Below are 57,671 nucleotides of genomic sequence, written 5' to 3'. Positions count from 1 at the left end.
AGCGTGCGCGCCCCGTACTCGTCGGTGAGCCGCAGCAGCAGCGTCTCGATGCCGCTCGCGTCGATCTCCCAGTCCATACCGGTGCGCGGCACGCCGTCGCGGCGGACGGCGACGGCGTAGGGGGCGGGGCCGTCCGGGTCGTCGGCGACGGTCTGCGGGAAGTAGTAGTTCAGGCCCAGCCAGTCCAGCGGCGCCCCGATGGCCGCCAAGTCGCCCGGCTGCTCCGGGAGTTCGACGCCGTAGAGCTCCCGCATGTCCGCCGGGAAGCCGCGGCCGTGGACCGGGTCCAGCCACCAGCGGTTGACATGGCCGTCCATGCGGCGGGCGGCCGCCACGTCCTCGGGGCGGTCGGTGGCGGGGTGGATGGTGGACAGGTTGTTCACGATGCCCACCCGGGCCCCGGGGGCGGCGGCGCGGACGGCCCGCGCCGCCAGGCCGTGTCCGAGCAGCAGGTGGTAGGAGGCGCGGACGGCGGCGGTCAGGTCGGTGAGACCGGGGGCCATCGTGCCGTCGAGATGGCCGATCCAGGCCGAGCAGAGCGGCTCGTTCAGGGTCGTCCAGTGGCTGACGCGGTCGCCGAGACGTCCGGCGACGACCGAGGCGTACGCCGCGAAGTGCTCGGCGGTCTCCCGCTCGGGCCAGCCGCCCCGGTCCTGGAGCGCCTGCGGCAGGTCCCAGTGGTAGAGGGTGACGGACGGGGTGATGCCCGCCTCCAGCAGGGCGTCGATCAGCCGGTCGTAGAAGTCGAGGCCCTGGGTGTTGACCGGTCCGTCGCCGCCGGGCAGCACCCGCGGCCAGGCGATCGACAGCCGGTAGGCGTTGGTGCCGAGCCGGCGCATGAGCGCGATGTCCTCGCGCCAGCGGTGGTAGTGGTCGCAGGCCACGTCGCCGGTGTCGCCGTTGTCGGTCTTGCCGGGGGTGTGCGAGAAGGTGTCCCAGATCGACGGCGAACGGCCGTCCTCCGCCACGGCTCCCTCGATCTGGTACGCCGCCGTGGCCGTGCCCCACAGGAAGTCGTGCGGGAAGGCGTCGAGGTCGATGGTCACGTAGGTCCTTTCGGGGTGGGTCACTTGACGGCACCCGCCGTCAGTCCGGCGACGAGATAGCGCTGGAGAAGGAGGAAGCCCGCGACGACCGGGACGCTCACGACCAGCGAGGCGGCCATGATCTGGTTCCAGTACACGTCGTTGAGCGTGGAGTAGCCCTGCAGGCCGACGGCGAGGGTGCGCGTGGTGTCGTTGGTCATCACCGACGCGAAGAGCACCTCGCCCCAGGCGGTCATGAAGGCGTAGACCGCGACGGCGACGATCCCGGGGACGGCGGCCGGTACGACGACGCGGAACAGGGCGCCGAGGGGCCCGCAGCCGTCCACCAGGGCCGCCTCGTCCAGATCGCGCGGCACCGAGTCGAAGTACCCGATGAGCATCCAGATCGCGAACGGCAGGGAGAAGGTCAGATACGTCAGGATCAGCCCGCCACGGGAGCCGAACAGGGCGATCCCGGTGGCGTTGCCGATGTTGACGTAGATCAGGAACAGCGGGAGGAGGAAGAGGATGCCCGGGAACATCTGCGTGGACAGGACGGTCACGGTGAAGACGCGCTTGCCACGGAACTCGTAGCGGCTGACGGCGTACGCCGAGAAGACCGCGATCACCACCGAGGCGAGCGTCGCCGCGCCCGCCACGATCAGCGAGTTCACGAAGTACCGGGCGAGCGGGACCGTCGACCAGATGTCGATGTACGGCCGGACGGTCAGCCCGCTCGGCACCCAGCGGAACGCGCCGGTGACATCGGCGAGGGGCTTGAGCGAGCTGGAGACCATGACGTACACGGGGAGCAGGACGAAGCCGCTGAGCAGGGTCAGGAAGATCCGCCGGGTCCACAGGAACGAACGCGGCGGCGCCATCGGGGAGTCAGGCACGCGTGGCACGGGTGGCCGCCTTCCTTCCGCGCGTTCCGCGCGACGTGAGGAACAGGTACCCGCCGGTCACCAGCAGCAGGAACAGCAGCAGGAGTACGGACATGGCGGAGCCGGTGCCGAAGTTCCAGGTGACGAACGACGCCTGGTAGATGTGCACGGAGATGAGGTCCCCGGACTGGGGGGCGGTCCTGCCGAACAGGACGTACGGCGTGTTGAAGTCGTTGAACGTCCACAGGAACAGCACCAGGACCAGGACCTGGTTCACCGGGCGCAGCGACGGCAGGGTGATGCGGCGGATCTGCTGCCACAGGCCGGCGCCGTCGATCGAGGCCGCCTCGTACAGCTCCCGGGGGATGTTCTGGAGTCCGGCCATGACGATGAGGAAGGCGAACGGCCAGCCCTTCCACACGGACACGGTCAGCAGCGCCCAGAAGGCGTTGTCGCCGATCAGCCAGAAGGACGGCTTGTCGGTGAGGTGCAGCTGGTCGTGCAGGACGTGGTTCACCAGGCCGTTGTCGTGCTGGAACATGAACACCCAGGTGATGACGGCCGCGTAGACCGGCAGCGCGTACGGCACCAGGAACAGCGCCCTGAGCAGGCCTCGGCCGCGGAAGGCGTCCTGCATGCAGATCGCGGCGGCCGTGCCGATCAGCCAGCACAGGCCGACCGAGAGCAGGGTGAAGCCGACGGTGACGAGGAAGGAGTGCAGCAGGGCCTCGCCGACGGGGGCGTCGAAGTCCACCGACATCCGGTAGTTGTCGAGGCCGCTCCAGGGCGCGGTGCCCCAGTCGCGGATGTAGAACTGCGTGAGCTGCTTGAAGCTCATCACCACGCCGATGACCATCGGCACCAGGTGGACGAGGAGTTCGAGGGCGAGGGCGGGCAGAAGGAGCAGATAGGGCAGGCCGACGCGGCGGATCCGGCCCGGGCGGCGGCCGCGGCGCGCGTCGGGCGCCGCCGCCCCGGGACGTCCCTCGCGCACCGGGAGTTCGACTGTGCTGGTCATCTCGCTCACTTCGCCGGCATCTGCTGCTGGGCCTTCTCCAGCGCGGCCCTCACCGAGGCGGTGGTGACCGGGCGCCCGGCGGCCGCGTCGGCGAACAGCTCCTTGATGGCGGTGCCGACGGCCGTCTCGAACTGCGACTCGTCGGCGACCTGCGGGAGCGCGGCGGCGCTGGTGGCGAGGGTGTTCTTGAGGACGGCGTTGGCGGGCGCGTTGAAGGAGGGGTCCGCCTGGGCCGCCTTGACCGGCGGGATGGAGCTGTAGGCCGTGTTGAGGATCTTCTGCTCGGCGTCGCTGGTCATGAACCTCACGAACTGCCGGGCGCCGTCGAGGTTGTCGGTGTTCTTGAAGACGGCCAGATTGATGCCGGCGACCATGGAGTTGACGTTCGCGCCGGTGCCGGGGGTGCCGGACTGCACGGGCACCGGGGCGATGCCGTAGTCGGCCTCGTTCATGCCCTGGGACCTGAGGTTGGCGGACGCGGACTGCCACAGCAGCATCGCGTTCTTGCCCTTGGCGAAGTCGCTGACGGACTGGTTCTGGGCGTACTCGGCGTTGCCCGGGGCGATGATCTTGTCCTTGGCCATCAGGCCGACGTACTGCTCGACCGCGGCGACCACGCCGTCGTCGGTGAAGTCCGGCTTGCCGTCGGCGGTGAAGAAGTCGGCGCCGTGCTGCTTGGCGAAGACGAAGGCGTGGTGGATGTTCTCCGCCGGGTTCGACCCCTCGGCGCCGAGGCCCCACTTGCCGTCCTTGGAGAGCTTCTTGCCGTCCTCGATCAGCTCCGCCCAGGTGGCCGGCGGCTTCGTGATGCCCGCGTCGGCGAACATCTTCTTGTTGTAGTAGAGCGCGTACGCCATCGAGTACAGGGGGACCGCGGCCGGGTCCTGGCCCTGTGCGCCGGTCGAGCCGAGCGCCGAGTCGACGAAGCGGTCCCGGCCGCCGATCGCGGCGAAGTTCTTCTCGTCCCACGGCAGCAGCGCCCCGGTGGCCTGGAGGGAGGCGCTCCAGGTGTTGCCTATGTTGAGGACGTCGGGGCCCTGGCCGGAGGTGGTCGCGGTGAGGATCCGGTTGAGCAGATCCGACCAGGGGACGACCTCCAGCTTCACCTTGATGCCGGTCTGCTGCTCGAACTTGTCGAGCTCCGGCCGGAGGACCTTCTTGTCGACCTCGATGCTCGCGCCCTGGTTCGAGGCCCAGTAGGTCAGGCTCTTCGGCGAGTCGTTGGACCCGCCGCCGTTCGACGAACCGCCTCCGCAGGCCGACGCGGCCAGGGCGAGAGACAGGGTGACGGCGCCTACGGCCGCGGTTCGGATGCTGCGCATGGCTCCACGTGTCCCTTCACGGAGTGCACTCGCCCTTCATGGGTGCACTCATGACTTAATTTAGGACGTGAGTTAAACCTCGGGAGCGAGGCCCGTCAAGGGTTTGGACACGACTGGTCGAAGGGTCGAACACCGCCGCGCCGTCCCCGGCCGGGAAAGCGGGCCCCGCCCCCTGGCTCGGGGGGCGGGGCCGTACGTGCTTTTCCGGCTACGGCGCCGGCACCGCCGTGCGCTCCGGCGCCGGGGCGTAGCCCGTGGGGCGGGCCGTGAAGGTGCCGCGGCCTTGCGTGCGGCCGCGCAGCCGGGTGGCGTAGCCGAACAGCTCCGCCAGCGGAACGGTGGCCGTGACCACGGCCGACCCGGCCCGCACCACCGACGACGTCACCCGGCCACGGCGGGCCGCGAGATCGCCGAGGACGGCGCCGACGGCCTCCTCGGGCACGGTCACCGTGACCTCGGCGACGGGTTCCAGCAGGACCATCGCGCAGGCGCGCAGGGCCTGTTGGAGCCCGAGCCGGCCGGCCGTGCGGAAGGCCATCTCGGAGGAGTCCTTCACATGGGTCGCCCCGTCGGTGAGGGTGACCCGCAGCCCGGTGACGCGGTGCCCGCCGAGCGGTCCCTCGGCGAGGGCGTCCCGGCAGCCGGCCTCCACGGCACGGACGTACTCCTGCGGCACCCGTCCGCCGACGACGGCGGACCGGAAGACGAACTCGCCCACCAGCGGCTCCACATCGAGCACGATGTGCGCGAACTGCCCCGCGCCGCCGTCCTGTTTGACGTGCCGCAGGACGACACCGCTCACGCCCCGGCCGACCGTCTCGCGGTAGGTCACCCGGGGGCGGCCGACGGCGATCTCCAGGCCGAGGGTGCGGCGGATCTTCTCCACCGCGACCTCCAGATGGAGTTCGCCCCGGCCGGACAGGACCGTCTGTCCGGTCTCCGGGTCGGTCCGCACGACCAGCGAGGGGTCCTCCTCGGCGAGCCGGGCGAGCGCGGGGCCCAGCCGCCCGGTGTCGGCGCCGCGGCGCGCCTCGACGGCCACCGAGACGACCGGGTCGGCCGTGCCGGGCGGTTCGAGCAGCTGCGGGGCGTCCGGGTCGCACAGGGTGGTGCCCGCGCGGGCCGACTTCAGCCCGATCACCGCCACGATGTCCCCGGCGACGGCCCGTTCGAGCGGCGCGTGCCGATCGGCCTGGACCCGCAGGATCCGCCCGACGCGCTCGCTCCGCCCGGCTCCGGCGTCCCACACGGTGTCTCCCTTCTCGATGGCTCCCGCGTACACCCGCAGGTAGGTCAGGCGCCCGGTGGGGGTGGCGTTGACCTTGAAGGGGAGGGCGGCGAAGGGCGCGGCGGGGTCGGCCGGCGCCGGCGTGTCGAGCGGTGACGGCAGATACGCCACCACGGCGTCCAGCAGCGGTTCGATCCCCCGGTTGCGATACGCCGACCCGCACAGCACGACCACTCCCTCCCCGCTGCGGGTCAGGTCCCGCAGGGCGGCGGCGAGGGTGCCGGCGGACAGCGTGTCCCGCTCGCAGAACTCCTCCAGCGCGGCCGGGTGGCGTTCCGCGACGGCCTCCTCCAGCAGCCGGCGCCGACGCAGCGCCTCCCGCACCAGCTCCTCCGGCACGGGACCCTCGTCGGCGCCGTCACGGCCGTCGGTCCACACCAGCGCGCGCAGCCGCACCAGGTCGACGACGCCGGTGAAACCGGCCTCCGCGCCGATCGGCAGCTGCACCACCAGCGGGGCCGGGTGCAGCCGGTCGCGCAGGGAGGCGACGGCGGTGTCGAGGTCGGCGCCCGCGCGGTCCATCTTGTTGACGAACGCGATCCTGGGCACGCCGTGCCGGTCGGCCTGCCGCCACACGGACTCGCTCTGCGGTTCCACGCCGGCGACGGCGTCGAACACGGCGACCGCCCCGTCGAGCACCCGCAGCGAACGCTCCACCTCGTCGGCGAAGTCGACGTGGCCGGGGGTGTCGATCAGGTTGACGCGGTGTCCGTCCCAGTCGCAGCTGACGGCCGCGGCGAAGATGGTGATGCCCCGGTCGCGCTCCTGGGGGTCGAAGTCGGTGACGGTGGTGCCGTCGTGGACCTCGCCCCGCTTGTGCGTGGTGCCGGTGGTGTAGAGGATCCGCTCGGTGACGGTGGTCTTGCCCGCGTCGACATGGGCGAGGATGCCCAGGTTGCGTACGGCGGCGAGGTGACGGTCGATGGTGGTGCGCACGGCCCTTGGCCTTTCGGGGTGTTCGGGAAACGGGCAGCGCGATGTCCCCGGCGAAACGTCCTGACACACCGGCAGAAGCCCTCGATGCGGGGCGAGTCGGTGATGCGCAGGGGTTCGTCAGGTGATCCGGTGCCGGCCGCGCAGCGAGCACCGGACGGACGAGGACACGAGGATCACCTCGGTGCACAGGCGGGGAGCGACACGGACGATGTGCGGACACATGGCCGGGCTCCCTTCGTCGTCACGGTGCGGCGCGGCCCCCGTCGTGGGCGGCGCTCGATGGGGCGAGTCTAGGAAGGCCGGGCCCGGTGCGTCGCGTGAATTTCCCTCCGGGGATCCGCTCGACCGGGCCCTCCGCCGACGAGGGCCGCCGCCAGGGCGACCCGCCGCCCTCCCTACCGGCCGACGGGTGTCGCGTCGGCCGCTGTGGCCGCGTCGGCCGCGTAGAAGTGGCGGCGGACCCGGCGCAGCCAGGCGTCGGCGGGGCGCTCGTCCGGGCGGTCCGGCAGCGCGCTGCGCGTCTCGGCGAACGCCGCCTCGTAGTGGCGCAGCAGCGGCAGCGCGGCGTCGGGGTCGGCGGCGGCCTGTTCGCCGAAGCGGTGGTAGCTCTCCGGGTCCTCGACCCGGATGGTCAGCCGCCCGCTCGCGTACAGCTCGAACCCCTGGTGGCACAGCCGCTTGAGGTGGCGGGCGTGCTTGGCGGTCCGCTTCCGGGTGTCGGCGGAGAACGAGCCGTCGCCCCGGTTGGACAGCTTCCTGAACTGCTGGGTGGCGTAGCCGAGATAGGCGTCCCGCACCCGCTGGGCACTGAGCAACGACCCACGGATGTCGATGAGTTCGTCGCCGAGGGGGGTGCGCACCTCGTACAGCTCCTCGGGCAGCCAGACGAGTTCCATCACGGTCGGGTTGCCGCCGAGGGCGAGGCGGCACCACTTGGCCGCTTCGTGCAGGGTGCGGTCCGGGGCCGTGGTGACGTGCGACTCCTTCGGCCGGTGCAGGCCGTGCAGCTCCTCGGTGGGCGCCGCGAAGAGGCCGAGCCGGTCCACGTCGGAGCCCGCGTGGGCCAGCCCGTACGCCGTCGAGCCGACCACGCCGGACAGCAGGATGTTCTCCACGGTCACGCGTCTCCCCCTGTCGCCGGCACGCGATTCCCCCGTGTGCCGCTGTCACCGATGTGCTGCCCGCCGCCGCATCGCGCGGGGCGGGATCCGCCATCATGCCGCGCCGCCGAGGCGGGCACCCGCGAATTTCACGGGTGTTCCGGCTGGGGGCGCCATGTGACATATTACTGGCGTGACCAAGCGATCGTCCTGTGATGTCGTGGTCGTCGGCGCCGGCATGGTCGGTGCCGCGTGTGCGCTGTACGCGGCCCGGGCCGGGCTGGATGTCGTCGTGGTGGATCGCGGGCCGGTGGCCGGCGGGACGACGGGTGCGGGCGAGGGCAATCTGCTCGTCTCCGACAAGGAGCCCGGGCCCGAACTCGAACTCGCCCTGCTCTCCACGCGGTTGTGGCGCGAACTCGCCGAGGAGCTGGGCCGTTCCGTCGAGTACGAGGCGAAGGGCGGCCTCGTCGTCGCGTCCACCCCGGAGAGTCTCGCCGCGCTGACGGAACTGGCGGACGGTCAGCGGGCCCACGGCGTCGAGGCGCGGACCGTCGCTCCCGGCGAACTGCGCGACCTGGAACCGGACGTGACCCCTGACCTGGTCGGCGGCGTCCACTACCCGCAGGACGCCCAGGTCATGCCCGCCCTGGCCGCCGCGCATCTGCTGCGCGCCTCGGGCGCCCGGGTGGAGACCGGCCGCACGGTGACCGGGATCCTGCGCGGCCCCGGCGGTGTCGTGCGCGGCGTCCGCACCGACCGCGGCACCCTGCACGCGCCGGCCGTGGTGAACGCGGCCGGGACCTGGGGCGGCGAGGTGGCCGGGCTCGCCGGCGTCCGGCTGCCCGTCCTCCCCCGCCGGGGCTTCGTGCTGGTCACCGAGCCCCTGCCGCGCCGGGTCCGGCACAAGGTGTACGCCGCCGACTACGTGGCCGACGTCGCCAGCGACTCGGCGGCGCTGCAGACCTCGCCGGTCGTCGAGGGGACCGCCGCCGGGCCGGTGCTGATCGGCGCGAGCCGCGAACGGGTCGGCTTCGACCGCTCCCTCTCCCTGCCCGCCGTACGGGCGCTCGCGGCCGGCGCGGTGCGGCTGTTCCCGTTCCTGGAGCACATCCGGGTCATGCGCACCTACCTCGGCTTCCGGCCCTACCTGCCGGACCATCTCCCCGCCGTCGGCGCCGATCCGCGCGCGCCCGGCCTGTTCCACGCCTGCGGGCACGAGGGCGCCGGCATCGGCCTGGCCACCGGCACCGGCCGTCTCGTCACACAGGCGCTGCTCGGCGAACGCCCCGACCTCGACCCGGCTCCGTTCCGCCCGGACCGGTTCACCGAGTCCCCCGAGTCCACCGAGGAGGCCACCCCCTGATGAGGTCGCCGGAAGGCAGCACCGCATGACGGAAGGCAGGACCGCATGACATCCCCGCAGCCCGGCCGGACCCGCTCCACCGACGGCTCGTCCCCGCCCGGTCAGGACCCCTTGCGTCTGGTCCGGGCCCGGCCCGGCGCGCCCTTCGCCCTCACCTTCGACGGCCGGGAGATCCGCGCGCTGCCCGGGCAGACGGTCGCCGCCGCGCTCTGGGCGGCCGGTGTCACGGCCTGGCGCACCACGCGCGGGGACGGCCGGCCGCGCGGGGTGTTCTGCGGCATCGGCGTCTGCTTCGACTGCCTGGTGACGGTCGACGGCCGCCCCAACCAGCGGGCCTGCCTGGTGCCGGCCGCACCCGGCGCGGACATCCGCACCCAGGAGGGAACGGGCCACGATGACCGAGTCTGAAGCACCGGGGACGGCGAAGCCGACCCCCGCACGGCTCGCCGTGGTCGGGGCCGGCCCCGCAGGCGTGGCCGCCGCGCTCGCGGCGGCCGCGCGGGGCGTCGACGTCGTCCTGCTGGACTCCGCCGCCGCGCCGGGCGGTCAGTACTACCGGCAGCCCGCCCCCGCCCTCGGCGCCCGCCGCCCCCAGGCGCTGCACCACCAGTGGCGCACCTGGGAGCGCCTGCGCACCGCCCTCGACGCCCACCTCGCCGCCGGACGCATCACTCATCTGATGGAGCATCACATCTGGTGTGTGGAGCGGGAGTCGGCGGGCTTCACGGTGCACGGGCTGCTCGGCCCCGAGCAGCGCGAGCCCGTCGCCGTCCGCGCCGCGGCGGTCGTCCTGGCGACCGGCGGCTACGAGAAGGTGCTGCCCTTCCCGGGCTGGACCCTGCCCGGCGTGATCACCGCCGGCGGCGCCCAGGCCATGCTCAAGGGGGGTCTGGTCCTGCCGGGCCGGCGGGTCGTCGTGGCCGGTACCGGGCCGCTGCTCCTCCCCGTCGCGACCGGCCTCGCGGCGGCGGGCGCCGAGGTCGTCGCCCTCGTCGACTCCGCCGACCCGAAGGGCTTCCTGCGCCGCTCCCGCACCCTGGCCGCACAGCCCGCCAAGCTGGTCGAGGGAGCGGGCTTCGCCGTCGGACTCCTGCGCCACCGCGTCCGGGTGACGCCACGTCATACAGTGCTCGCCGCGCACGGGGACGACCGGCTGGAGTCGGTGACGATCGCCGCGCTCGGCACCGAGGGCAGGCCCGTTCCCGGCAGCGAGCGGCGGCTCGCCTGCGACACGCTCGCCGTCGGGCACGGCATGCTGCCGCACACCGATCTCGCGGAGGGACTCGGCTGCCCGCTCGACGGACCGGCCGTACGGGTCGACGACGAGCAGCGCACCGGCGTGCCCGGCGTGTGGGCGGCCGGGGAGGCCACCGGGATCGGCGGCGCGGCGCTCGCGCTCGCCGAGGGCCATATCGCCGGCCGGTCGGCGGCCGCCCGGCTGCACGGCACCGTGCCCGACGCGCGCGCGTGGGCCCCGGCCGCGCGGGCCCGCCGCAGGGCGCGGGAGTTCTTCGCCGCCCTCGACGACGTCTACCGGCCGCCCGCGCACTGGGCGGACCGGGTCACCGACGAAACGGTCGTCTGCCGCTGCGAGGAGGTCACCGCGGGCGCCGTCCGGGAGGCCGTCGGCACGCTCGGGGCGGGCGATCCGCGCACGGTGAAACTGCTGACCCGGGCCGGGATGGGCTGGTGCCAGGGCCGGATCTGCGAGCCCGGGGTGGCGGGCGTCGCCGGCTGTGCGGCCACTCCCGGGCGCCGTCTCCTGGCCCAGCCGGTACCGCTGGGCGCGCTGGCCGCCGTACCACCGCCGGAGCCGACCGCGGCGCCCGACCCACGGGCGACGCCGCCCCCACCCGAGCCGCGGTGACATGTCACATCGCACAGCACAGCACACCCCTCTGGTCAGACCTCCGGAAAGGGCCCTGCCTGCCATGACGATCCCCCAGCACCGCCCCTGGCGCGGCGTCCTCGTCGCCACCGCCCTCCCCCTGAACGACGATCTCTCGGTGAACCACGACCGCTACGCCGAGCACTGCGCCTGGCTGGTGGAGAACGGCTGCGACGGCGTGGTCCCCAACGGCTCGCTCGGCGAGTACCAGGTCCTCACGCCCGAGGAGCGGGCCAGGGTCGTCGAGACCGCCGTGGCCGCGGTCGGCGGAGCGCGCGTGATGCCCGGTGTCGCCGCGTACGGCTCGGCGGAGTCTCTGCGCTGGGCCGAGCAGGCGCGCGAGGCGGGGTGCGCCGCCGTGATGCTGCTGCCGCCCAACGCGTACCGCGCCGACGGCCGTTCGGTGCGCGCCCACTACGCGGAGGTCGCGAAGGCGGGCCTGCCGGTCGTGGCGTACAACAACCCGATCGACACCAAGGTCGACCTGGTGCCCGAGCTCCTCGCCGAGCTGCACGCAGAGGGTCTGATCCATGCGGTCAAGGAGTTCTCCGGGGACGTCCGCCGCGCCTACCGCATCGCCGAACTGGCCCCGGAACTCGATCTGTTGATCGGCGCGGACGATGTGCTGCTGGAGTTGGCGGTGGCCGGGGCGAAGGGCTGGGTCGCGGGATATCCCAACGCCCTCCCGCGCGCCTCGGTGGAGCTGTACCGGGCCGCCGTCGCGGGCGACCTCACCACCGCGCTGCCGTTCTACCGCCGGTTGCACCCGCTGCTGCGCTGGGACTCCCGGGTCGAGTTCGTGCAGGCGATCAAGGCGTCCATGGACATCGTCGGCCGCCACGGCGGTCCGTGCCGCCCGCCGCGCGTGCCGCTGACGCCCGATCAGGAGGCGGCCGTGCGTGCCGCGACCGAGCGGGCCGTCGCCGACGGCCTGGCCTGACCCGCCACCGGCAAGGAGACCTGAGATGCGCAGCAAGCTCGTCCTGCACGCCGTCGACTCGCACACCGAGGGCATGCCGACCCGGGTGATCACCGGCGGGATCGGCACCATCCCCGGCGCGACCATGAACGAGCGGCGGCTGTACTTCCGTGAACACCGCGACGACATCAAGCAGTTGCTGATGAACGAGCCGCGCGGGCACTCCGCGATGAGCGGCGCGATCCTCCAGCCGCCCACCCGGCCGGACTGCGACTGGGGCGTCGTCTACATCGAGGTCTCCGGCTATCTGCCGATGTGCGGCCACGGCACCATCGGGGTGGCGACGGTGCTGGTGGAGACGGGCATGGTGGAGGTCGTCGAGCCGGTCACCACCATCCGCCTGGACACCCCGGCCGGGCCGGTGGAGGCCGAGGTGGCGGTGGAGGACGGTGCCGCCCGGAGCGTCACCTTGCGCAACGTGCCGTCGTTCTCCGTCGGCCTCGGCCGCAAGGCGACCCTGGCCGACGGGCGGACGGTGACGTACGACCTCGCCTATGGCGGCAACTTCTACGCGATCCTGCCGCTGGAGGAGTTCGGACTGCCCTTCGACCGGGCCCGCAAGGACGACATCCTCGCCGCCGCGCTGTCGCTCATGGAGGCGATCAACACCGAGGACGAGCCGGTCCACCCCGAGGATCCGTCCATCCGGGGCTGCCATCACGTCCACCTGTACGCGCCCGGCGCCACAGCCCGGCACTCGCGGCACGCGATGGCCATCCACCCCGGCTGGTTCGACCGCTCGCCCTGCGGGACGGGGACGAGCGCGCGCATGGCGCAACTGCACGCGCGCGGCGAACTCCCGCTGCACACCGAGTTCGTGAACGAGTCCTTCATCGGCACCCGCTTCACCGGACGGCTCCTCGGCACCACGGAGGTCGCGGGCCTGCCGGCCGTGCTGCCCAGCTTCACCGGCCGCGCCTGGATCACGGGCACGGCCCAGTACCTGCTCGACCCGACGGATCCCTTCCCGGCGGGGTTCGTATGGTGAACGGACACCGATGACGCGGCGTGGACACGGATGACGCCGATGACGAGCCGATGGCGTGTGACAGAGCACCGCCGACCACCCCCGAGGAGATCCCCATGGCCGCCCAGCGCAGCAGCCCCCCGTCTGCCGCACCCGCGCTCCCCCGGCTGGGCGGCCGCCGCAGCAGCTATCGCGAGGAGGTCGCCGACGCCCTGCGCGCCGCGCTGATCGCGGGCGAACTGCGGCCCGGCGAGGTGTACTCGGCGCCCACCCTGGCCGCACGCTTCGGCGTCTCGGCGACCCCCGTGCGCGAGGCGATGCTGGACCTGGCGAAGGAGGGGCTGGTCGACGCGGTCCCCAACAAGGGCTTCCGGGTCACCGAGGTGTCCGACCGGCAGCTCGACGAGTACACCCATGTCCGGGCGCTCATCGAGATCCCGACCGTGGTCGACCTGGCCCGTACCGCCGACCCGGTCTCGCTCCAGGCGCTGCGCCCGGCCGCCCGGGAGATCGTGACGGCGGCCGTCGCGGGCGACCTCATCGCGTATGTGGAGGCCGACACCCGTTTCCATCTCGGCCTGCTCGCCCTCGCCGGCAACGCCCATCTCGTGGAGGTGGTGCGCGATCTGCGCGGCCGCGCCCGGCTCTACGGCCTGACCGCGCTCTCCGCCTCGGGCCGTCTGCTGGCCTCCGCCGAGGAGCATCTGGAACTGCTCGACGCCCTGCTGGCCCGGGACGAGGACGCCGTACGGGAGGTGATGACCCGTCATCTCGGGCATGTGCGCGGGCTGTGGGCCGAGCGCGGGCACTGATGGACCGTCAGGTCGTTTCCGGCGCGGCGAAACCGCCGGTCAGGTCCTCCTCCCCCGCACCCCCGACGCGGCGCAAGACCGCCGTCCTGTGATCCTTGTCGCTGGTGTCGGACGAGTGACTCATGGGCAGTCAATGCCCGTGCGCGAAAGGATGGTGTCTTTCCTGTGGGGGAATCGGTGCGTGTGTGCCTCATCGGTGCGGGCCTGTCGGGACTGGCGACGGCCCACGCCCTGAAGCGGCGGGGCGTCGACTTCGTCTGCCTGGAGAAGGCGTCCGGGGTCGGCGGGATCTGGCGGCAGCCGGAGGCCGGCGAGCGAGGTCCCGGCTATCTGTCCCTCCACCTCAACTCGACCAAGCAGCTCACCGGTTACGCCGACTTCCCGATGCCGGCGTCGTACCCGGTCTACCCCTCGCACAGCGAGATGGCCGCCTATCTGCGGTCGTTCGCGGAGTGGGCCGGCGTGCTCGACCACATCGAGCTGGAGACGACGGTCGAGTCCGTGCGGCGGACCGCCGACGGCACCTGGAGGGTCGTCAGCCGCGACGCCGCGGGAACGCGCCGGGAACGCGCCTTCGGCCAGGTCGTCGTGGCCTCGGGACACAACACCGAGCCGTTCCTGCCGGCCCTTCCGCCGGGCGCCGACACCTTCGACGGAACGATCCTGCACGCCTACGACTACCGCGCCGGCGCCGACTTCGCCGGGCGGCGCGTGGTGGTCGTGGGGCTCGGCGCCTCGGCGGTGGACATCGCCGCGGATCTGTCCCGGCACGCCGACCGGACCCTGCTCTCCGTGCGCCGGGGGCTGCACATCCTGCCCAAGCAGCTCTTCGGCATACCCCTCGACGAGGTCGCCGAGGCCGACTGGTGGACGGCGATGTCGCTGGAGGAGCAGCGCAGCTTTCTGGAGCAGGCCCTGCTCGTCGCCCGGGGCAAGCTGTCCGACTACGGGCTGCCCGAACCCGACCACCCGGTCTTCGCCTCGGCCGTGACCCTCTCGGACGAGATCCTGACCCGCATCCGCCACGGCGGGGTCGTGCCGAGACCGGCGATCGACCGTCTGGTCGGCGGCCGGGTCGTGTTCACGGACGGCACGTCCGAACCGGCCGACGCGATCGTCTACTGCACCGGGTACCGCATGGCGTACCCCTTCCTGTCCGACGGCTGTCCCGTCGGCCCGCACGGCTCGGTCGAGCTGTACAAGCGAGTGATCGCGCCGGACCGTCCGGGCCTGTCCTTCGTGGGGCTGGTGCGCCCGCACGGTTCGATCACCCGGCTCGTGGAGGCCCAGGCCCGCTGGGTCTCCCGGCTCGCCACGGGCGAGGCGGTGCTGCCGGACCCGGACGTCATGCGCAAGGAGATCAGCGCCCACCTGAGCGGCATCGCCGGCCAGTACGGCGACCGGGAGGGCGCGTCGATCCAGGTCAACGTGGCGCCGTACCTCCAGGAACTGCTGGCGGAGTGACGGCGGAGCCCGGACGGCCCGGGGCCCGGTGGGACGGGTCGCGCCCGTGTCACCGGGCCCCGGTGCGCCGTTCGGCACCGCGGGCTACCGCGTGCTGACGGGCTCCCCCGCCCGCAGCGGTACGGGCGGGCGGACCTGGTACGCCTCCGAGGAGATGTACGCCGTCACCCGCGGCGGACGTCCCCGCTGGTGGGCGACCGAGAGGTAGGCCAGAAGGCCCACCCCGTCCTCCGGACGACGGTCGGTGACCGCGGTCAGGGCCTCACGCAGGGGCGTGGGGTCGATGCCGTACCGGCCGAGCAGGGCCGTGGCGCGGTCCAGGGCCTCGCCGTCGTGGGCGGCGTAGTCGCGGACGGGGACGTAGAGGGTGAATCCGCTCGGCAGACCGGTCGCCGTTTCGGTGAAGGCATGACAAGTCTGGACGGGACGGCGGGTCAGCCGTTCATCGGCGACGGGGTCCGCGTCGAGCCCCGCCGCGAGCCGGAAGAACGACGTGGTGTCGGCGGGGACGGGCCCGCCCGGCATGCGGGACAGCCCGCCCGCCTCCGCCGCCGACAGGTCGTGGTGGGCGAGATAGACCTTGGCCCGCGGCTCGTCCCAGTCGCCGAGGTCCAGGGCGAAGAAGAGATGCCGGTCGGACTCGGGGAGCGCGGCGAACGCCTCCTTGTGGCCGAGCCGTTCCAGCGCCTCGCGCACGGTGGCCTCGGCGCCGTGCGGTCCGGCCGCCGCCGGGTTGAGGTAGGCCTTGACCCGGGGCGGCGAGCCGGACGGCAGTTCCAGCGCCAGCCAGAGGGCGAAGGGGCCCTGTGGCGCGGCGGGGAAGAACAGGTCCTCCAGCTCGTCGAACCGGTGCGTGGCGAAGTTCCACTCGCGGCCCAGCTCCCGCAGGAACCGCAGGCCCGCGCGGCCGCCGGCCTCCAGGGTGCCTGCGCCGCACCCCGGCTCCAGCAGCACCCGCAGGGTCGGGGCGGCGTTCGGGACGAAGGAGAGCGAGAACTCCACCGGCGTGTGGTCGTCGGAGAGGAAGCTCTCGGTGGCGGGCCCCAGGTCCAGCGGCCGTTCGGCGAGCGGGCCGTGGGCGCGCAGGAGTGTACGCGCGTAGACCGCCGCTTCGGCGCTGTCCAGACCGACGACCTCGCCGAGCCCCAGCAACTGGCGTGCCGTGCGCCCGCCGAGCGTGTCCGCCCCGGGGACGGCCGGGTGGTGGAGAGGGGTCACCGCACCTCCCACCGGCGGCCGGAGCGGACAGAAAGATACCCGCCGAAACCGGCGGGTATCCGACGCGCGACGATGGGGGGTCTCAGGGGCACGGCGTCCGTGGCCAGGGGATCCACGGCACCTCCTTGGTCTCGTGAACGACTCGAATGGACGCGTTGCTCACTACCCTGACAGTTTAATCGTCATGCATTTGTGGGAAGTTCACAGGTGTTGTGTGAATCACCTCGTCAGCCAGTTGAGGAACGAGCTCCACATGCCCCCGCGTTGGGCCCGAGCGCCCGGCTGTGCGGTGGCCGGTTCCTGACGCACCGGCGCCTCGGGGCGTGCCGGCCTGCGGATCGTCTCGACCGCCGTGAACCGGGCCGGCAGACTCGCCAGGGCGCGGTTGAACGGACCCGGTCGCCAGACCAGACTGTCGGCGGGGACGGCGAGTTCGACATCGGGAAGCTTGTTGAGCAGGTTCTCGATGGCGGTCACCGTGATCTGCCGGGCGGGCTCCTTGGAGGGGCACGCGTGCGGGCCCGCGCTCCACGCGAGATGCGCCCGGTTGCTGCCGGCCTGCCGGGCGGCGGTCAGCGCCGGGCCGGTGTTGGCGGCGGCGAAGCTGACCAGGATCAGGTCGCCGGTGCTGAGCTTCTGCCCGGCGAACTCCATGTCGGCCACCGGGTAGTGCGCCGCCAGGTTCGACATGGGCGGGTTCTCCCACAGCGTGTCGTCGATCGCCTCGTCGATCAGACCGCCCTGGTTGGCGTAGGCGTCGTGGGTGAGAAGCCGGTACAGGGTGTTGCCGATGAGGTTGCGCAGCGGCTCGTTGCCGCCGACCAGCAGCAGGGCCAGCTGGTGCAGCATCTCCTCGTCGGTGAGGCCGGCCGGGTGCTGCATCAGCCAGGAGGTGACGTCCTCGCCGGGCCGGGCGCGCTTGAGCGCGACCAGCTCGCCGACGGCCTCGAACAGGACGCCCATCGACTTCTCGGCGTTGACGCCGTCGAACATGCCGGTGATGCCGAACACGACGCGGTCGCCGATGTCGGCGGGCATGCCGAACAGCTCGTTGAAGACGAACAGCGGCAGCTGCTTGGCGTAGTCGTTCAGCAGGTCGGCCGAACTGCGGGCGCTGAACTGGGAGATGAGGAAGTCGGAGACCCGCTCGGTGGTCTGGCTCAGCCGACGGGTGTCGATCCTGGCCATGCTGTCCGAGATGGCCTGACGCAGCCTCAGATGCTCGACGCCGTCACTGAACATGGCGTTGGGCCGGTACGCCAGCACCGGTGCGACCGGGCTGTCGGGGGCGATCTTGCCGTCGTTCAGGTCACGCCAGCGGCGCGCGTCCTTGCGGAACGACGCGGAGTCCTGCAGCAGGTGCAGCGCCGTCGCGTAGTCGGTGACGAGGGTGGCCTCGACGCCGGGGGCGAGTTCGACCGGCGCGGTGGGGCCGTAGTGGCGCAGATAGGTGTAGTACGCCTGCGGGTCGGCGGCGAACTCGGGCCCGTACAGCGGTACTCGGGCACCGGAGGTGTGTGCGGGACACCCGGGCGGGGGCACGGGGGTGGATTGGGCGTCCATGGTTGCTCCTAGTGGGCACGTTCCTGCAGATGGCGGACGAGAGTGATGAGGGCTTCGGCCGACGACTTCTCGTCTCGCGCGTCGCAGGTGACGATGGGGGTGTCGTCGAGGAGGTCCAGTGCCTCACGCAGTGCGAACTCGTCGCGCGGCGGGGCGCCGTCGAAGTGGTTGACGGCGATCGCGTAGTCGAGTCCGTACTGCTCGATCAGGTCGATCACGGCGAAGGAGTCGGCGAGACGCTCGGGGTCGACCAGCACCAGCGCGCCGAGCGCGCCACGGGCCATGTCCTCCCACATCTGCACGAAGCGCTGCTGCCCGGGCGTGCCGAAGAGATACAGCACGACCCGGTCGCTGATGGTGAGCCGGCCGAAGTCCATGGCGACCGTCGTGGTGGTCTTGCCCTGGACTCCCTTGAGGTCGTCGACCGCCTCCGCGGCCCGCGTCATCGTCTCCTCGGTGGACAGCGGCTCGATCTCCGAGATCGCCCCGATGAAGGTGGTCTTGCCGACCGCGAAGTGACCCACCACGAGGATCTTCACGGCGGTCTGGGTGGCACCCTCGCGGACGTACGCCGCCTCATCCAAACTTGGCCCTGAGACCATTCAGCACCTCCTCCAGGATCTCCCGGTCGGCGAGCGGCGCGCGCTGCACCGGCGGGCGCGTGATGAGGTAGCCGCCCTCGGTCAGGGCGGCCAGGAGGATCTTCACCACGCCGAGCGGCAGCTGGGTGTGGCCCGCGATCTCGGCCACCGAGAGATAGCCGGCCGAGCACAGCTCCAGCAGGTTCTGTTCCTCCGGTGACAGGCGGGTGGGCCGTTGCTGGTGGTCCGCCGCCGCCGTGACCAGGGTGATCAGGGACAGCTGCTGCTCATCGGGCAGCCCGCGTCCCTTGGTGATGACGTACGGACGCACTAACTCCGGGGTCTGCGGCTCCAGTTCGTCGAATCCGGTCATGACCGCGCGCCGAGGTTCTCGCGCGGCGGCGTCATCAGCGCCTTGCCGAGCTGGCCGACGAGCTGCTGCATGCGGAAGGTGATGTCCTGCATGTCGACGTCCGGGGTGGCCGACACGCCGAGGTACGCGCCCTCGCCGGCGGAGATCAGGAACACCCAGCCGCCCTCGAACTCGACGAGCGTCTGGCGCCACTGGTGGCCGGGGTCCTCGCAGAAGAAGCCGAGCGAGCGGCTGAGCGACTGCACTCCGCTCATCGCGGCGGCCACGCGGTCGGCGTTGTCCTTGTCGAAGTCCTTCGTCCGGGCCATCAGCAGGCCGTCCGCGGAGATCAGGACCGCGTGCAGGGCCCCGGGGATCTCCAGGGCGCTGTCAAGCATCCATGACAGGTCGTCGTTCACGAGAACTCATGCCCTTCGCTGCTCGCACCGTGTGTGCTGCTGGTCTGGTCCGTCGTGTCCGAGTGCGACGCCCGGCCCGACTGCGTGCCCCGCTGGAAGGCACCCATGATCGCCGCGGACTCCGCGCCGGAGCGCCGGGACGGCAGGGGCGGGACGGCGGGCGCGGGGCCGGGGCCGGGAGCCGACGGGGTGCTCGGCACGACCGCCATCGGGCGCTTGCGGCGTCGCTTGGGCAGGCCGTCGGCGGTGGTGACACCGGCCGCCACGGGCTCGGGGCCGCCGAAGGCCGGCGGGGCGGAGGCGACGGTGGTGACGACCGGCGCGGGCTCCTTCTGCTCGGGCGCCGCGGTGAGCAGGTCGTGCGGCAGCAGCAGGACCGAGCGCACACCTCCATAGGGGGAGGTGGAGTCGACGGACACCTCGAAGCCGAAGCGCTCGGCGAGCACACCGATCACGGCGAAGCCGAACTGCGGCGGGTTGCCGAGGCCGGAGACGCCGGTGACGCGCTCGCTGGACAGGAGCTTCTCGGCGCGGGCGCGCTCCTCGTCGTTCATGCCGACGCCGGCGTCGTCGACGACGATGCAAATGCCCTTGGGCACGGTGCGGATATTGATTTCGACGACCGTGTCGGGGCTGGAATAGCTGGTGGCATTGTCGAGGAGTTCGGCGAGGGCCAGCGCCACCGGTTCGACGGCCCGGCTAGTGATGCCGAAGTCCACCTGGGAGAGAATCTCCACCCGCCGGAAATGGCGGATTCTGCCCTGTGCGCTGCGCACCACGTCATAGACGGAGGCGACGTCGCGCTGCCGGCCGAGCCAGCCGTCGCACAGGACGGCGATGGACTGGGCGCGACGGCCGAACTGCGAGTTGGTGTGGTCGATTTCGAGGAGATCCTGGAGAATGACCGACTCGCCGTATTTGGTCTGCAGCCGGGAGACGATCAGCTGCTGTTCGGCGGCGAGACCCTGCAGGGTCCGCATCGCCGACTTCAGTACGGTCTTCGTCGCTTCCTCGGCGCGCTCCTGCGCGGCCTCGACGGACTCGGCGTACTGGTTCTCCAGCTCCGCGTAGTGGGACCTGAGCCGGGAGACCTCGTTCTTTAACGTGCGCGCCGCCCTGCGCTGGCGAACTAGCAAGGCGACGGCGGCGATGACGGCGACCAGGAGAACCCAGGCCACCGGGTCCGGTATGTAATGCGTCATAAGACTCTCTTCAGGCGACTGACGGCCAGTTGCTGAATTTCCGTCAATGCGGGTGGACCGGCGGACCGCCCGCACCGGGGTCACCGCCCGGACCGTCCCCGTAGTCGGGGATGTCGTCTTGCACCCATCCGCCCGCTCTACAAGCGACCGTGATCGTATCACCGTAAGAAGCAGTCACTGACCGTCAATAAGGCGTCTCTGATGAACATTGACGGTCAGTCAGCAGTCATCTCGGTCTCACCGCGACAAGCCAACCGATAAACGGGCTTCCGCCCCGAATCGGGACTCAGCGCAGGGCCGCGAGGTCCAGGTCCTGGCCGACGACCAGGGTCACCTCGCCGGCGTTCGCCTTGGCGTCGACGGCCGAGCGGGCCTTGGGCAGCCACGCCGCGAGAACGGCGGCCTTGCGCTGGAGGTCGGCCGGGTAACCGACCGTCGTGGTGGCCGAGTTCTGCGGGGCGTTGCCGGTGCCCACGACGGTGAAGCCGGCCGCGGTGAGCTTCTCGGCGACGTCGGAGGCCCGCCCCGACTGTCCGGTGCCGTTGAGTACCCGCACGCGCACACTGGACGCGTAGATCAGGTCCTTCACCTGGGTCGCGAGCTGGGCCTTGGTCATCTCCTGGTCCTTGGCGAGGGCGGTGAACAGGTTGGTGGCCTGCGGGAATTGCCAGACCACGTTGGCCTTGTCCCTCGGATTGTCCGCCTGGCGCGGGTAGTTGGGGACGGTGAGGAAGCTCAGCCGGTCGGAGGGAATGCCCTTGAGCTCGTTCGCCAGACCGTAGAGCGGCTGGAGTCCGGCCAGATCGGGGTCCGTGGTCAGGGACTTGGTGGCGGACTTCAGGAAGCCGTACAGGGCCTGGGGGTCGGTCAGCTTGGACTTGGCCTTCTTCGCCAGCGCCTCCATGAACTCCTGCTGGCGGCCGATGCGTCCGATGTCGGAGTTGTCGCCGACGCCGTAGCGGGCCCGTACGTAGCCGAGGGCCGTCTCACCGCGCACGGTCTGGCAGCCGGCCTCCATGTCGAGGCGGGCCTTCTCGGAGTGGATGGGCTGCTTCGGGCAGACCTCGATGCCCTGCAGGGCGTCCACCATCCCCTTGAAGCCCGAGAAGTCGATCGACATGAAGTTGTCTATGCGCAGGCCCGTGTTGGCCTCGATCGTCTTGATGCTGCACGCGGCGGCCGAGGCGACCTCACCGGTGCTGCCGCCCAGCGCGAACGCCTCGTTGATCTTGAAGTGGTGCGGGGTGGAGGTCTTGCCGCCGCCCTCCTGGCACGCCGGGATCTGCACCCATGAGTCGCGCGGGAAGGACAGTACGGTGGCCCACTCCCGGTTCTTCGGGATGTGCAGCACCAGCAGGGTGTCCGACTGCATGGTGGTCAGGTCCTTGCCGTACTTGGCGTTGGCGCCGTCGCGGCTGTCGGAGCCGACCAGCAGGATGTTCTTGGAGCCGGGGCTGAGCTTCTCGGGGCGGTTGCCGCCGAGCTTGTCGTCGACGTCCGCGGACGTGATGTTGCCGTTGAGGTCCTGGTAGATCCAGGCGCCGACCCCGCCGACGCCGAGCAGGACCACACCGGTCACCCCCGCGCTCCACGCCAGGATCCGGCCCCGGCGCGTCAGCCTGGTCCTCCCCCTGGCACCGGTCGCCGTCCCCTCGGCCCCGGTCTTCCCCGCCCTGCGCCTGCCCGTTCCGCCCACCCGCGCTCGCCCCTCCGCTCGGCCATGGCCGCCGATGTGCACCACGCCCGGCCCCTCCGGCATGGTCTCCGCCGGACGGCCGAACTCTGCATCCCTGTTGACATACGTCCGGCGGACCCGGACGTCTCACCCTGCTCAGACTCCTTGTGCGCCACATCGGTTGCCCCGGTCGCACAAATACGCGGTTTTGTCCGGGTGGGGTGAGGTCTCCACCGATGCCGGCGCGTCCCGGGCCAGGAACCCGTGGGGACCGGGCGGGCCCACCGAGTGCGGCGGCCCGGCGCATCCCGGCCCAGGAACCCGTAGCGACCGGGCGGCCCCGCAGAATGCGGCGGCCCGGCGCATCCCGGCCCAGGAACCCGTAGCGACCGGGCGGCCCCGCAGAATGCGGCGGCCCGACGCATCCCGGCCCAGGAACCCGTAGCGACCGGGCGGGCCCGCCGAGCGTGGCGGAAGCCCGCGTACGCCGGACGGCACCCGCACGGAAACGGCGTGCGGGTCGTGTACGACCCGCACGCCGTGTGCCGGAAGTCCGCGGCAGGGGACGGACCACGAGCCCGTCGACCTGCCGGAACCGTCCGGCCCCGTTCTGCTCGGCGGACAGACCCCCGTACTGCTCGCCGAACAGGTCCACCGGGACCGGCCCGCCCCGTCCTCACCCATCGGGCCGGTCCCGAACCGCGCGCGGCGGTCAGACCTGGCGGGACCGGCCCGCCCAGTACTGCTCGCGGACGGCCCGCTTGAGGACCTTGCCGTTGCCGCTGCGGGGCAGTTCGTCGACGAACTCCACGCGCTTGGGGGCGCGCACGCTGCCCAGCCGCTCCTTGCACAGGGCGATCAGCTCGGCGCCCTCGACGCTCGCGCCCGGGTTCAGCTCGACGACCGCGGTGAGCATCTCGCCCCAGTCCTCGTGCGGCACACCGATCACGGCGCAGTCCTGCACGGCCGGGTGGCTCCAGATGACCTGCTCGACCTCACTGGGGAAGATGTTCAGCCCCCCGGAGATGATCATGTCTTTCTTGCGGTCGGTGATGAACAGGAAGCCCTCTTCGTCGAAGTGGCCGACGTCGCCGGTGTGCAGCCACCCGTCGATGATGCTCTCGGCCGTCTTCTCGGGCGCCTTGTAGTAGCCCTTCATGACGAGGTCGCCCCGGACGCAGATCTCCCCGGCCTGCCCGGTGGGCACGGGCCGCCCCTCGTCGTCCTGGATCTGCACATTGATCAGCGGATTCGGGCGACCGCAGGACGCCAGCCGGGAGTCCGGGGCGACCTTTCCGTCGACGAGGTGCTCCTCGGGGCGCATGAAGGAGATCGAGGCGAACGCCTCCACCAGGCCGTAGCCCTCCGCCATGACCGGGCCGAACAGCTCGATGGCGCGGCGCAGCTTCTCCGTCGACATGGGCGCCGCGCCGCAGGCCAGGATGCGCAGCGAGGAGAAGTCGCGGTCGGCGACCCCCGGGGTCTCCATCAGCCGGTAGATGACGGTCGGCGCGAGGAACAGCTCGGTGACGCGGTACTCCTCGATCGCGTCGAGGATCGCGACGGGGTCGCCCTTGGGCAGGATGACGACCGTGCCGCCGCGGGCCGTGGCGGCGAGGCTGAACACCCCGGCCGCGTGGGTCATGGGCAGCGCGGCCAGGTTGACGATCCGCTCGTCGGACCGGTACTGCATGGCGATCATGAAGTGGGCCACGCACACCGCGAAGGACCGGTGGGTGTTCATCACGCCCTTCGACGCCCCGGTCGTCCCGCCGGTGGAGAAGACGGCGACCACGTCGTCCATCTCGTAGCGCACGTCGGGCGGGGTGTCGGGCCGGCCAGCCGTCCAGTCGGCCAGGGCGGGGTGGTCCTCGGAGGCGTCGAGGCACACCCAGTGCTTGACCTTGGGCAGGGTCGGTGACAGTTCGGCCACGACCGGCGCCATCGAGGGGTGGTAGAAGAGCACCTCGCAGTCGAACTCGTCGATCACGCGGTGCAGATCGGGTGCCGGGACCGTCGGATTGAGCGGCACCCAGGCCAGGCCGGCGCGCCAGATGCCGAGCACGCAGATCCAGGCCCGCGGGTCGTTCGGGGACAGCACGCCGGCCTTGGTCTCCTTGGGGAGCCCGGCCTCCAGGAGCGCGTGCGCGATCCGGCACGACAGCGCCCGCGCCTCGTTGAACGTCCAGGTCTGCTCACCGCCGATGTAGGCGGTGGCCTCCGGGGCGTTTCTCCAGCCCCGGTCGAAGAAGTCGATGATCGCCATGTGTCATACCCCCAGTACCGTGATGGCGGCGACCGCTTCCTCGCCGGCGTAGAACCCGCCGCCGTTCTCCGCGATCGCGATCCGTGCGCCGGACACCTGTCGGACTCCGCTCTCCCCGCGGAGTTGCTGGACCAGCTCGTACACCTGGGCCAGTCCGGTCGCGCCGAGCGGATGCCCCTTCGACTCCAGGCCGCCGGACGGGTTGACCGGCAGCCTCCCGCCGAGCGTCGTGACGCCGGTCTCGGCGGCCCGGGCGCCGGCGCCGGGCTCGAACAGCCCGAGCATCTCGGTGAGTTGGATCTCCGAGAACGCGGTGGCGTCGTGCACCTCGGCCACGTCGACGTCCTCGGGACCCACGCCGGCCTCCTCGTACGCCCGCAGCGCCAGCAGCCGGGTGATGTGGCGGTCGGCGGCGTGCAGGTCGCGCTTCTCACCGGTGCCCACCGCGCAGGCCAGCACGCGTACGCCGCGGCCGGTGCCGGCCAGCCGGCGCAGCCCGCGTTCGCCGCACACCACGACCGCCGCGGCGCCGTCCGTGAGCGGGGCGCACATCGGCACGGTGAGCGGGAACGACAGGGCGCGGGCGGCGAGGATGTCCTCGGCGGTGATCGACGTGCGGTAGTAGGCCCGCTCGTTGTGCAGGGCGTGCCCGTGGTTCTTCTCCGCGACGACGGCGATCTGCCGCTGTGTGGTGCCGAACCGGTTCATGTGCGAGCGCGCCATGGCCGCGTAGACGTCCATGAAGATGCTGCGCTTGCCGGCGTCGCTGTCGTCGACCTCGCCGCCGAGCGCGGCCAGGGTGGCGGTCAGCCCGGCCGGGTCCGACACGTCGTAGGCGCCGTCGAAGACCGCGAACGCCTTGTCGCGGTCGGCCACGTTCATCTTCTCCGCGCCGACCGCGAGCGCGAAGTCGACCGCCCCGGCGCGAATCTGATTGACCGCCAGGTGGAGCGCGGTGGCGCCGGTGGCGCAGGCGTTCTCCACGTTGAAGATCGGGATCCGCTCGAACCCCATGCCGCGCAGCGCGATCTGGCCGCCCACCATGAGCTGGCCCTCCAGCGCGCCCTGCGTCGTGTTGCCGAAGAACGCCGCCTCGATGTGGCTCTTGTCCAACCCCGCGTCGGTCAGCGCCTCCTGGACCGCCTCGGCCGCCAGATCCGGCACCCCTCGGTCGAAGTGGCGCCCGAACGGCGTCATCCCCACTCCGACAATCCAGACCGGCTCCCCCACTGACAACTCCCTTTGTCCGAACGAACAACCGCTGCGAGCAACGATGTCCCACCGGCCGGACAGGGTCGATGTCCGGGAGACCAAGGCATGCCTAACCGCCGTTGTGCGATGGGACAACGGCGCGGCGCCGTCGGTCACCGCTGGTGCAGCGCCTCCAGTTCGAGCGCCCACGCCAGTTCCACGATGACCTCGGTGGACGACAGCGACGCCCCGGTGAGCTCGCCGAACCGGCGCAGCCGGTACCGCAGGGTGTTCACATGGATCACCAGGGTCTCGGCGGTCTCCTTGACGCTCAGCCCGTTGTCGAAGTAGGCCCGCAGGGTGTCCTCCAGGAGCAGGCCGAACTCGCCCTCGGCGCGCAGCGGCGCGAGGTAGCGCTCGACCAGGTGGCGGCCCACGTCGTCGTTGGCCGCGGCGGCCAGCCGCCAGGTGAGCTCCTCCAGTCCGAAAACCCCGGTGCGGCCCAGCTGTGCGGCCACGTCGAGGGCGCGGCTCGCCGTACGGAACGAGCTCGCGATGTCGGTGAGGGGGACCTCGGCGCCGATGCCGGCCACCCAGCCCTCTCCGGCGGGCGGCCGGCGCGCCACCACCCCGGCGCAGTCGCCGCCCAGGGCGCCCAGCAGGGCCGGTCTGCCGGGGGCGCCGCCGGCCCGCTCCAGGGTGCGGCGCAGTTCCTCGACGCCGGCCCCGCCGCGCGCCCGTACGGCGCAGTAGGAGGCGCCGGGGTCCAGGCCGTACAGGGTGCAGCCGCGGTCGAGTTCGGCGGCATCCATCGTGCCGGCCAGCAGGGACCGTACGAACTCGGTCCGGCGGTGCGCGTCGTGCAGGGCGCTCTCGACGCTCGACTCCTGGTAGGCGAGCGCCAGTCGTACGGTGTAGGCGTCGCTCACCGACCACAGCAGGCGCGCGCCGTCGAGCGCGGTCTCGGGCGGTACGCCGTTGGCCGCGGCCAGTTCGAGGAAGCGCCGCTGGACGTTGCTGATGCTCAGCCGGTAGCCCCGCATCATGTCCTCGATCGGGACGCCCTGCCGGGCCCGGTCGCGAGCGATGATCTCCGCTTCCGGAATGTCGCTCGGGGTGGGCGCGACACCCGAGCGCAGGGCGCGCACCGCGATGTCGAGGTTGCGCTCGATCGACGCCTGGAGCTGGGACGTCGGCACCGCCGCGTACGTCGGCAGCTCGCGCAGGCCCTGCGTGATCGTCCGTTCGGTCAGGGCGGCGGAGTCGGCCGCCAACTGGTCGATGGTGCGTGCCAGTTGCTCGGGCACGGCGGTTCCGTCCCCCATACCCATGCGTCGTCTCCCCCCATCAGGACAGGCTCGGTGGGCGGTCGCGGGGGCGCCCGCCCCCGAGACCTCCGCAAGGATGCCCGACCGATCCCCGCGGGCGTCAGCCCGCCGCACCGCCGAGGGTGTCTCAGCCGCCCACCACGCTGAACCCCTCCATCGCGCCGACCAGCAGGTCGCGCAGGATGCTGGTGCCGTTGCGGGTCAGGACGGACGCGGGGTGGAACTGGACGGAGGCGTAACCGGGGCCGCGCAGTCCGTGCACCTCGCCGCTGCCCGGGTCGTGGCAGACCTGGATCTCGCCGCCCCGGAACGGGCACGACAGGGTGGCCTCGGCCCAGCGGGCGGCGAACGTGTTGTAGAAACCGACGAGTTCGGTGGTGCCGAAGAAGTCGATCTTCTGCTGGGAGCCCTGGTTGGGCTCCGGCCTGCGCACGATGTCGAGCCCCAGCAGGGAGCTGAGCACCTGGTGGCCGAGGCACACCGACAGGAACGGTGTGCGGGAGGCCAGCAGCCCCCGGGTGAGGTCACGCAGATGGGCGATCTTGGCGTCGGTGTGCAGGGCCGGATCCCCGGGACCGGGCCCCACGATCACGAAGTCCTGGTCGTCGATCGTGTACGGCTCGTCGAACCGGCGCACGGTGACGTCCAGGCCCAGGGCGGCGAGGCAGTGCCGGGCCATGGAGGTGAAGGTGTCCTCCGCGTCGACGACGAGGAGCCGCCGCCCGGCCAGCCGGTCGTCCGGGTGAGCTCGGTCGTCCGGGTCCGCCAGCCAGAAGGGCGCCAGGGTCGCGTTGCGGGTGGCCAGCGCGGCCACCACGTCGGGGTGGTCCCTCAGACCGGGCCCGCGGGTCGGCGCCGCCGTGCCGTGCGCGGCCGCGGCGCCGGTGTCGGGCTCGCTGCGCAGGGCGGCCAGCAGTCCGGCGGCCTTGGCCCGGGTCTCGGCCACCTCGGCCTGCGGGGAGGAGTGCCGGACGAGGGTCGCGCCCACGCCGATGCCGAGTCCGCCGGCGGGGTCCACGTCCGCGGTGCGGATGAGGATCGACGAGTCCAGGACGGGGCCGCCGGCGTCGTCCCGGCCGATGAGGGCGGCGACCCCGCTGTAGTAACCGCGGCCGTGGGGCTCGTACTTGTCGATGACCCGGCAGGCGCTCTCCAGGGGGCTGCCGGTCACCGTCGGCGCGAACAGGGTCTCCAGGAGGATCTCGTGGACGCCGCGGCTGCTGGTGCCCTCGATGAGGTACTCGGTGTGCGCGAGGCGCTCCATCTCCTTGAGGTACGGGCCGCGCACCCGTCCGCCGCGGTCGCAGACCCGGCCCATCATCTTCAGTTCCTCGTCGAGCACCATGAACAGCTCGTCGGACTCCTTGGTGTCGCGCAGGAAGCTCATCACCCCGTCGGCGTCGGCGCCGCCCTCGGGATAGCGGTAGGTGCCGCTGATCGGGTTCATCGTCACCGCGCCGGCGTCCAGGGTGACGTGCCGCTCGGGGGTGGCGCCGATGAGGTACCGGTCGCCGGTGTGGATGAGGAACGTCCAGTAGGCGCCGGGTTCGCGCTGCAGGAGGCGGCGGAAGAAGGCCAGGGCCGTGGCCGCGCCCCAGTCCTCGAGGCTCGCCCGGTAGGTGCGCTTGATGACGAAGTTGGCGCCGGTGCCCCGGCCGATCTCCTCCTCGATGATCCGGCGCACCGTGCGGGCGTACGCCTCGTCGTCGGTGTCGAAGCCGTGCTCGTCCATCCTGATCGGCACGTCGGGGACCTGGCGCAGGAACTCCTGCCGGGACAGGCCGCACTGTTCCTCGATCGTCAGGGCGACCAGGGGCGTGCCGTCGTCGGGGCAGTGGTAGCCGCGCTCGGCGAGCTGCCGGTAGGGCAGCACGGCGAGCACGTCGTGCCGCCGCCCGCCGGGGCCCTCAGGCAGCGGGAGGTCGGCGAGCGAGGCGGGCCGGGAGGCGGTTCCCACCATCAGTTCCAGGCGGTCCGCCCCGGTGGCCCGGGGCCGGTGCAGCAGGGCGAAGGGCGGCGGGTCGCCGGCCAGGATCCGCCGCAGGAGCTCGTCGGCCGCTGCGTTCATGAACGGCTCGCCTCCTCCAGCTGGCGCACCACGGTGTCGGTGGGCAGCGTCATGCCGCAGCGGGTCGCGACGTACTGGAGCGTCATACGGTGGTCGTCCAGCGTGAAGTCGGCGACGGCGTCCCCCACGACGAAGGTCTGGATGTCATGCGCGTACGCCTCCCCCGTGGTCATGAGGATCCCGACGTGGGCGTACACGCCGCACACGATCAGCTGGTCGCGGCCCGTGTCGCGGAGCAGTTCGAGCAGGCTGGTGTTGAAGAAGGCGCTCGGGCGCCACTTGGTGAGCACGATGTCGTCGTCGGCCGGCGCCAGTTCGTCGACGACGGCGCGGTCGCGCGGCCCCGCGGTCATGCCCGGACCCCAGAAGTCCTTGAGCAGTCCCCGCTGCTTCTCGGTCATGTCGCCCGGCTGGGCGGTGTAGGCGACGGGGACGCCGAGGCGGGCGCAGGTCTGCTTGAGCCGGGCCGCGTTGCGCACCAGGGGATCGACGGGCGACCGGCCGGCGGGGAACGGCCGGAGGAAGTAGTTCTGCATGTCGTGCACGAGCAGGACGGCACGGGACGGGCTCACGGACCACGAGGCCGTGTTGGCGGGCAGGTCGCCCTCCGTGGGCATGGGGTAGGGCTCGATCGCCGGTATGGCCACAACCGACTCCTTTCCAGGGCGGGGATCACGCGCCGAGCGCGGCCCCGCCGTCGACGGTGAGGTGGTGCATGGTGATGTGCGCCGCCTCGTCGGACAGCAGGAACAGCACGGCGTCGGCGATGTCCCGGGGACGGGCCACCTTCGCCAGCGGGATGCCGACGCGGAAGGCGTCCGGAACGCCGTCGATCGAGGCGCGCACCGCGGAGTCGTCGTCCCACAGCGAGGTCAGCATGGGGGTGTCGGTGGAGCCGGGGGCGACCACGTTGCAGCGGATGCCGTAGGCGGCGCTCTCCAGTCCGAGGCACTTGGTGAACATGGACGCCGCGGCCTTCGACGCCGCGTAGGCGGCCATCTCCATGCGCGCGGTGCTCGCCGCGTTGGAGGCGATGGTGACGAGGGCGCCGCGCCGGCGCTCGGACATCCGGCGCACCACGGCCCGCGACACGTGGAAGACGCCGGTGGTGTTGACGGAGAAGGTCGCCTGCCAGTCCTCGTCCGTGAACGCGTCGACGCGGCCGTGGCGCAGCACTCCGGCGGCGTTGACGAGCCGGTCGATCGGGCCGAGCCGCTCCTCGACCGCGTCGATCACCGCGTCGACGTCGGCGCTGGAGGTGACGTCGACGGGGAAGGCCGTGGCCCGGTGGCCGGCCTCCCGCAGCTCCTTGGCGACGATCTCCAGCCGGTCGGCGTCCCGGTCGAGCAGGGCGACCGAGGCGCCGCGTTCGGCGAGCGCCTCGGCGACCGCGCTTCCGATGCCGCCGGCCGCACCGGTCACCACCGCGATCGTGTCGTTGATCGGCACAGCTCCTCCTCCGGTCTTCTGACGGGGAATGCTCATCGGTTCCTGCCGCGCCACGCGGAGACCACTTCCAGGGCCTGCCAGGGGTTGAGGCGCGGGTCGCACAGCGTGGTGTAGGCGCCGTCCAGCCCGTCGGTGTCGGCGGCGTCGGCGACGCACTCGGTGACGGCGTGCGGCGTGGCCTCCAGGTGCAGGCCCCCCGCGACCCCACCCGCGGCCGCGACGGCGTCCTGGAAGCCGGTGACCTCTCGTACGATCGCGTCGACCTGACGGGTCTTCAGGCCGTTCGCGGCCGTCACGGTGTTGCCGTGCATGGGGTCGGACAGCCAGCTGACGGGATGGCCCGCGGCCCGTACGGCGGCCACCAGCGCGGGCAGCCGGTCGGTCACCGCGTCGGCGCCCATCCGGGCGATCAGGGTGAGCCTGCCCGGCGTCCGCTCGGGGTCGAGCAGATCGCACAGGCGCAGCAGGTCGTCGATGTCGGCGGTCGGTCCGACCTTGCAGGAGACCGGGTTGTCCACGGAGGCCAGCAGCCGCACATGGGCCCCGTCGGCCTGCCGGGTGCGTTCGCCGATCCACGGCCAGTGCGTGGAGGTCAGCAGCAGCCGGCCGTCGCGGTCCCGGCGCAGCATGGGCAGTTCGTAGTCGAGGACCAGGGCCTCGTGGCTGGTCCACACATGGGCGTACGGCCCCATCGCGGCGCCGGTGCCGCGCAGGCGCAGGGCGTCCATGGCGACGGACGCGGCGTCGTAGCACGCCACCATGCGGGAGGGCGCGGGCCGCCGGGCGCGGGCGTCGGGGTCGGGGCGGTTGACCATGTGCCCGCGGTAGACGGGGAGTTCGCGTCCGCCGACCTCCTCCACGGGCCGGGAGCGGGGCTTGGCGAACTGGCCGGCGATCCGGCCGACCCGCAGCACGGGGCGGCCGGAGCGGGCGCGCATCGCCTCGGCGAGTTCGTCGAGCAGCTCCGCCTTGCGGGCGACGGGGCCGGGCGCGCACTCCGCGGGGTCCTCGGCGCAGTCGCCGGCCTGGATGACCTGGAAGCGGCCCTGCGCGACCTCGGCCAGCAGGGCGCGCAGCGTGGCGACCTCGTCGCGGGTGACCAACGCGGGTCGGCCGGCGAGGAGTTCACGTACGGATTCGAGTTGCGGGTCGTCGAGCCAGTCGGGCTGCTGGCGGGCGGGCAGCGCCCGCCACTGGCGCATCTCGTCGGAGGAGAGAGCTGCACCCTCGTCCTCGGCGAGCAGCAGGGCGGTGTTGTCGGACATCGTTTGCGCTACCTCCGTAGGGGGCGCGGGCAGGAGAGGAGAGGGCGCGAAGTGCGGTGCCGGGCGGTCACGCGCGAGCGGTCCCCCTCGTACGCAGCCGGGGGTTGTCGTCGAAGAGGGCCGTCAGCTCCTTCTCGGCGACGCCGAGGACACGGGCGGAGAAGGACCGCAGGGCGCTCAGGTACGCGTCCTGCAAGGCGGCCTCGTCCACGTGCGGGGTGCGGCCGTTCTCCAGCAGGATCCGGCCCGCCACCAGCACGGTGTGCACGTCCGCCGTGCCGCCCAGGGTCAGATAGCCCTCCAGCGGACGCGGGTTGAGCAGATAGCGCCAGTCGTCGATGGGCACGAGGACCAGGTCGGCCTGTTTGCCGGCCTCCAGGCTGCCGACCTCCCCTTCCCAGGCGAGTCCGCGCGCCGCGATCCGGGTGGCCATGGCGAGCGCCTCGCTGGCGGGCAGGGTGGTGTGGTCGGAGGCGAGTTCGTTGTACATCTGCCAGGCCGCCCGCATCTCCTCGGCCATGCCCATGACGGGGAAGACACCGCCGTCCGTCGACAGGGACACATCCAGGCCGGAGCGCTTGAGCTCGGGGATGAGGCCGGTCTCGGTGAGGGTGGATTCCCCGGTGGGGCCGTACTTGGCGGGCGAGTGGCTGATGTGCACCCCGGCGTCGAGCAGCATGCGCTGTTCGTCGGCGTCGGCGAACGCGCAGTGCACGGCCATCAGCTTGTCGTTGAGCAGCCCCAGGCGCTCCAGCCGGCGGACGGGGGTGGTGCCGAAGTGGGTGCGCACCGCCTCCGCCTCGTGGCGCAGGGCGCCGACGTGGGTGGCGAACGGGACGTCGTACTCGGCGGACAGGCGGGCGAGGCCGCGGCCGAGCTCGTCGCTCATGTTGGTGAGGTAGGGGGCCGTGGGCCAGGCGCGGAGCCGACCGGTGCGGTCCTTGGCGCACCGGTCCAGCAGCCGCTGGATCCAGGCGAGTTCGGTGTCGGCGTCGCGGGTCCGCTCGGGGGCCCCGCTGCCGGTCCCGCACACGATGTCCGCCACCCAGGCGCTGACCGACATGCGGATGCCCAGGGCGAGGGCGGCGTCGGCCAGCGCGTCGGGCCGGTTGACGGATCCGACGTCGCCGAGCGTGGTGGTGCCGGAGCGCAGCTGGGTCCACAGCGCGTACCGGGCGACGGCGTCCGCCTCGTCGGGCCGCAGGGCGTCCACCAGACGGCGGAAGCCCTCGAACCCACCGGAGACCTTGGCGAGGTCTCCGCCGAGGGCCATGAAGCCCGGTTCGTCGGCGCGGTCGGACGGCGGGCGCAGGGCGCCCTTGAAGGGCAGCCGGACCGCGAACATGTCGTGCCAGTGGTTGTTGACGAAGCCCGGCATGACGAGCATGGAGGAGGCGTCGAGCGTCCGCAGCCCCGCCTGCTGCTCGGGGGTGAGCCCGGCGACGGCCCGGTCCACGTCCTCGACCGGGCCCACGGCGGCGATCCGGTCGCCGACGACGAGCACGGAGCCGGTGGGGTGCACCCGCGCCGCGGCGTCCGCGGTACAGATGTGTCCGCCGCGGATCAGCAGCGCCGGCGGCCGGTCGGGAAGCCCCTCGTCGCCGGGCAGCGGGGCGGCGCTCATGCCGTGGCCTCCCCGGCCTGCGCCCGCACGGTGTCGACGTGCCGCTGCCAGGCGGTGAGCGTGGGCTCGGCCGCCAGTTCGCGGAACTGCACCGGCAGGCCGTCCCGCCGCCACTGGTTGACCAGCCGCATCATCTCCAGGGAGCCGAGTCCCAGGTGGATGAGGTTGGCGTCGGGATCGATGGTGTCGGGTTCGGTCCCGATCATGGCCGCGACGGCCTCGCGCAGTGCGGCGGACACCTCCGCCGGTGTCCGCCCCGAGCTGTCCGCTGTGGTTTCCATGGGTGTCCTGCGTCCTTCGACGTCTGCGGGATGAGAGTGGGCGGGACCGGCGCCGACCGCCGGTCCCGGGGTGGGGTACGTCATCGGCCGGCGTCCGCCCCGCCCGCCCGGGCGGCCGCGTCGGCCGCGAGGGCCTTCTTGTCGACCTTGCCGAGCCCGGTCAGCGGGAGCTCGTCGACGATCGCCAGCCAGTCGGGGAGCTTGTAGTCGGCGAGCCCGGCCGCGTGCAGGGCCTCCTTCAGCTCCCGCAGCTCGGGCGGGGTGCCGTCCGCGACCACATAGGCGCCGACGCGCTCGCCGAGGAACGGATCCGGCACGGGTACGACGGCGACCTCGGCCACCGCCGGATGCGCCAGCAGGTGTTCCTCCACCTCACCGGCGGACACCTTGTCGCCGCCCCGGATGATGACGTCCTTGATGCGGCCCTCGATGACGAGGTTCCCGTCCTCGGTCAGCCGCGCCAGGTCGCCGGTGCGGTAGAAGCCGTCCTCGGTGAAGGCGCGGGCGTTGTGCTCGGGCGCCTGGTAGTAGCCCTGGAGGGTGTACGGGCCCCGGGTGAGCAGCTCGCCGGTGGCGCCGGGCGGCAGGTCGGTGCCGTCGGGGCCGACGATGCGCACCTCGTCGTCGGGCGAGAGCGGCCGGCCCTGGGTGCTCACGACGGTCTCGTCGGAGTCGTCGTCGCGGGTGAAGCTGAGCATGCCCTCGGCCATCCCGAAGACCTGCTGGAGGCGCGCGCCGAGGCCGGGGGTGACGCGTTCGGCGACGGAGCGGGGCAGCCGGGCCCCACCGATCTGCACGAGCTTCAGGCTCGACAGGTCGGCCGTGTTCCACTCGACGGCCTCCAGCCACAGCTGGGCCACGGTCGGCACCAGCGAGGTGAAGGTGACGCGCTCGCGCTCGATGGCCTCGAAGCACTCGTCGGCGATGGGCGTGTCGACGAGGACGACGGTGCCGCCGGAGCGCAGGGTGCCGACCACGCCGGGGCAGCCCCAGGTGAAGTTGAACTCCGCCGGGAGGACCGCCAGATAGACGTCGTCGGGGCCGAGTCCGAGCATCTCGGCGGCGGCCCGGGTCTGGTACGCGTAGTCGTCGTGGGTGCGCGGGATCAGCTTCGGCAGTGCCGTCGTACCGCCGGACAGCAGGAAGAACGCGACGTCGGACGGGTCGGGTTCGGGCAGCGGCACGGGTTCGGCGTCGACGGCGTCCAGCGCGACCAGCACTCCGGCCTCGTCCGGCTCCCCCGGCTCCAGCACGAAGACCTTGCGCAGATGGTCGTAGGTGCCGACGAGGTCGAGGGCGAGCCGGGTGTGGTCGAAGCCCTGGTGGACGCCGGGGACCACGTAGGCCACGGCGCCGGAGAGGGAGACCAGGTGGGAGATCTCGTTGGCCCGGTGCGAGACCAGCGAGAACACCGGCTTGGCCCCGATGCGGAACAGGGCGAAGCAGACGATGACGAACTCGGGCACGTTCGGCAGCTGGACGACGACCCGGTCGCCGGCGGCGATGCCCTGCCGGAGGAACCCGGCGGCCGTCCGGGCCACCCGTTGGTCGAGTTCGGCGTGGGTCAGCCGGGTCTTGCCGTGCACGAGCGCGGTGCGGTCGGCGTGTTCGGCCGCGGCGGCGGACAGCACGTCCGCGAGGTTCTCCCCGCGCCAGTGACCGGCCGCCCGGTACCGCTCGGCCCGCTCCTCGGGCCACGGCGTGCATCCCTCAAGCATGGTCGCCCTCCCGCTCGGCGTCGTAGGCCTCGGTGATCTCGACGACGGCGGCGCCGGCCTCCATGCCGGGCGAGGCGCCGATGATCAGCACCAGGTCGCCCGGGGTCACCTGCCCGGTCCGCCACACGTGTTCGAGGCCGGCGACGGGGTCGGCGGCGCCGAGGTGGCCGGTGGTGCGGGTGAACTCCCAGATGCCCCGCTTCTCGTCGATGTCCAGCGGGTCCAGGAAGGACGCCTGGAGCGGCATCTGGGAGAAGCCGATGTGGCAGACCCGGGCGATCTCCGCCAGGGTGACGCCGGCGTCCGCCAGCGCCCGGTCGGCGGCGGCGGCGACCGTGTCGCCGAAGTTGCCCATGGGCGGCGGGACGCCCCGCGCCCACTCCTGGCGCCAGAACTCCCGGCGCTCCTCCAGGTTGAGGGTGCGGCCCACGGTCGGGCCGGGCGGGAACATGGGCTCACCGCCGCGGTGCAGCTCCTCCATCGACGGGGTGGACACCGCGCCGACGGACCGCACCCGGGCGAAGCCGCCCCGGCGGGACACCACGGCCGCCGCCCCGGCGTCGCCGAGCAGGAAGAGCTTGGAGGCCCGCCAGCGGTCCACCAGCGGGGTGGAGAAGTTGTCGCCGGAGGTCAGCAGCACGGCCGGCTTCTCGGCCCCGGCCATGAGGCGGGCGGCGGCCATCTCCAGGGCGGACAGCATGCCCAGGCAGCCCTGCCGCACCTCGACGGCGGTCACCGGCTGGTCGATCGTGTGCCGCAGGACGTAGTGCTGGGCGGACCAGCCGTCGGGGCCCTGGAAGTGGACGCTGCTGTGCAGCAGCGCGCCGAAGTCCTCGGGGGCGTGACCGGAGCGGGCGAGCGCGGTCTTCGCCGCGCGCACCGCCAGGTCGGGCGCGATGGTCTCACCGGCGACGGGCACCGACTCGATGCCGGCGTCCTCCCGGTCCTGCTCGTCGTACAACCCCTCGTCGACGGCGCGTCGGGTCGAGTACAGCTCGGGCAGATGGGTTCCGATGCCCGCGAGATGGATTCCGTCGACCTTCACGAGCGGGCACCTCCCGCCAGCGCGCCGGCGCCCGCGCCCACCGGTTCGGCGGCCGGCACCAGGAAGCGTCCGACGCTGCCCAGCTTCTCGCAGGTCTCCTCCAGCTCCCGCTCGGGACGGGACTGGCCGACGATGCCGGCGCCGGCGCGCAGCCAGGTGCGGCCGTCCTGCCGGTAGACGCTGCGCAGCACCAGGGCCGCGTCCATGGAACCGGTGTGATCCACCGTCAGGACGGCGCCGCTGTAGAGGCCGCGGGCCTCGGACTCGTTGCTGCGGATGCTGTCGTAGGCGGCGGCCTTGGGCACGCCCGAGGCGGTGACGGCGGGGAAGACCGCCTTGAAGGCGTCCCAGGCCCGGCGGCCCTCGGCGAGCTGTCCGCCGACGCGGGAGGCCAGGTGCTGCACGGTGCCGCGCTCCTTGACGACCATGAACTCCTCGACCTCGACGCTGCCGGGGGCGCACACGTCCAGCAGTTCGTCGCAGGCGATCTTCACGGAGATGGCGTGCTCGTAGATCTCCTTGGGGTCGGACAGGAGTTCCTCGCGCAGCCGCTCGTCCTCGGCGCGGTCGCCGGTCAGCGCGCGGGTGCCGGCCAGGGGCTGGCTGACCACGCGGCCGTCCGGGTCGACCTGGACGACGATCTCGGGGCTGAAGCCGGTGGCCTCGATGCCGCCGAGGTTGAGCAGGAAGGACCGCGCGGGGCTGTTGCCGCGCCGGCCGGCCAGGTAGGTGCCGACGAAGTCGACCTCGTGCTCGACCGGGACCACCCGGGAGAAGATCACCTTCTGGAGCTGTCGGTCGTTGATCGCGTCGACCGCGACGCCGACGGCCCGGCGGTAGGCGTCGGCACCGGCCTGGCGCACGTCCACGGGGTTGGGCACGGCCCGCAGCTCGGTGTGCTCGGCCGCCAGCACGTCCAGCGCGGCGGTGAGGGTGGCCTGGTCCGCGGAGCGCAGATGCGCCTCGCCGCCGTCGATCCGTATCTCGGTGTGCGGGACGACGAGGTGCAGCAGCTTCTGGTCGCCGATGTGCTCGACGTCCCCGTCCTTGGCGTACGACAGCTCGAAGGCCGCCCAGCCGTAGGCCCGCCAGTCCTTGATCTGTACGGCGTCGAGGAGGTTCTGCACCTGCTGGAGGGGCCGGCCGTCCCACGGCAGGTGCACCTCCTCCGGCTGCCGCAGCCGGGCGCCGGTGCGGTCCAGGGTGATCTCGGCGAGCGCGCCTCCGGCGTAGGACCAGGTGCCGCCGTTCTCGTACACGACGTAGTCCTCGTGCAGACCGGACGAGGCCAGCCGGGCGGCGGCGGTCATGGGGTCCGAGGCGAGGCGCAGCCTGGTCTCGAAGTAGTGCGTGGGGGACTGATACATCGCGAACGTCCTCTTCCTCAACAGCGACAAGGTGACAGCGGATCGGGGTCAGGTCCGATGGGCCCGCGGCCCGGCGGACAGCCGCCCGATCAGGGAGAGCGCGGGGGCGGTGAGCAGGGTGGAGATCAACGCCATGACGACGAACATGGTGAACACCGTGGGCGTGATGACCCCGAGGTCCAGACCGATGTTGAGCACCACCAGTTCGGTCAGACCGCGGCAGTTCATCAGGGCTCCGATGGACAGCGAGTCCTCCCAGCCCATGCCGCAGCCGCGCGCGGCGAGGGTGCTGCTGCCCCATTTGGCGGTCATCGCCGTCATCACGATCGCCGCGCACCACAGCCACGCCCGCCAGTCGCCGAGCAGTCCGATGGAGGTGCGCAGCCCGGAGAAGACGAAGAACAGCGGCAGCAGCAGGGACTCGGTGACCGACCGCAGCCGGCCCATGCCGTGTTCGAGGGGTGCCGAGCCCCGGGGCGTGACCGCGCCGAGCAGGAACGGCCCGAAGATCGCGTGGATCCCGATCCGGTCCGTGGCCAGGGCGCTGAGCAGGATGCCCGAGAAGAGCACCGGCAGCACGGCGGCGCGCGAGAACGCGTTCCCGAGGAGCACGCGTTCCAGCAGGGGACGGACGACGAGGCGCAGCAGCGCGCAGAACAGCGCGGTCAGGACGAGGATCCGGACCACGCCGAACGGCGAGGAGTCCTCCGCCACGGCGACGACCACGGCGAGCAGGCACCACGCGGTGACGTCCCCGACGGCCGCGCAGGACAGCGCGACCGGTCCGACGGGCAGTTCCTCGCGGCGCCGTTCGGCGATGATGCGGGCCAGCACCGGGAACGCCGTGATGCTCATCGCGACGGCGACGAACAGCCCGAAGGCCGTGAAGCCGAGGCCGTCCGGGGCGTACCCGCCGTACAGGCCGAGCGCCAGCAGCACCCCCGCGAGCAGGGGTACGGCGACGCCGACGTGGCTGATGGTCAGCACGACCTGCCCGCGCCCGCGCACCGCGCCGAGGTCCAGCTCGTACCCGACCATGAACATGAAGCAGATCAGGCCGAGTTGGGCGAGCATGTTGATCGGTGCCGTCAGCTCCGCCGGAAACAGGTAGTGGTATCCGCTCGGCCACACCAGCCCCAGCAGCGAGGGGCCCAGGAGCACCCCCGCGACGATCTCGCCGATGACGGCGGGCTGGCCCCACCGCCGGAAGAGACCCGCCGTCAGATGGCACACGAGCAGGATCACCGGCAGGGCGAGCAGCAGGTCGGCGAAGGTCTCGGAGGCCGCGTGGCCGCCGCCCTCGCCGTCCGCCGCCGCGCCCCCGCCGGTGGTCGTGCTGCCGACGCGCAGCACGACCACCGCCAGCACCGCCGGGAGCAGCGCCAGCAGGGCGTACACCCCTCGGACCCGGGAGCGCGGCGGGGTGCCGGGCCGCAGCTCCGGGGCCGCCAGCTTCAGGTCGTCGGCCATGACGCGTACTGCCGCCGCCCGTAGAGCAGAGGGGCGGGTGCGGGATCGAGGTGGGTGTCACGCACCTCGGCGAAGACGACGACGTGATCGCCGTGGGCGTGCTGCCGTGCGACCACGCAGTTGGCCACCGCGTGGGCGTCGGAGCGCAGGTGCGGCCCGGTGGCGCCCGGGGGCACCGTCCACTCGACGCGGTCGAAGCGGTCCGGTGCGCCGGAGGCGAACAGTTCCGCGGTCGGCCGCGCCCCTTCGTGCAGCAGGTTCATGGCGAACTCGCCGGCGGCGAGCACGGCCTGCAGGGTGGGGCTGCCGTTGCGCAGACACACCAGGAGAGTGGGTGGATCCAGGGCGACGCTCGCCAGGGAGGTGCAGGTCATGCCCCAGGGGCGCGCCTCGGCGTCGAAGGCGGTGATGATCCCCACCCCGGTGGGGAATCCCGCCATCAACTGCCGCATGCCGTCGGCGCCTTCGAGGCGGGCGTGATCGCCCACGGCCGCACGCGTGGCTCGGTTCATGAAGGCTCCGCGCCTCACTTGCCGTGCAGGGTGCGCAGGATGTCGTACGTGGACGGCAGCTCCTCGAGCAGCTCCGCCGCGCGGCGCGGGACATCGGCGAAGACGGCCTCCGCGCCCGCGACCGACGCCGGCTTGTACTGCAGGGCGGGCAGCACGTGCTCGGGGAGGTGACCGAGACCGGCGAGCATGCACCAGTAGTTGGTGTTGTTCCAGAAGTTCTTGTTGCTGGTCTCGGACGTGCCGTGCAGCACCTGCTCGCCGCTGCCGTACGGGTTGACCGGCAGGCCCGCCCGGTAGAGCTCGATCTTCTCGCGCAGGTCGTCGCCGAGCGGCAGCTTCTTGTTGGCCCGCCAGAACTCGGTGTCCGTGCGGGGCGAGAAGGCGAAGTGGGTCTGGATGAAGTCCACCGTGAAGTCGAACATGCTCTCGATCTCACGGTTGAACCGGTTGATCAGCGTCGGGTCGAACCGCTTGTCCGGGAAGTGCTTGGCGAGCTGTGCGATCGCCGTGTAGATGAAGTAGATGCCGGTCGACTCCAGCGGCTCCACGAAGCAGGAGGACAGACCGATGCCCACGACATTGCGCACCCAGGCGCGGCGGTTGCGGCCCACCCGGAAGGAGACCTGGTTGAACTCGGTGTTCTCCGGGTCGAGACCCCACAGCTCGCTGAACTCGCGGGTGGCGTCCTCGCGGGTGGTGAACTTGCTGGAGAAGACATAGCCGGTGCCGAACCGCGTCAGCATCGGGATCTTCCAGGTCCAGCCGTTGGACATGGCGATCGCCGAGGTGAAGGGCTCGACGCCGTTCGCCTCGTCGTCGTGCGGGATGGCGGTGGCCACCGCGCTGTCGCACAGCAGCTTGTCCCCCATGTCGATGAACGGCTCGCCCATCGCCTTGTTGATCAGCAGGCCCCGGAAGCCCGAGCAGTCGACGAACAGATCGCCTTCGAGCAGCTGGTCGTCCTTGGTGCGCAGGGCCGTGACGAAGCCTCGCTCGTCCTGGATCACCTCGGCCAGCTCGCCCTGGATGTGCCGCACACCCTGCTTCTGGGTGGCGAAGCGGCGCAGGAAGTCGGCGACCAGCGCGGCGTCGAAGTGCCAGGCGTAGTCCATGGCCGGCGTGCCGTCCGCCTTCCAGGGGCCCTTCTTGGCGTCCAGGACGGCGGTCTCCGGGAAACACACGCGGTCGAACGGACCGGTCTCGTCCCCGCGCTGCTTCTTCAGGTGCCAGTACTGCGGCAGCGGGACGCCGTCGTGCTCCTGGAGGTGCGCGAAGTGGTGGTAGAAGTAGTCGGTCTCGGCGCCCAGCGGGCGCGGGTCGGCCGCCCCGCGTCCCGGCGTGCGCCAGTTCACGAACTTGATGCCCGTCTTGAAGCTGGCGTTGACCTCCCGCATCCACTCGTGCTCGGGAATCCCCAGGAAGTCGAAGAAGGCGGAATGCAGGTTCGGGACCGTCGCCTCGCCCACACCGATGCGGGGAATGGCGGGCGCCTCCAGCAGGGTGATGTCCACCTCCCCCTGCAAGGCCTTACCGAGATACGAAGCCGTCATCCAACCGGCCGTGCCTCCGCCGAGAATGACCAGACTCCTGATACGCCCGTCGCTCATGGCACTCCCCCATCGGCAAATTTTGATTCACCGGGATCTCCACCCGGCTGTTCACTCGGTTCCACATCTTGCGGACGGTTTCTATACCGAGGGGGAGGGAAGCCATATCGCGGCTATATCGCGCAGGTCAGTACGGTTCAGAGCGACTCGGGTGCCGCCTGCGGCAGGTGGGTGACCCGCGGCACCGGCGCGGTCTGCGTCGCCTGGTGCAGGAGTCCGTCGACGAAGGCCCGCAGCGCCTGGGGGTAGGTGTCCTGCCAGGACAGCCGCGCCCACTGCCCGGCGACGGCGGCCATGTGCGGCGGCAGCCGGACCGATCCGGCACCGATGCCGCCGACGCCGTCGGTGAGCCGCCCGTCGGCCCCGCGCCGGCGGGCGGAGTGGGCGCGCACGAGGATCTCGCCGACCGTGTAGTACCAGATGCTGCGGTAGACGTGGACGGCCTGCTCGGGCGTGCATCCGTGCTGGATGGCGCCGGCCACGATGACCTCGACGAGTTGCAGGGCCGAGTCGCCGAGCCGGGAGAGGAATCCGTCGGTGGTGAGCACTTCCGCGGCCCAGGGCCAGGCGGCGAGGGCGTCGTGGATGGCGATGGAGGCGGCGACGATGCGGTCGCGTGGTTCGTCGGGGAGGTCGGGGTGGGGGATCTGTTCGGCGTATTCGCGGATGAGGAGGAAGAGCAGGTCCTCCTTGTCCCTGACGTGGTGGTAGAGGGTGGTCGCCCCGATGCCGATCTCGGCGGCCAGCCGGCGGATGGTCACCTTCTCCCAGCCGTCCTGGTCGATCAGCCGGCGCGCGGCCGTCATGATCTGCATCCTGGAGGTCACGGGTGGTCGGCCGACGCGGCCGTGTGGTGAGTTGGTACGGGACACCGCCCCATCATGCCCTTCTGTTCATGCCCCTCCCCGAAGCCCGGCGGCTCCGGCCTCTGTGCTCGACAGCGGGCTGGTCAGCGATAGTTTCAGAACACGTTCGTAAATTCTACCGGATGCCCCTATGCACCGATGTGCCCCCTCTGCGACCTCCCCGCGCCGACGTCCGCGCCACCCCGGAACGATCACGTCCGCCGCCGCACGGAAAACGGGCCGACCACCCCGCACGCATTTGTTTCTCCATTCCCCCTGTGCAAAACGCACGGCCGCATGTGCGAAGGTGATCTGTCGCGGTCTGATCTCCGGCTGCTACCTTCGGGATCGATCCGCGGAATCGGGGGGACCGGCGGACACAGGGAGAGACCTCGGAGTTCCCGCACCACTTCAGCGGCGGGAAACGAGCGGATGTGGTTCTTCGCGCAGATAGCGCGACGGCGACCATCGGTCAATGGTGACCCATGTGCCGGACGGCCTTTCCGACCTCGGCCGCCCCTACGGTCGTCCACGCGTCACCCGAAACGTTTCGGCTGATCCGGACCGTGCACAACTCAAGGGGGATACCGGTGGAATTCCGCGTTCTCGGACCTGTCGGCGTACGTCGGGCGGGACGCGACCTCCCGCTCGTGGCGGAGAAACCCAAGACGATCCTGGCCACGCTGCTCCTGGCCGGCGACCGTGTCGTCTCCGACGCGCAGCTGCGCGAGGTGACCTGGGGGCCGACACCCCCCGCCACCGTCGACCAGCAGCTCTACACCTATATCTCCCGGCTCCGCAAACTGCTCTCGCCCGAGGCGACGATCCTGCGCCGCCGACCGGGCTACCGGCTCGTGCTGACCGACGCCACCCTGGACCACGCCGAGTTCGAGCGGCTCGCCGGCCTCGGCTACGACGCCCTCAAGGCCCGCCGTCACACCGCCGCCGCGGAACATCTGGCCGCCGCCCTGGACCTGTGGCACGGGCCGGCGCTCAGCGGGGTGACCGAACACCTCGCCCGCGTCGAACTCCCCCGCCTCGAAGAGGCGCGCATGGCCGCGCTGGAGGGCCGTATCGCCGCCGACCTCGCGCTCGGCCGCCATGACGCGCTCGTCACCGAGCTCGTCGGCCTCGTCGAGGCCCATCCCCTGCGCGAACGACTGCGCGCCCAGCTGATGACCGCGCTCTACCGGGCCGGCCGGCAGGCCGACGCCCTCGCCGAATACCAGCGCGGACGGGAGATCCTCGCCGAGGAACTCGGCATCGACCCCAGCTCCGCGCTCAACGACGTCTTCCAGTCCATCCTGTCCGGCGACCCCGGCCTCACCTCCCCCGCCGCCGCGCAGGAGATCCGCGTCCAGGCCCGCCCGCAGGTACGGCCGGCCATGCTGCCGCCGTGCGTCGCCGACTTCACGGGCCGCGAGTCCCAGCTGCGCGAACTGTCCGAGCTGCTGCGCGGAGACCGGGTCGGGGCGGCGCCGGTCGTCGTCACGGGCACCGCGGGCGTCGGCAAGAGCGCCCTCGCCGTCCAGGCCGGGCGGATGTGCCTGGACGCCTTCCCCGACGGCCAGTTGTACGCGGACCTGGGCGGGCCGCAGGACGATCCGCGCGACCCCTACGACGTCCTGGAGTGGTTCCTCCAGGCACTGTGCGAGCCCGGCATCCCCGTCCCCGTGACCCTGGAGGCGCGCACCCAGCTCTACCGCAGCGTGCTCGCCGAACGCCGGGTCCTGGTCGTGCTGGACAACGCGCACTACGAACACCAGGTGCGGCCGCTGCTCCCGGGAACCCCCGGCAGCCGGGTGATCGTCACGACCCGGTCGCGGTTCACGGCCCTGGAGGGCGCGCGGTCGCTGGACCTGGACGTCTTCGAACGCTCCGAGGCGCTCGCCCTGCTGCGGCGCGTGGTCGGCCCGGGCCGGGTCACGGCGGAGCCGGAGGTCGCCGACTCACTGGTCGCCCGGTGCGGCCGGCTGCCGATCGCCGTGCGGGTGGTGGCCGGACGGCTGGCCGCCAAACCCCACTGGACGCTGGCCGAGATGGCGCGCCGGCTGTCCGACGGCGACCGGCGTCCCCTGGACGAACTGCGCCTCGCCGACATCGACATCCGCTCCGCGCTGCGCTCCAGCTATCTGCGGCTGGCGGCCAGGGCGCGCTGGGCGCTCGGCCGACTGGCGCTGCTGCACACCGCGGAGATACCGGCCTGGCTGGCCGCCGTCGTGCTGGAGACCGACGAGAGGCAGGCCGAGGACCTCCTCGAAACCCTCGTCGACGCCCGGCTGCTGGAGGTGCGCGACACCGGCCGCCCCGGACGGCTGCGCTGCCGGATGTCCCCCGTGGTCCGCATGTTCGCCTACGAGTACGCCGAGGCCGAGCACAGCGCCGCCGAACGCCGGGCCACCGTCGACCGCGCGCTCACCGCGTGGCTGCTGCGGGGCCGCGCCGCCGTCAGCGCCCTGACCGACGGGCGTCAGGCGGCCGCGGCCGGCGCGCTGCTCTGGTTCGAGACCGAGCGGCACGGCCTCGTAGCGGCGTTCCGCCAGGCCGACACCGAGGGCCACGGCACGACGGCCCGCTCCCTGGCCCGCACCCTCACGGAACTGGCCCGCCTCAGCGCCCCCGCAGGCGACCACCCCACCCCGCGCCCCCGCTCGCCGTTCCCCCAGACCCTGACCAGCGTCTGACCCGGGACAGCCGCCGTGGGGGTCCACTCCCCGGCGCTCCCCCTCGGCAACTCACCTATAAAACAAGGATGCCCCGGTGCTGCGGCCTCTTGGCCCGCAGCACCGGGGGCGACGCGGCCGGTGGGGTGAGCACCGGGGGATGGAATGCTCACCGCCGCACCGGCCGCGCGTTCCTCGCGGACCGCCGCTACGTCCGTGCGTCGGCCCGGGTCCCCTGCGCCGGCGCGTTCCCGCCGGCCTGCGGCGCCCCCTGCGGCGCACCGCCCATCGGCAGCCGCACCATCACGAAGGCGAGGACCGCCGCCACGGCTCCGAGCGCTGCCGCGACCCAGAGCATCACGTTCAGACCGGAGGCGAACGCCTCACGCACCAGGTGCTCGACACCGGCGCGGTCGCCGGCCGGCGCACCCTTGATGATCGACTCCGCCTGTCCGCCGCTGAGCGCGACGGCCGTGTCGTGGGCATCGGGCAGGTTGCCCTTGTCCTTGAGCACGCTCTCGATCCGGTCCTGGAAGATCACACCGAAGACCGCGATGCCGAGGGCGAAGCCCAGCTGGCGGAAGGTGTTGACCGCACCGCCCGCCATGCCGCCGCGCTGAGGCGGCACGGAGGCCAGCGCCGCCGCGCCCAGGCTCGGCGTCACGAGGCCGACGCCCAGACCGGACACCACGAGACCGGCCACGATGGTGTTGGCCGAGGAGCCCGCGTCCAGCATGGCCTGGAGTGCGGAACCGATGGCGATGAGGGCGAGACCCACCCCCATGGACGTCCGGGCCGGCAGCGGACCGAACTTGCCGGCGAGCGTCGAGACGACGAACGCGGCGCCGCACATCGGCAGGATGTAGAGACCGGCCTTGACGGGCCCGTAGCCCAGCACGGTCTGCATCCACAGCGACTCGAACAGCAGGTAGGCGAAGGCCGCGCCCTGGAGGATGAGACCGCTGAGCATGATGCCGGTGAACGACGGCCTGCGGAACAGGGACAGGTCGAGGATCGGGTGCTCGTGCCGCAGCTCGACCACCACGAACAGGGCGAGCGCGACCGCGGCCACGACGAACATGCTGAGTGTCAGGGGCGAGCCCCAGCCGTCGGAGTGGGCGTGGATGAGCGCGAAGGTGAGCGCCCCGGCCGCCACGGTGAAGGTGAGGGTGCCGAGGATGTCCGCGCGCTGCCCGCCCGTGGTCTTCTCCTCGCGCACCACGCGCATGGTCATCACGACGGCGGCGAGACAGACCGGCAGGTTGACGAAGAAGATCCACCGCCAGTCGAGGTACTCGGTGAGCAGTCCGCCGACGATCGGGCCGGCCGCCGCCGCGACGGCGTTGGTGGCCCCCCACACGGCGAAGGCCACACCGCGTTCCCGTCCCGCGTAGTGCATGCCCAGCAGGGCGATCGTGGTACCGAACATCCCCGCGGCGCCGAGTCCCTGCACCGCGCGGGCCGCGATCAGCACGCCCGCGTTCGGGGCGATGCCGCACACCAGCGAGGCCGCGGTGAAGACGATCAGACCGAACAGATAGACCTTCTTGCGGCCGATCCGGTCGGCGGAGGACCCCACCCCGAGCAGCAGTGCCGCCAGCGCCAGGGCGTAGATGTCGACGACCCATTCCAGGTCGGCGAGTGTGGTGTCCAGGTCCGCCGCCATGTCGGGCAGCGCCACCGTCACGATCGTCACGTCCAGCAGCAGCATGAAGGTGCCCAGGCTAATCGCCGCCAAGGGCCACCACTTACGCATACGAACCCCTTCCCAAGTACGAGAGCCCTCGGGGCCCGTCGACTGTCCCAGCTTCGGGGCGCGATGCGCGTCCGCCTATTCAAGGCCGGATAAGTGGCGGAAATCGACACGCAGACGCCTACCGTGAAGGAAACAGGGGGTTCCGCGTGGGTACGAGGCGTCCTGCTCGCTTGACCGACTGCAGCACGGGGGCGGTCTCCACATGGTTCACGCTCTTCAGCGCGCCGATCCGGGTGCTCATGTAGTCGTAGAAGTCGTCGATGTCGCGGAAGACGGCGATCGCCACCAGGTTCGACTGTCCGGAGGTGGCGGCGGTGAAGCCCACCTCGGGATGCTGGGAGAGTTCTTCGGCCACGGTGACCAGATCGGCCGGGGGCACGGTGAGCCAGAGCATGATCTCGGCCTCGTAGCCGAGCAGCCCCGAGTCGATCTCCACGTCGAAGAACAGCGCCCGCATCTCCCGCAGATGCTCCAGCCGCCGCCGAACCGTCGACTCCGACCAGCCGGTGGCGGTGGCCAGTTCGGCGTATCCGGCCCGGCCGTCGGAGGCGAGTACGGCGAAGAGGTCGCCGTCGCCGTCGCGCATCTGCACCCGTACGCCCCGGGGCGGCGGCTCGGGCAGCCGGGGCCGCAGCAGCTCGACCTGCTCGTCGGTCAGGGCGTGGGTCTTTCCGTGCCAGCCCGTGGGTCCGCCGAAGAAGGTGTGCAGCAGATAGTGCGCGGAGATGTCGACCACCCGGGGCGTGCGCGGGAGTTTCTGGAGCAGTAAAGACGCGCCCTCGGCCCGGTGCGGGGCGCGGGTGAGACAGACGATCTCGGTGCCGCCGGCGGTGAGGCTCACCCAGGAGGTGTCGTCCCGCCGGGCCAGGGCGCCGGCGACGCTGCTCGCGGTGTCCGGGGTGCACCGCACCCGGACCAGCCATTCGATATGGCCGAAACGCGCGGCGTCGGGCAGCCCCAGCACCCGCATCGCACCGGATCCGCGCAGCCGGTGGTAGCGCCGCGCGACGGTCTGGTCGGACACGCCGAGGACCTCGGCGATGTATTTCAGCGGGGCCCGCCCGTCGAGCTGGAGGGCGTGCACGAGACGGAGGTCGAGGTCATCGAGTTCGTGAAATTCCACCTGGGGAAGGCTAGTTGATGTCGTCATCCGGCACGAGAGGCACACTGAACGGAGTCTTCCGGCACAAGAGAGGCGCTGAATGGCATCTTCCGCTGGAAGTGCCGACCATCGCTGCTCGTGGACACAGCGCATGCACACAACGGTCGACCACGCCCCCTGCCGGGCCTTCCCACGGGCGTCGGCCTGACGGCCCTGTGCACGGCGAGCGAGCGGGGCGCGGAGAACCGGCGCCCCGACCGGCTCTTCGAGGACCCCCTGGCACCGGTGGTGGCCGAGGCCATCGGCGGCGCGGCGCGCGCGAGCGGCCTGCCGCACGGGCATCCCCCAGGGGGCGGGACCCTCGTGGGGGACGTCGTGGCCCTGCGGACCCGGTTCTTCGACGACGAGCTGCGCGCCGCCTCCGCACACTGCCGTCAAGTCGTGCTGCTGGGTTCGGGGTTGGACTCCAGGGCGTACCGGCTCGACTGGGCCCGGGACACCGTGGTGTACGAGCTCGACCGCTGCGACGTCCTGCGCTTCAAGCACGCCATGGTGGCCCGGGCCGGCCAGGAGGCGCGCTGTGCGCGGGTGGAGGTGGGTGCGGATCTGCGGGGCGACTGGCTGGGGGCGCTGCGGGCCGCGGGCTTCAATCCCTGGCGGCCGACCGTGTGGTGCGTGGAGGAGCTGTTCCCCTATCTCAGCCGTGCGGAGAACGACCGGGTGCTGAGCGGGATCACGGCGATGTCCGCGGCGGGCAGCCGTCTGGTGGCCGATCACTTCGGCGGGGCCCTTCAGCGCTCGGTGTCCTTCTGCGCGATGACCGAGGTCCGGTACGCGGTGGGCGCGGCCTGGCGCTCCACCCTGGAGGTCCCGGACGGCTGGCTGGCCCCGCACGGCTGGACCTGTGGTCCGGCCGACCCGGCGGAGTTGGCCCGGCGCAGCGGACGCAGGGTGCCCGACCTGTTTTCGCCACGTACGGAGGGGGGTGGACGGCTGTGGCTGATGAGCGCGGTCCGGTGACCGCCGACTCCGCGAGCGCCCGTTCGGGCGGGAATGGGGCCGGCGGCCATCCGGTGTCAGGGGCGCGAGTGAAAAACGCGCATCCGATTATTAAGATCTCATTCGGCCGCCGCGAGATACGGGCCGATAACGGGTTTCCGCAGGTTATTGCAGGGTAGCCGAGCTGGTGGTACACCTTGGTTCCGCGCTCGACGAGCACGACCGAAAACGGTTGCACCAGGGCATTGACTGCAGATGTCCGCGAGGTTTATCGTGACCGAACATCAAGAATAGGGCGGCGCGTGGACGACTCGGCCGGAAAACGGCCGCCTCGACGAGTGCGCAAGCGACTGCGGGAGGATTTGCCCGGTGAAACCAACAGTTCCGCGTCAACCACGCCGAGGCGCTGCCCCATTCAACGACATTCCATCAATATTCAACTTTCATATCCACTGCGATTCCCGGGCTATACGCAGCGCGTCTATGCGGTTGCGGGCGCCCAGCTTCGCCACCATGGATGAGAGGTAGTTGCGCACGGTGCCGCCGGAGAGATGCAGACGCGCCGCGATCTCGCCCACCGTGTCACCCCGGGAGACATGCTCCAGCACGGAGAATTCCCGCGGGGTGAGGGGGCAGTCCCCGTTGCCCAGGGCGGCGACCGTCAGCTCCGCGTCGAAGACCCGCTCACCCTGGTGCACCCGGTGAATGGCCTCGAAGAACTGGCGCGGCGGCATGCTCCGCTCCACCAGGCCGCCGATCCCGGTGGCGAAGGCCTGACGGACGATCGACCGGGTGAACGTGGTGGCGAGCAGCATGCTCTTGCACCCCGGAAGACTCGCCACTTTGTCGGCGATGGCGATCGCGTCGCCGTCGCCGCTGTCGAAGCTGATGATCACCACGTCCGGCCTGTGCGACTCGGCGAAGGCCAGCGCGTCCATATTGCTGTCCACTGATCCGATGACACGGATCTCTTCGTGTCGCTCCAGCAAGGCAGTGAGCGCGAAACGGGACAGATGCAGGTCGTCGGACACCAACACATCGATTCCCACGAGATCCCCCATTGTAGTTCTCGATCGGCCTGGTGGGCCACACCATGCAATCCGCACCAGACAATAGCATCCGTGTGCGAATTTATGAACCATGATCCTTAATTCCGAACCCTGCCAACTGCAAAGACGGAACTGTGCTGTGAAATAACTCTCACTGTTGAACACCGAACATCATCGGCCGGTGCGGGATGCCGGAACTTCGGGGTTCCGCGCGCGTAGAACTTCACCGCGTGCATCGCGTCCCCTTGGTCTCGGCAAAAGGATCAATTGACTGTGCACGGAGGTCGTCCGGCACAGGCATTGCCATTCTGGGACAGCTCCGCTGGGCGAAGTATGTATGCCGTCTGGATGGGTCGCCGCCGCCATCCAGACGGGCATGTCCGGCCGACCGGAGTTCAGACCTGGTTGAGTCCGCCGTCGACGAAGATCTCGGCTCCGGTGGTGAAAGAGCTCTGGTCCGACGCCAGGAAGAGCGCGGCGGCGGCGACCTCGTCGGCGTCCCCGAGCCGGCCGAGCGGCACCATGGACGCGAGGGCGTCCGCCACTTGCCGCCCACCCGGCGCCGACAGGCTGCGGATGCCGGGCGTCTCGGTCGGGCCGGGGCTGAGCGCGTTGACGCGGATGCCGCGCCGCGCGAGCTCCGCCGCCCAGGTGCGGGCGAAGTTGCGGCCGACGGCCTTGGTGGCGCTGTAGGTGGTCATCCCGGCCACGCCCGTCGAGCCGTTGGTCGAGGAGAGCACGATGACCGAGGCGCCCTTCGGCAGCAGCGGCAGCGCCTTCTGGACGGTGAAGAGCGTCCCCTTGACGTTGGTGTCGAACGTCTTGTCGTAGTGCTCCTCGGTGATCTCCCCCAGCCGGGCCAGTTCACCGAATCCCGCGTTGGCCACGACGACGTCCAGCCGTCCGCTGCGCTCCTCGATGGTCCCGAAGAGACGGTCGAGGTCCTCCAGGTTCGCCACGTCGCCCTGGACGCCGTACGCCCGTGCGCCGACGGCCTCCACGGCCGCGTCCAGTTCGGTCTTGCGCCGCCCGGTGAGATAGACGGTGGCGCCCTCGGCGGCGAACCGCCGGGCTATCGCCAGGCCGATCCCGGCGGACCCACCGGTCACCAGCGTGACCTTGTCATCCAGCTGTCCCATGATCTCCACTTCCCTGAGGGCGAGTGCTGTACCGCGAGTGCCGGCGTGCGGGTGCCGGCGTGCGGGGTGTGACGGGTGTGCGATGTACGTGGTGTGCGGGGTGTGCGGGGTGTGCGGGGTGTGCTCAGAAGGCGCCGGCGCGGGCGCCCTTCCGGCCGCCGCCCTGGGCCGGCACCCGGGCGTGCGGGATGACCGAGCCCAGTTCGAGCAGCCGGGTCAGGGCTTCCTGACGGTGCGCCAGCGGTTCGCGCTCCGCGCACTCCCCGGCGTAGATGCCGATGAGGCTGTGGAAGCGGTACTGGTGGCCCGACTCCTCCTCCAGCAGGTGGTTGGCGGCCAGGACCGACAGCAGCCGGCGCGCGGTGTCCCAGTCCGTCTCCGCGAGCGTCGCCGCCATCTGCACCGTGAACGGGCCGTTGCACAGGCCCAGATGACGGAACATCCGCGCGGCGTCGGCCGGCAGCGCCTGGTACGACGCCTCGAAGACGCTGCGCATGCTGGCCGCCGCGTCGTCCTTCACCGTGAGCCGGTCCAGCCGGCCCTGCTCGGCCGCGTACTGCTCGACCAGCGACGCCAGCGGCACCCCGGGGTTGGCCGCCAGGTTCTCGGCGACGATGCGCAGCGCCAGCGGCAGTCCTCCGCACGGCGCGGCCAGGCGGGCCGTGGCCGGGTCCCCGGCCTGGAGCCGCCCCCCGCTGAGACCGGCGAGCAGCTGCGCCGACTCCCCGTCGTCGAGCGGCCCGATGGTGACCAGGTGGGCGCCGTCGCGGACCGCGAGTCCGCTGAAGCGCTGCCGGCTGGTCGCCAGGACGCAGGACGAGCCCCGCGGGATGAGCGGCCGCAACTGGTCCGCGCTGGGCGCGTCGTCGAGCACCACCAGCATCCGCTGGCCGTGCAGCAGACTCCGGTAGAGGGCGGCGCGGGCGCCCAGCCCCGGTGGGATGCGGGAGCCGTCGACGCCGAGGCTGCCCAGGAGCTGGCCGAGCGCGTCCACGGCGCTCATCGGCGGGCCCTGCAGTCCGGTGCCGCGCAGGTCCACGTACAACTGGCCGTCGGGGAAGCGGTCGATGAGCCGGTGCGCGAGCTCCAGCACGAACGCCGACTTGCCGACGCCGGCCGGTCCGTCGACCACCGCCACCGGTGTCGTCGCGCCGTGCCGCGAGCTCTCCTCGTCGATCAGCTTCTCCAGCTGGGCCAGTTCCCTGGCGCGCCCCACGAACCCGCGCGCCAGCGGCGGCAGTTGCACCGGCTTGGGGGCCCCGTGGAACGGCGCCTCACGGCCCGTCAGCAGCACCGGCACGCTGCCGCCGCCCGGGGAACCCAGCTCCGGATGCCCGGACAGGATCTGCTGGTGCAGGTTGCGCAGATCGGCGCCGGGCTCTATGCCCAGCTCGCTGCTGAGCAACTGCCGGGTCTCCTCGTACAGATGCAGGGCGTGGGCCTGCCGTCCGCTGCGGTACAGCGCGAGGATCAGCAGCCAGCGAAGCTTCTCGCGCAGTGGCTCCTCGGCCACCGCGCCGGTCAGCTCGGTGACCATCTCGGCGTGCCGTCCGGCGGCCAGCATGTCGGCGGCCCACTCCTCCACGGCCGTCAGCCGCAGATCGCGCAGCCGGGTGCGCTCCATCGCGGCGAAGGGCCCGGGGATGCCGGAGTACGCCTCGCCGTGCCAGAGCGCCAGGGCCTCCTCGTACAGCCGCAGCGTCACCTCGGGGTGGCCCTCGCCCCGCGACCGGCGCGCGTCGCCGAGGCCGCGGGCGAACAGCGTGGCGTCCACGTCCTCGGGATCCAGCCGCAGGCAGTAGCCGCCGGATTCGGACGTGAGCAGCGACCCGGCCGCCCGTCGGCTGCGGCCGGGCTCCAACGCCCGGCGCAGCCCGCCCACATACGTGTGGACGCCATTGGCGGCCGTCTGCGGTACGTCGCTGCCCCACAGGGCGTCCACGATGTTCTCGACGCCCACGACATCGTTGGCACGGCTGGCGAGCAGACCGAGCACGGCCCGCTGCTTGGGCGGGCCCAGAGCCACCTCGACCCCGTTGCGCCAGGCACGCACCGGGCCCAGCAGCTGGATGCGCAGGGGTGTCCCCGTGGTGGCCATGGGTCATTCACCTCCTGTGGTCGTGTCGGCACCCCGGTCGTCGTCCGCTGCCAGCCCCGCGATGGCACGGACAAGGTTCCTTTTCCGGTAAGTCAGAGGACACCGCGATGTGCGCGAAGCTTCATCCGCTAATCTGCCGGATATGGACCATCCACCGGGTTCCTTGTACACCCAATGCGTGGTAAAAATATTGGAGACAATGGGTCCGTCGGGGATATCCGGGACCATGTGTCGGGCTTCCATCGCTGCCGTGCGGTAGCTGATTCCCATACCTCTCCTCTGAGCAGGGCAAACGCCGTTGAGGATCTTGCCCATGGTCGTATTCAGCAGAAGAAGACGTGCTTCATGAGCGGTCCGCATTGCACGGTCCGCGCATGCGAGAAAGGGTCGCACCGTCGCGTCGTGGCGATGCGTCGGCGGCACAGGAATAAGCGAAGCGAAAAGACGGCATACCGGGGACGTCAGAGCGGAACGCCACGACCCGGGCGCCACCGCAGCAGGTCACGCCACAGGGCGCCGGAGTACCGGACGACCCGGCAGAAATCGAATTTCCGCGAACGCATTCGCACGAGCCGCAGTCACATTAGCCAGGGGGTGTTCGCTGGATCAACACCTGATTGAAATTGATACAACACCCTCGCGGCGACCCACGGCGCGGCCGAATGCCGCAGCGGCGGACCGGCGTCCGCACGCCGGCACACGCAGATGAAAGTCCCGGTTTAAACCACCGGTGGAAGATAGGTCGAGCATGGTTCCCCCGTCTTTTACCTGTTCGGCGTACGCGTATGGTGAAAAGGTGTACGCGTCAGGTCACGATAGCGGCGGCGTGTCCGGTTGTCACCCCGGCGCCTTCCGGCCACGCGAAGTCGATCGGCGGCCCACCGGAGCCGTCTCGCATTGACGCGAAGCCGCCTCCGCGCGCCGGCCGCGACCCCGCGCGCGCCCCTCGGCGCCCCCGTCGCGCGCCCCCCTGGATCGATCTTGAAACCGGCGAACACCTCGACCCTGGTCTGCGGTACAGTCGATATTCGAACGCGTTTCAAAACCGATGGGAGACCGATGAGCGCGATCGACCATGCTGAGGCGGAGGCGCGGTCTGCACCGCTGCCGGACGCCGGTTCCGCACCGGAAGAGGGCATGGGACAGCTCCTGCGCCCGTACCTCGGGAGTTTCGCGGCCGTTGTGATCCTTCAGGTCATCGGCGCCCTGGCGGGGCTCGCGCCGCTGCTGGCCGTCGTCGAACTGGGCCGCGAGCTGCTGAAGTCCGGCCCCCCTGACCACGACCACGTCTGGAACGTCGTGATCTTCGGCGCCGTGGGCCTGTTCATCCGGCTGCTGCTGACCGCCGCGTCGTCGGCCGTCGGCCATGTCCTGGACAGCCGCGTGCAGTTGACGTTCCGTCGGCAACTGGCCACCCGGCTCGGTCGCGTACCGATCGGCTGGTTCTCGCGCCGCCACACCGGTGAGGTGGCCAAGCTGGTGGGCGAGGACGTGAGTGCCGTGCACCCGTTCATCGCCCACGCCCCCGCCGAGCTCACCGCGGCCTTCGTGGTGCCGCTGGCGTCGCTGATCTACCTGTTCACCGTCGACTGGCGGCTCACGCTGATCACCCTGGCCCCGGTGGTGGTCGCGATCGCGCTGGTCCCGCTGATGGAGACCGAGGCGCGCAAGCGCGAACAGCAGGAGTTCGACGGCGGCATGGGGCGCATCTCCAGTTCCGTCATCGAGTTCGTGCAGGGCATCGCGGTGGTCAAGGCCTTCGGCGGCTCCGGCCGCGCCCACCGCAAGTTCCTCACCGCCGCGGACGACTTCGCCGGCATCTTCCTGCGGTGGGTGCGCGGCATCGCCCGGATCGGCGCCGCGATGCAGATGGTGCTGTCGCCGCCGTTCGTGCTGCTGGTGATCCTGCTCGGCGGCACGCCGCTGATCACCAGCGACAGCATGGACCCGGCCGACCTGCTGCCGTTCCTGCTGCTCGGGCTGGCGCTGACCGCGCCGATCGGGGCCCTCAGCCACGGCTTCGACGACCTCCAGGCCGCCGGACGCGCGGTCGGCCGGATCAAGGAGGTGCTCCAGGAGGAGCCGCTGGCCGAGCCCGCGCACCCCGTCGCCCCCCAGGGCCACCGGGTCGAACTGCGCGACGTCCGCTTCGGCTACGACGACGACCACGAGGTGCTCAAGGGCATCGACCTGGTCCTCGAACCCGGCACGGTCACCGCGCTGGTCGGCCCGTCGGGCAGCGGCAAGTCCACGCTGGTCCAGCTGCTGCCGCGGTTCTTCGACCCGACCGCGGGCTCGGTCGTCCTCGGCGGTGTCGATCTGCGCGAGATGGGCAGCCGCGAGCTGTACCGGACCGTCTCCTTCGTCTTCCAGGACGTACGCCTGCTGCGCGCGACGGTCGCGGAGAACATCGCCCTGGCCGTGCCGCACGCCGACCTCGACGACGTGGTCCGCGCCGCCAAGCTGGCCAACATCCACGAGCGGATCCTCGAACTGCCGCGCGGCTACGAGACGGTGATCGGCGAGGACGCGAACCTGTCCGGCGGCGAGGCGCAGCGGATCTCGATCGCCCGCGCGCTGCTCGCCGACACCCCGGTCCTCGTGCTCGACGAGGCGACCGCGTTCGCCGACCCGCAGACCGAGCAGGCGGTGCGCCAGGCACTGGCGACGCTCCAGGGCGACCGCACGGTGCTGGTCATCGCCCACCGGCTGGAGACGGTCGCCGACGCCGACACCGTCGTGATGCTGGACGACGGGCAGATCGTCGAGCGCGGCCGGCCCGCCGAACTGCTCACCCAGGGCGGCCGGTTCGCCGCGTTCTGGCAATCCCAACGATCCGCGATCGGCGACGAGGGCGAATCCCGCGACGGCGTACTGCAAGGAGACGAGCGTCGATGATCCGTTTGCTGCTGCGCGTGCTGGGGCGCGAGTACGCCCGGCCGTTGCGTCGCACCGTGGCCCTGATGGCGACGACCTCGGTCGTCGAGGGTCTGTCCTACGCCCTGCTCGTGCCCGTGCTGCGGGAGCTGTTCGGCGACTCGCCCGACGACGCCTGGCCCTGGCTGATCGGCTTCGGTGCCTCGGTCGCCGTCTACGGGGTGCTCCGGTATCTCGCCGACCTCTCCGGATTCCTGGTCGCCGCCGGAATGCTGCGCGGCCTGTACCACCGCTTCGGCGACCACCTCGCCAAGCTGCCGATCGGCTGGTACAGCGCCGGCCGGCTCGGTGAGCTGTCCGTCCTGGCCAGCCGGGGTGTCCTTCAGTCGATGGGCGTCATCGCGCATCTGCTCGGCCCCTTCATCTCCGCCAGCGTGACCCCGCTGACGATCGTCGGCGTGATGATCGCCTTCAACTGGCAGCTGGGGCTGGCCGCGCTGGCCGCCGCCCCGGTCGTGGCGCTCATCCAGGTCTGGACGTCCCGCTCGATGGCCGCCAGCGACACCGAGCGCACCGAACGCGACCACGAGGCCAGCAGCCGGGTCATCGAGTACCTCCAGGCCCAGCCGGTGCTGCGGGCCGGCGGCCGCACCAGCGAGCGCTTCGAGCTGCTGGACGACGCCCTCCAGGGCGTGCAGCGCGCGTCGCGCCGGGCCACGGTGTCCTCGATCCCCGGCACCCTGGGCCTGACGCTCACCGTGCAGGCGATGTTCACCGGCCTGCTGGTCCTGGGCGCCTACCTCGCCCTCGGCAACGACATCGGGGTGGCGGAGGTGCTGACCATCCTGGTCCTGGCCGCCCGCTGCGCCGACCCGCTGCTGTCGCTGTCGGAGACCGGCGGCAAGCTGCGCGGGGCGCGCTCCGTGCTGGCCGGTCTCGACGCCGTGCTCCAGGCGGAGCCCCTGCCGCGGACCGCCGACCCGGTCCAGCCGACCCGGCACGACCTGGAGCTGGAGTCCGTGGTGTTCCGGCACGGCGATCGCACGGTGATCGACGGGATGTCGCTGTCCGTGCCGCAGGGCCAGCGCCTCGCCGTGGTCGGCCCGTCCGGCACCGGCAAGAGCACCCTGCTCCAGCTGCTCGGACGGTTCTACGACGTGGAGGCGGGCGCGGTCCGCATCGGCGGCGTGGACGTGCGGTCCATGGACCCCGAGGTCCTGATGGAGCAGATCGCCATCGTCTTCCAGAACGTCTACCTCTTCGACGGCACCATCGAGGAGAACATCCGGCTCGGCCGCCCCGACGCCAGTGAGGCCGAGGTGCGGGCGGCGGCGAGCGCGGCCCGCCTCGACGAGGTGATCGAGCGGCTGCCCGGTGGCTGGGAGGCCAACGTCGGCGAGGGCGGCGCACTGCTGTCGGGCGGTGAGCGCCAGCGCGTCTCGATCGCCCGCGCCCTGCTGAAGGACTCGCCCATCGTGCTGCTGGACGAGGTCACCTCGGCGCTGGACCCGGTGAACGAGGCGGCGGTGCACGAGGGCATCGAGCGTCTGATGGCCGGCCGGACGGTGGTGATGGTGGCGCACCGGATGCGGACGGTCCAGCGCGCCGACCGCGTCGTCTTCATGGAGGGCGGCCGGATCGCGGAGGAAGGCAGCCACGAGGAGCTGCTGAGCCGGGGCGGCCGCTACGCCGACTTCTGGAGCATCTCCATGGCGCCGGTGGCGACGGACTGACCGGGCACCGCCCGACGGACCGACAGGAACGGGCGTGGGGGGGGGGGGGGGGGGGGGGGGGGGGGGGGGGGTGGCGGTTTTTTTTTTGTTGGGGTGAGGGGACGACTCGTCTTGTTCCCTTCTTTTTCCCCCTCCCCCTGACCTCTTACAACAGGGAAGG

The 57,671-nt window shown here is 71.7% G+C and carries 45 protein-coding genes (1 of these 45 cut by a window edge); 11 read left to right on the top strand and 34 right to left on the bottom strand.

The window, feature by feature from the left end; genetic code table 11:
* From ACZ5NW_RS03170 to ACZ5NW_RS03145, 6 genes are all read right to left on the bottom strand, one after another.
* Positions 1 to 1,046, bottom strand: the 5' portion of a protein-coding gene (locus ACZ5NW_RS03170) for a GH1 family beta-glucosidase (protein WP_468741965.1). The gene continues 313 nt to the left of window position 1, outside the view; only the first 1,046 of its 1,359 coding nucleotides appear in the window; its start codon is at positions 1,044 to 1,046; its stop codon lies beyond the left edge, outside the window.
* 20 nt (positions 1,047 to 1,066) lie between these two features.
* Entirely contained in the window at positions 1,067 to 1,906 is an 840-nt protein-coding gene (locus ACZ5NW_RS03165; RefSeq protein WP_468742971.1) for a carbohydrate ABC transporter permease, read from the bottom strand.
* A gap of 7 nt (positions 1,907 to 1,913) precedes the next feature.
* The gene (locus ACZ5NW_RS03160; protein WP_468741964.1) at positions 1,914 to 2,927 is read right to left on the bottom strand and encodes a carbohydrate ABC transporter permease; all 1,014 of its coding nucleotides are present in this window, start codon (positions 2,925 to 2,927) and stop codon (positions 1,914 to 1,916) included.
* A gap of 5 nt (positions 2,928 to 2,932) precedes the next feature.
* A complete protein-coding gene (locus tag ACZ5NW_RS03155) occupies positions 2,933 to 4,249 on the bottom strand; it encodes an ABC transporter substrate-binding protein (protein WP_468741963.1) in 1,317 nt (438 codons plus the stop codon).
* A gap of 208 nt (positions 4,250 to 4,457) precedes the next feature.
* A complete protein-coding gene (gene fusA / locus ACZ5NW_RS03150; protein ID WP_468741962.1) occupies positions 4,458 to 6,473 on the bottom strand; it encodes an elongation factor G in 2,016 nt (671 codons plus the stop codon).
* Between the two features lie 395 nt (positions 6,474 to 6,868).
* Positions 6,869 to 7,594 (bottom strand): nucleotidyltransferase domain-containing protein, encoded by a 726-nt coding sequence (locus tag ACZ5NW_RS03145; protein ID WP_468741961.1) that lies wholly within the window; start codon positions 7,592 to 7,594, stop codon positions 6,869 to 6,871.
* A gap of 172 nt (positions 7,595 to 7,766) precedes the next feature.
* Here ACZ5NW_RS03145 and ACZ5NW_RS03140 point away from each other — a divergent pair, with 172 nt between their 5' ends.
* The 7 genes from ACZ5NW_RS03140 (at position 7,767) to ACZ5NW_RS03110 (ending at position 15,049) form a co-directional block, all read left to right on the top strand.
* Positions 7,767 to 8,939: an NAD(P)/FAD-dependent oxidoreductase gene (locus ACZ5NW_RS03140; protein ID WP_468741960.1), complete on the top strand. Its 1,173-nt coding sequence runs from the start codon at positions 7,767 to 7,769 to the stop codon at positions 8,937 to 8,939.
* A 45-nt stretch (positions 8,940 to 8,984) separates the two neighbouring features.
* Entirely contained in the window at positions 8,985 to 9,347 is a 363-nt protein-coding gene (locus ACZ5NW_RS03135; protein WP_468741959.1) for a (2Fe-2S)-binding protein, read from the top strand.
* Complete coding sequence (locus tag ACZ5NW_RS03130; protein ID WP_468741958.1) at positions 9,334 to 10,806, top strand: FAD-dependent oxidoreductase; 1,473 nt, start codon at positions 9,334 to 9,336, stop codon at positions 10,804 to 10,806. The genes ACZ5NW_RS03135 and ACZ5NW_RS03130 overlap by 14 nt, the downstream gene beginning before the upstream one ends.
* 64 nt (positions 10,807 to 10,870) lie before the next feature.
* Positions 10,871 to 11,767, top strand: coding sequence for a dihydrodipicolinate synthase family protein (locus tag ACZ5NW_RS03125; RefSeq protein WP_468741957.1), 897 nt, complete (start codon positions 10,871 to 10,873; stop codon positions 11,765 to 11,767).
* Positions 11,768 to 11,792: 25 nt separating this feature from the next.
* A complete protein-coding gene (locus tag ACZ5NW_RS03120) occupies positions 11,793 to 12,794 on the top strand; it encodes a proline racemase family protein (RefSeq protein ID WP_468741956.1) in 1,002 nt (333 codons plus the stop codon).
* A 95-nt stretch (positions 12,795 to 12,889) separates the two neighbouring features.
* Entirely contained in the window at positions 12,890 to 13,585 is a 696-nt protein-coding gene (locus ACZ5NW_RS03115) for a GntR family transcriptional regulator (protein WP_468741955.1), read from the top strand.
* A 177-nt stretch (positions 13,586 to 13,762) separates the two neighbouring features.
* Positions 13,763 to 15,049 (top strand): flavin-containing monooxygenase, encoded by a 1,287-nt coding sequence (locus ACZ5NW_RS03110; RefSeq protein ID WP_468741954.1) that lies wholly within the window; start codon positions 13,763 to 13,765, stop codon positions 15,047 to 15,049.
* A gap of 84 nt (positions 15,050 to 15,133) precedes the next feature.
* Here the strand turns inward: ACZ5NW_RS03110 and ACZ5NW_RS03105 are convergent, their stop codons facing one another.
* The 23 genes from ACZ5NW_RS03105 to ACZ5NW_RS02995 form a co-directional block, all read right to left on the bottom strand.
* Positions 15,134 to 16,267 (bottom strand): tryptophan dimethylallyltransferase family protein, encoded by a 1,134-nt coding sequence (locus ACZ5NW_RS03105; RefSeq protein WP_468741953.1) that lies wholly within the window; start codon positions 16,265 to 16,267, stop codon positions 15,134 to 15,136.
* Positions 16,268 to 16,486: 219 nt separating this feature from the next.
* On the bottom strand, positions 16,487 to 17,830 hold the full coding sequence (locus ACZ5NW_RS03100; protein WP_468741952.1) for a cytochrome P450: 1,344 nt from the start codon (positions 17,828 to 17,830) through the stop codon (positions 16,487 to 16,489).
* Positions 17,831 to 17,838: 8 nt separating this feature from the next.
* Positions 17,839 to 18,432: a GTP-binding protein gene (locus ACZ5NW_RS03095; RefSeq protein ID WP_468741951.1), complete on the bottom strand. Its 594-nt coding sequence runs from the start codon at positions 18,430 to 18,432 to the stop codon at positions 17,839 to 17,841.
* Positions 18,407 to 18,784 (bottom strand): DUF742 domain-containing protein, encoded by a 378-nt coding sequence (locus ACZ5NW_RS03090; RefSeq protein WP_468741950.1) that lies wholly within the window; start codon positions 18,782 to 18,784, stop codon positions 18,407 to 18,409. Before ACZ5NW_RS03090 ends, ACZ5NW_RS03095 begins: the two co-directional genes overlap by 26 nt.
* Positions 18,781 to 19,182, bottom strand: coding sequence for a roadblock/LC7 domain-containing protein (locus ACZ5NW_RS03085; RefSeq protein WP_468741949.1), 402 nt, complete (start codon positions 19,180 to 19,182; stop codon positions 18,781 to 18,783). The genes ACZ5NW_RS03090 and ACZ5NW_RS03085 overlap by 4 nt, the downstream gene beginning before the upstream one ends.
* A complete protein-coding gene (locus ACZ5NW_RS03080) occupies positions 19,179 to 20,384 on the bottom strand; it encodes an ATP-binding protein (RefSeq protein WP_468741948.1) in 1,206 nt (401 codons plus the stop codon). Before ACZ5NW_RS03080 ends, ACZ5NW_RS03085 begins: the two co-directional genes overlap by 4 nt.
* Positions 20,385 to 20,670: 286 nt before the next feature.
* Positions 20,671 to 22,143 (bottom strand): LCP family protein, encoded by a 1,473-nt coding sequence (locus ACZ5NW_RS03075; protein WP_468741947.1) that lies wholly within the window; start codon positions 22,141 to 22,143, stop codon positions 20,671 to 20,673.
* 628 nt (positions 22,144 to 22,771) lie between these two features.
* Positions 22,772 to 24,325 (bottom strand): class I adenylate-forming enzyme family protein, encoded by a 1,554-nt coding sequence (locus tag ACZ5NW_RS03070; protein ID WP_468741946.1) that lies wholly within the window; start codon positions 24,323 to 24,325, stop codon positions 22,772 to 22,774.
* 3 nt (positions 24,326 to 24,328) lie between these two features.
* The gene (locus ACZ5NW_RS03065) at positions 24,329 to 25,555 is read right to left on the bottom strand and encodes a thiolase family protein (RefSeq protein WP_468741945.1); all 1,227 of its coding nucleotides are present in this window, start codon (positions 25,553 to 25,555) and stop codon (positions 24,329 to 24,331) included.
* 134 nt (positions 25,556 to 25,689) lie between these two features.
* Positions 25,690 to 26,847 (bottom strand): PucR family transcriptional regulator, encoded by a 1,158-nt coding sequence (locus ACZ5NW_RS03060; protein ID WP_468741944.1) that lies wholly within the window; start codon positions 26,845 to 26,847, stop codon positions 25,690 to 25,692.
* Positions 26,848 to 26,971: 124 nt separating this feature from the next.
* Entirely contained in the window at positions 26,972 to 28,912 is a 1,941-nt protein-coding gene (locus tag ACZ5NW_RS03055; protein WP_468741943.1) for an anthranilate synthase family protein, read from the bottom strand.
* Positions 28,909 to 29,559 carry an isochorismatase family protein gene (locus ACZ5NW_RS03050; protein WP_468741942.1) on the bottom strand — a complete coding sequence of 217 codons (651 nt, stop codon included), beginning with the start codon at positions 29,557 to 29,559 and terminating at the stop codon, positions 28,909 to 28,911. The genes ACZ5NW_RS03055 and ACZ5NW_RS03050 overlap by 4 nt, the downstream gene beginning before the upstream one ends.
* Positions 29,560 to 29,584: 25 nt before the next feature.
* A complete protein-coding gene (locus ACZ5NW_RS03045; protein ID WP_468742970.1) occupies positions 29,585 to 30,355 on the bottom strand; it encodes a 2,3-dihydro-2,3-dihydroxybenzoate dehydrogenase in 771 nt (256 codons plus the stop codon).
* A 38-nt stretch (positions 30,356 to 30,393) separates the two neighbouring features.
* On the bottom strand, positions 30,394 to 31,626 hold the full coding sequence (locus ACZ5NW_RS03040) for a 3-deoxy-7-phosphoheptulonate synthase (RefSeq protein ID WP_468741941.1): 1,233 nt from the start codon (positions 31,624 to 31,626) through the stop codon (positions 30,394 to 30,396).
* A 67-nt stretch (positions 31,627 to 31,693) separates the two neighbouring features.
* Complete coding sequence (locus ACZ5NW_RS03035) at positions 31,694 to 33,250, bottom strand: amidohydrolase family protein (protein ID WP_468741940.1); 1,557 nt, start codon at positions 33,248 to 33,250, stop codon at positions 31,694 to 31,696.
* Positions 33,247 to 33,531 (bottom strand): phosphopantetheine-binding protein, encoded by a 285-nt coding sequence (locus ACZ5NW_RS03030; RefSeq protein ID WP_468741939.1) that lies wholly within the window; start codon positions 33,529 to 33,531, stop codon positions 33,247 to 33,249. The genes ACZ5NW_RS03035 and ACZ5NW_RS03030 overlap by 4 nt, the downstream gene beginning before the upstream one ends.
* An 80-nt stretch (positions 33,532 to 33,611) precedes the next feature.
* Entirely contained in the window at positions 33,612 to 35,249 is a 1,638-nt protein-coding gene (locus ACZ5NW_RS03025; RefSeq protein ID WP_468741938.1) for a (2,3-dihydroxybenzoyl)adenylate synthase, read from the bottom strand.
* Entirely contained in the window at positions 35,242 to 36,294 is a 1,053-nt protein-coding gene (locus ACZ5NW_RS03020) for a ketoacyl-ACP synthase III family protein (RefSeq protein ID WP_468741937.1), read from the bottom strand. Before ACZ5NW_RS03020 ends, ACZ5NW_RS03025 begins: the two co-directional genes overlap by 8 nt.
* Positions 36,291 to 37,661, bottom strand: coding sequence for a salicylate synthase (locus ACZ5NW_RS03015; protein WP_468741936.1), 1,371 nt, complete (start codon positions 37,659 to 37,661; stop codon positions 36,291 to 36,293). The genes ACZ5NW_RS03020 and ACZ5NW_RS03015 overlap by 4 nt, the downstream gene beginning before the upstream one ends.
* Positions 37,662 to 37,709: 48 nt before the next feature.
* The gene (locus tag ACZ5NW_RS03010; RefSeq protein WP_468741935.1) at positions 37,710 to 39,131 is read right to left on the bottom strand and encodes a cation:proton antiporter domain-containing protein; all 1,422 of its coding nucleotides are present in this window, start codon (positions 39,129 to 39,131) and stop codon (positions 37,710 to 37,712) included.
* Complete coding sequence (locus tag ACZ5NW_RS03005) at positions 39,116 to 39,643, bottom strand: flavin reductase family protein (RefSeq protein ID WP_468741934.1); 528 nt, start codon at positions 39,641 to 39,643, stop codon at positions 39,116 to 39,118. Before ACZ5NW_RS03005 ends, ACZ5NW_RS03010 begins: the two co-directional genes overlap by 16 nt.
* Positions 39,644 to 39,657: 14 nt before the next feature.
* Complete coding sequence (locus tag ACZ5NW_RS03000) at positions 39,658 to 41,250, bottom strand: tryptophan halogenase family protein (protein WP_468741933.1); 1,593 nt, start codon at positions 41,248 to 41,250, stop codon at positions 39,658 to 39,660.
* Positions 41,251 to 41,387: 137 nt separating this feature from the next.
* Positions 41,388 to 42,065 carry a TetR/AcrR family transcriptional regulator gene (locus tag ACZ5NW_RS02995; RefSeq protein ID WP_468742969.1) on the bottom strand — a complete coding sequence of 226 codons (678 nt, stop codon included), beginning with the start codon at positions 42,063 to 42,065 and terminating at the stop codon, positions 41,388 to 41,390.
* 680 nt (positions 42,066 to 42,745) lie between these two features.
* Between ACZ5NW_RS02995 and ACZ5NW_RS02990 the strand changes: the two genes are divergently transcribed.
* Positions 42,746 to 44,779, top strand: a complete 2,034-nt coding sequence (locus ACZ5NW_RS02990) for an AfsR/SARP family transcriptional regulator (protein WP_468741932.1) — start codon at positions 42,746 to 42,748, stop codon at positions 44,777 to 44,779.
* Between the two features lie 187 nt (positions 44,780 to 44,966).
* On the opposite strand, the gene ACZ5NW_RS02985 is transcribed toward ACZ5NW_RS02990, so the two are convergent.
* Complete coding sequence (locus tag ACZ5NW_RS02985) at positions 44,967 to 46,514, bottom strand: MFS transporter (RefSeq protein ID WP_468741931.1); 1,548 nt, start codon at positions 46,512 to 46,514, stop codon at positions 44,967 to 44,969.
* A gap of 118 nt (positions 46,515 to 46,632) precedes the next feature.
* Positions 46,633 to 47,637, bottom strand: a complete 1,005-nt coding sequence (locus ACZ5NW_RS02980; protein ID WP_468741930.1) for an Lrp/AsnC family transcriptional regulator — start codon at positions 47,635 to 47,637, stop codon at positions 46,633 to 46,635.
* Between the two features lie 117 nt (positions 47,638 to 47,754).
* On the opposite strand from ACZ5NW_RS02980, the gene ACZ5NW_RS02975 reads away from it, so the two are divergent.
* On the top strand, positions 47,755 to 48,636 hold the full coding sequence (locus tag ACZ5NW_RS02975; RefSeq protein ID WP_468741929.1) for an SAM-dependent methyltransferase: 882 nt from the start codon (positions 47,755 to 47,757) through the stop codon (positions 48,634 to 48,636).
* Between the two features lie 422 nt (positions 48,637 to 49,058).
* On the opposite strand, the gene ACZ5NW_RS02970 is transcribed toward ACZ5NW_RS02975, so the two are convergent.
* From ACZ5NW_RS02970 to ACZ5NW_RS02960, 3 genes are all read right to left on the bottom strand, one after another.
* Complete coding sequence (locus ACZ5NW_RS02970) at positions 49,059 to 49,646, bottom strand: response regulator transcription factor (protein ID WP_468741928.1); 588 nt, start codon at positions 49,644 to 49,646, stop codon at positions 49,059 to 49,061.
* Between the two features lie 413 nt (positions 49,647 to 50,059).
* Entirely contained in the window at positions 50,060 to 50,803 is a 744-nt protein-coding gene (locus tag ACZ5NW_RS02965) for an SDR family NAD(P)-dependent oxidoreductase (protein ID WP_468741927.1), read from the bottom strand.
* A 124-nt stretch (positions 50,804 to 50,927) separates the two neighbouring features.
* Positions 50,928 to 52,901, bottom strand: coding sequence for an AfsR/SARP family transcriptional regulator (locus ACZ5NW_RS02960; protein ID WP_468741926.1), 1,974 nt, complete (start codon positions 52,899 to 52,901; stop codon positions 50,928 to 50,930).
* A 1,137-nt stretch (positions 52,902 to 54,038) separates the two neighbouring features.
* Between ACZ5NW_RS02960 and ACZ5NW_RS02955 the strand changes: the two genes are divergently transcribed.
* Entirely contained in the window at positions 54,039 to 55,799 is a 1,761-nt protein-coding gene (locus ACZ5NW_RS02955; RefSeq protein ID WP_468742968.1) for an ABC transporter ATP-binding protein, read from the top strand.
* On the top strand, positions 55,796 to 57,511 hold the full coding sequence (locus tag ACZ5NW_RS02950; protein WP_468741925.1) for an ABC transporter ATP-binding protein: 1,716 nt from the start codon (positions 55,796 to 55,798) through the stop codon (positions 57,509 to 57,511). Before ACZ5NW_RS02955 ends, ACZ5NW_RS02950 begins: the two co-directional genes overlap by 4 nt.
* Positions 57,512 to 57,671 lie beyond the last annotated feature (160 nt).

The sequence above is a fragment of the Streptomyces sp. NPDC032126 genome, from assembly GCF_055580085.1.
The sequence above is the reverse complement of the archived record's forward strand: the minus strand, read 5'-3'. Positions and strand labels throughout refer to the sequence as shown.

What these genes read in the sequence shown, in the direction of transcription:
- ACZ5NW_RS03165 (WP_468742971.1), bottom strand. Translation starts at nt 1,906, where the DNA reads ATGGCGCCGCCGCGTTCGTTCCTGTGGACCCGGCGGATCTTCCTGACC.
- ACZ5NW_RS03160 (WP_468741964.1), bottom strand. Translation starts at nt 2,927, where the DNA reads ATGACCAGCACAGTCGAACTCCCGGTGCGCGAGGGACGTCCCGGGGCG.
- ACZ5NW_RS03155 (WP_468741963.1), bottom strand. Translation starts at nt 4,249, where the DNA reads ATGCGCAGCATCCGAACCGCGGCCGTAGGCGCCGTCACCCTGTCTCTC.
- ACZ5NW_RS03135 (WP_468741959.1), top strand. Translation starts at nt 8,985, where the DNA reads ATGACATCCCCGCAGCCCGGCCGGACCCGCTCCACCGACGGCTCGTCC.
- ACZ5NW_RS03130 (WP_468741958.1), top strand. Translation starts at nt 9,334, where the DNA reads ATGACCGAGTCTGAAGCACCGGGGACGGCGAAGCCGACCCCCGCACGG.
- ACZ5NW_RS03125 (WP_468741957.1), top strand. Translation starts at nt 10,871, where the DNA reads ATGACGATCCCCCAGCACCGCCCCTGGCGCGGCGTCCTCGTCGCCACC.
- ACZ5NW_RS03120 (WP_468741956.1), top strand. Translation starts at nt 11,793, where the DNA reads ATGCGCAGCAAGCTCGTCCTGCACGCCGTCGACTCGCACACCGAGGGC.
- ACZ5NW_RS03115 (WP_468741955.1), top strand. Translation starts at nt 12,890, where the DNA reads ATGGCCGCCCAGCGCAGCAGCCCCCCGTCTGCCGCACCCGCGCTCCCC.
- ACZ5NW_RS03100 (WP_468741952.1), bottom strand. Translation starts at nt 17,830, where the DNA reads ATGGACGCCCAATCCACCCCCGTGCCCCCGCCCGGGTGTCCCGCACAC.
- ACZ5NW_RS03095 (WP_468741951.1), bottom strand. Translation starts at nt 18,432, where the DNA reads ATGGTCTCAGGGCCAAGTTTGGATGAGGCGGCGTACGTCCGCGAGGGT.
- ACZ5NW_RS03090 (WP_468741950.1), bottom strand. Translation starts at nt 18,784, where the DNA reads ATGACCGGATTCGACGAACTGGAGCCGCAGACCCCGGAGTTAGTGCGT.
- ACZ5NW_RS03080 (WP_468741948.1), bottom strand. Translation starts at nt 20,384, where the DNA reads ATGACGCATTACATACCGGACCCGGTGGCCTGGGTTCTCCTGGTCGCC.
- ACZ5NW_RS03075 (WP_468741947.1), bottom strand. Translation starts at nt 22,143, where the DNA reads ATGCCGGAGGGGCCGGGCGTGGTGCACATCGGCGGCCATGGCCGAGCG.
- ACZ5NW_RS03070 (WP_468741946.1), bottom strand. Translation starts at nt 24,325, where the DNA reads ATGGCGATCATCGACTTCTTCGACCGGGGCTGGAGAAACGCCCCGGAG.
- ACZ5NW_RS03060 (WP_468741944.1), bottom strand. Translation starts at nt 26,847, where the DNA reads ATGGGTATGGGGGACGGAACCGCCGTGCCCGAGCAACTGGCACGCACC.
- ACZ5NW_RS03055 (WP_468741943.1), bottom strand. Translation starts at nt 28,912, where the DNA reads ATGAACGCAGCGGCCGACGAGCTCCTGCGGCGGATCCTGGCCGGCGAC.
- ACZ5NW_RS03040 (WP_468741941.1), bottom strand. Translation starts at nt 31,626, where the DNA reads ATGTCCGACAACACCGCCCTGCTGCTCGCCGAGGACGAGGGTGCAGCT.
- ACZ5NW_RS03035 (WP_468741940.1), bottom strand. Translation starts at nt 33,250, where the DNA reads ATGAGCGCCGCCCCGCTGCCCGGCGACGAGGGGCTTCCCGACCGGCCG.
- ACZ5NW_RS03030 (WP_468741939.1), bottom strand. Translation starts at nt 33,531, where the DNA reads ATGGAAACCACAGCGGACAGCTCGGGGCGGACACCGGCGGAGGTGTCC.
- ACZ5NW_RS03025 (WP_468741938.1), bottom strand. Translation starts at nt 35,249, where the DNA reads ATGCTTGAGGGATGCACGCCGTGGCCCGAGGAGCGGGCCGAGCGGTAC.
- ACZ5NW_RS03015 (WP_468741936.1), bottom strand. Translation starts at nt 37,661, where the DNA reads ATGTATCAGTCCCCCACGCACTACTTCGAGACCAGGCTGCGCCTCGCC.
- ACZ5NW_RS03010 (WP_468741935.1), bottom strand. Translation starts at nt 39,131, where the DNA reads ATGGCCGACGACCTGAAGCTGGCGGCCCCGGAGCTGCGGCCCGGCACC.
- ACZ5NW_RS03005 (WP_468741934.1), bottom strand. Translation starts at nt 39,643, where the DNA reads ATGAACCGAGCCACGCGTGCGGCCGTGGGCGATCACGCCCGCCTCGAA.
- ACZ5NW_RS03000 (WP_468741933.1), bottom strand. Translation starts at nt 41,250, where the DNA reads ATGAGCGACGGGCGTATCAGGAGTCTGGTCATTCTCGGCGGAGGCACG.
- ACZ5NW_RS02995 (WP_468742969.1), bottom strand. Translation starts at nt 42,065, where the DNA reads ATGCAGATCATGACGGCCGCGCGCCGGCTGATCGACCAGGACGGCTGG.
- ACZ5NW_RS02985 (WP_468741931.1), bottom strand. Translation starts at nt 46,514, where the DNA reads ATGCGTAAGTGGTGGCCCTTGGCGGCGATTAGCCTGGGCACCTTCATG.
- ACZ5NW_RS02965 (WP_468741927.1), bottom strand. Translation starts at nt 50,803, where the DNA reads ATGGGACAGCTGGATGACAAGGTCACGCTGGTGACCGGTGGGTCCGCC.
- ACZ5NW_RS02960 (WP_468741926.1), bottom strand. Translation starts at nt 52,901, where the DNA reads ATGGCCACCACGGGGACACCCCTGCGCATCCAGCTGCTGGGCCCGGTG.
- ACZ5NW_RS02955 (WP_468742968.1), top strand. Translation starts at nt 54,039, where the DNA reads ATGGGACAGCTCCTGCGCCCGTACCTCGGGAGTTTCGCGGCCGTTGTG.
- ACZ5NW_RS02950 (WP_468741925.1), top strand. Translation starts at nt 55,796, where the DNA reads ATGATCCGTTTGCTGCTGCGCGTGCTGGGGCGCGAGTACGCCCGGCCG.